At 64.5% G+C, this 57,533-nt stretch carries 47 protein-coding genes, 2 tRNA genes and 3 pseudogenes (2 of these 52 cut by a window edge); 40 read left to right on the top strand and 12 right to left on the bottom strand.

Features of this window, described 5'->3' with window-relative positions:
* Nucleotides 1-1,192: the 3' portion of an amino acid ABC transporter permease gene (locus IVA80_RS16380; protein WP_247431917.1), read on the top strand. The gene continues 329 nt to the left of window position 1, outside the view; the window shows 1,192 of its 1,521 coding nt (coding positions 330-1,521); its start codon lies beyond the left edge, outside the window; the stop codon is at nt 1,190-1,192.
* 11 nt (nt 1,193-1,203) lie between these two features.
* A complete protein-coding gene (locus IVA80_RS16375) occupies nt 1,204-1,941 on the top strand; it encodes an amino acid ABC transporter ATP-binding protein (RefSeq protein ID WP_247431914.1) in 738 nt (245 codons plus the stop codon).
* Between the two features lie 105 nt (nt 1,942-2,046).
* On the opposite strand, the gene IVA80_RS16370 is transcribed toward IVA80_RS16375, so the two are convergent.
* Both IVA80_RS16370 and IVA80_RS16365 read right to left on the bottom strand, forming a co-directional pair.
* Entirely contained in the window at nt 2,047-3,081 is a 1,035-nt protein-coding gene (locus tag IVA80_RS16370; protein WP_247431912.1) for a cysteine synthase A, read from the bottom strand.
* Nucleotides 3,082-3,179: 98 nt separating this feature from the next.
* On the bottom strand, nt 3,180-4,412 hold the full coding sequence (locus IVA80_RS16365; RefSeq protein ID WP_247431909.1) for a cyclopropane-fatty-acyl-phospholipid synthase family protein: 1,233 nt from the start codon (nt 4,410-4,412) through the stop codon (nt 3,180-3,182).
* A gap of 468 nt (nt 4,413-4,880) precedes the next feature.
* On the opposite strand from IVA80_RS16365, the gene IVA80_RS16360 reads away from it, so the two are divergent.
* The 7 genes from IVA80_RS16360 to IVA80_RS16330 all read left to right on the top strand — a co-directional run bounded on the left by IVA80_RS16360 (nt 4,881) and on the right by IVA80_RS16330 (nt 15,274).
* Entirely contained in the window at nt 4,881-6,365 is a 1,485-nt protein-coding gene (locus IVA80_RS16360; protein ID WP_247431906.1) for an efflux transporter outer membrane subunit, read from the top strand.
* Complete coding sequence (locus tag IVA80_RS16355; protein ID WP_247431903.1) at nt 6,355-7,737, top strand: efflux RND transporter periplasmic adaptor subunit; 1,383 nt, start codon at nt 6,355-6,357, stop codon at nt 7,735-7,737. Before IVA80_RS16360 ends, IVA80_RS16355 begins: the two co-directional genes overlap by 11 nt.
* Nucleotides 7,738-7,773: 36 nt before the next feature.
* On the top strand, nt 7,774-10,923 hold the full coding sequence (locus IVA80_RS16350) for an efflux RND transporter permease subunit (protein WP_247431896.1): 3,150 nt from the start codon (nt 7,774-7,776) through the stop codon (nt 10,921-10,923).
* Nucleotides 10,923-14,027, top strand: coding sequence for an efflux RND transporter permease subunit (locus tag IVA80_RS16345; protein ID WP_247431892.1), 3,105 nt, complete (start codon nt 10,923-10,925; stop codon nt 14,025-14,027). Before IVA80_RS16350 ends, IVA80_RS16345 begins: the two co-directional genes overlap by 1 nt.
* A gap of 41 nt (nt 14,028-14,068) precedes the next feature.
* On the top strand, nt 14,069-14,812 hold the full coding sequence (locus IVA80_RS16340; protein ID WP_247431890.1) for a tRNA-uridine aminocarboxypropyltransferase: 744 nt from the start codon (nt 14,069-14,071) through the stop codon (nt 14,810-14,812).
* Nucleotides 14,813-14,852: 40 nt separating this feature from the next.
* Nucleotides 14,853-15,140, top strand: a complete 288-nt coding sequence (locus IVA80_RS16335) for a hypothetical protein (RefSeq protein WP_247431887.1) — start codon at nt 14,853-14,855, stop codon at nt 15,138-15,140.
* Between the two features lie 60 nt (nt 15,141-15,200).
* Nucleotides 15,201-15,274 (top strand) — tRNA-Cys (locus IVA80_RS16330).
* Between the two features lie 413 nt (nt 15,275-15,687).
* Here the strand turns inward: IVA80_RS16330 and IVA80_RS16325 are convergent.
* Entirely contained in the window at nt 15,688-15,879 is a 192-nt protein-coding gene (locus tag IVA80_RS16325; RefSeq protein ID WP_247431884.1) for a hypothetical protein, read from the bottom strand.
* Nucleotides 15,880-16,154: 275 nt separating this feature from the next.
* Here IVA80_RS16325 and IVA80_RS16320 point away from each other — a divergent pair, with 275 nt between their 5' ends.
* From IVA80_RS16320 to IVA80_RS16280, 10 genes and pseudogenes are all read left to right on the top strand, one after another.
* The gene (locus IVA80_RS16320; protein WP_247431881.1) at nt 16,155-16,400 is read left to right on the top strand and encodes a hypothetical protein; all 246 of its coding nucleotides are present in this window, start codon (nt 16,155-16,157) and stop codon (nt 16,398-16,400) included.
* Nucleotides 16,401-16,820: 420 nt separating this feature from the next.
* A pseudogene (locus IVA80_RS38620) lies at nt 16,821-17,237 on the top strand (transporter substrate-binding domain-containing protein); the annotation flags it as partial.
* Nucleotides 17,238-17,546: pseudogene (locus tag IVA80_RS38615) on the top strand (RidA family protein); the annotation flags it as partial.
* 1,071 nt (nt 17,547-18,617) lie between these two features.
* A complete protein-coding gene (locus IVA80_RS16310) occupies nt 18,618-18,986 on the top strand; it encodes a hypothetical protein (RefSeq protein WP_247431873.1) in 369 nt (122 codons plus the stop codon).
* A gap of 133 nt (nt 18,987-19,119) precedes the next feature.
* Nucleotides 19,120-19,194: transfer RNA gene (locus IVA80_RS16305), tRNA-Asn, on the top strand.
* Nucleotides 19,195-19,406: 212 nt separating this feature from the next.
* A complete protein-coding gene (locus tag IVA80_RS16300; protein ID WP_247431870.1) occupies nt 19,407-19,586 on the top strand; it encodes a hypothetical protein in 180 nt (59 codons plus the stop codon).
* A 146-nt stretch (nt 19,587-19,732) separates the two neighbouring features.
* Nucleotides 19,733-20,395, top strand: coding sequence for a protein-L-isoaspartate O-methyltransferase (locus IVA80_RS16295; RefSeq protein WP_247431867.1), 663 nt, complete (start codon nt 19,733-19,735; stop codon nt 20,393-20,395).
* 218 nt (nt 20,396-20,613) lie between these two features.
* Complete coding sequence (locus IVA80_RS16290) at nt 20,614-21,999, top strand: TolC family outer membrane protein (protein ID WP_247432102.1); 1,386 nt, start codon at nt 20,614-20,616, stop codon at nt 21,997-21,999.
* 305 nt (nt 22,000-22,304) lie between these two features.
* A complete protein-coding gene (locus IVA80_RS16285; protein WP_247431862.1) occupies nt 22,305-23,081 on the top strand; it encodes a DUF2497 domain-containing protein in 777 nt (258 codons plus the stop codon).
* Nucleotides 23,082-23,234: 153 nt separating this feature from the next.
* Complete coding sequence (locus IVA80_RS16280; protein WP_247431859.1) at nt 23,235-26,111, top strand: valine--tRNA ligase; 2,877 nt, start codon at nt 23,235-23,237, stop codon at nt 26,109-26,111.
* 92 nt (nt 26,112-26,203) lie between these two features.
* Here the strand turns inward: IVA80_RS16280 and IVA80_RS16275 are convergent, their stop codons facing one another.
* Complete coding sequence (locus IVA80_RS16275; RefSeq protein WP_247431855.1) at nt 26,204-26,806, bottom strand: DNA-3-methyladenine glycosylase; 603 nt, start codon at nt 26,804-26,806, stop codon at nt 26,204-26,206.
* A 130-nt stretch (nt 26,807-26,936) separates the two neighbouring features.
* Here IVA80_RS16275 and lipA point away from each other — a divergent pair, with 130 nt between their 5' ends.
* From lipA to IVA80_RS16260, 3 genes are all read left to right on the top strand, one after another.
* Nucleotides 26,937-27,893, top strand: a complete 957-nt coding sequence (gene lipA, locus IVA80_RS16270; protein WP_247431853.1) for a lipoyl synthase — start codon at nt 26,937-26,939, stop codon at nt 27,891-27,893.
* Between the two features lie 6 nt (nt 27,894-27,899).
* Entirely contained in the window at nt 27,900-28,370 is a 471-nt protein-coding gene (locus tag IVA80_RS16265; protein WP_247431849.1) for a type II toxin-antitoxin system RatA family toxin, read from the top strand.
* A 1,055-nt stretch (nt 28,371-29,425) separates the two neighbouring features.
* Entirely contained in the window at nt 29,426-30,202 is a 777-nt protein-coding gene (locus IVA80_RS16260) for a mechanosensitive ion channel domain-containing protein (protein ID WP_247431846.1), read from the top strand.
* A 6-nt stretch (nt 30,203-30,208) separates the two neighbouring features.
* Here the strand turns inward: IVA80_RS16260 and IVA80_RS16255 are convergent, their stop codons facing one another.
* Together IVA80_RS16255 and IVA80_RS16250 are read right to left on the bottom strand one after the other, a co-directional pair.
* The gene (locus tag IVA80_RS16255) at nt 30,209-30,820 is read right to left on the bottom strand and encodes a CinA family protein (RefSeq protein ID WP_247431844.1); all 612 of its coding nucleotides are present in this window, start codon (nt 30,818-30,820) and stop codon (nt 30,209-30,211) included.
* A gap of 3 nt (nt 30,821-30,823) precedes the next feature.
* Nucleotides 30,824-32,005: a bifunctional 2-C-methyl-D-erythritol 4-phosphate cytidylyltransferase/2-C-methyl-D-erythritol 2,4-cyclodiphosphate synthase gene (locus tag IVA80_RS16250; RefSeq protein WP_247431841.1), complete on the bottom strand. Its 1,182-nt coding sequence runs from the start codon at nt 32,003-32,005 to the stop codon at nt 30,824-30,826.
* Nucleotides 32,006-32,289: 284 nt separating this feature from the next.
* Between IVA80_RS16250 and dusB the strand changes: the two genes are divergently transcribed.
* From dusB to ntrC, 3 genes are read left to right on the top strand one after another with little or no spacing between them, the layout of a single operon-like run.
* Nucleotides 32,290-33,291, top strand: coding sequence for a tRNA dihydrouridine synthase DusB (gene dusB / locus IVA80_RS16245; protein WP_247431837.1), 1,002 nt, complete (start codon nt 32,290-32,292; stop codon nt 33,289-33,291).
* Nucleotides 33,288-34,463 (top strand): nitrogen regulation protein NR(II), encoded by a 1,176-nt coding sequence (locus IVA80_RS16240; RefSeq protein WP_247431833.1) that lies wholly within the window; start codon nt 33,288-33,290, stop codon nt 34,461-34,463. The genes dusB and IVA80_RS16240 overlap by 4 nt, the downstream gene beginning before the upstream one ends.
* Nucleotides 34,464-34,472: 9 nt before the next feature.
* Nucleotides 34,473-35,915 (top strand): nitrogen regulation protein NR(I), encoded by a 1,443-nt coding sequence (gene ntrC, locus IVA80_RS16235; protein ID WP_247431830.1) that lies wholly within the window; start codon nt 34,473-34,475, stop codon nt 35,913-35,915.
* A gap of 167 nt (nt 35,916-36,082) precedes the next feature.
* Here ntrC and IVA80_RS16230 read toward each other — a convergent pair whose 3' ends face one another.
* Nucleotides 36,083-36,229, bottom strand: a complete 147-nt coding sequence (locus IVA80_RS16230; protein ID WP_247431827.1) for a hypothetical protein — start codon at nt 36,227-36,229, stop codon at nt 36,083-36,085.
* 173 nt (nt 36,230-36,402) lie between these two features.
* Between IVA80_RS16230 and IVA80_RS16225 the strand changes: the two genes are divergently transcribed.
* The 4 genes from IVA80_RS16225 (at nt 36,403) to hflX (ending at nt 42,071) form a co-directional block, all read left to right on the top strand.
* Nucleotides 36,403-38,790: a PAS domain-containing sensor histidine kinase gene (locus IVA80_RS16225; protein ID WP_247431823.1), complete on the top strand. Its 2,388-nt coding sequence runs from the start codon at nt 36,403-36,405 to the stop codon at nt 38,788-38,790.
* 17 nt (nt 38,791-38,807) lie between these two features.
* On the top strand, nt 38,808-40,178 hold the full coding sequence (locus tag IVA80_RS16220; protein WP_247431820.1) for a sigma-54 dependent transcriptional regulator: 1,371 nt from the start codon (nt 38,808-38,810) through the stop codon (nt 40,176-40,178).
* Nucleotides 40,179-40,428: 250 nt separating this feature from the next.
* Nucleotides 40,429-40,677 (top strand): RNA chaperone Hfq, encoded by a 249-nt coding sequence (hfq, locus tag IVA80_RS16215; RefSeq protein ID WP_007591126.1) that lies wholly within the window; start codon nt 40,429-40,431, stop codon nt 40,675-40,677.
* A gap of 11 nt (nt 40,678-40,688) precedes the next feature.
* The gene (gene hflX, locus IVA80_RS16210) at nt 40,689-42,071 is read left to right on the top strand and encodes a GTPase HflX (RefSeq protein ID WP_247431818.1); all 1,383 of its coding nucleotides are present in this window, start codon (nt 40,689-40,691) and stop codon (nt 42,069-42,071) included.
* Nucleotides 42,072-42,281: 210 nt separating this feature from the next.
* Here hflX and mazG read toward each other — a convergent pair whose 3' ends face one another.
* Nucleotides 42,282-43,145, bottom strand: a complete 864-nt coding sequence (gene mazG, locus IVA80_RS16205; protein ID WP_247431815.1) for a nucleoside triphosphate pyrophosphohydrolase — start codon at nt 43,143-43,145, stop codon at nt 42,282-42,284.
* Nucleotides 43,146-43,271: 126 nt separating this feature from the next.
* Between mazG and queC the strand changes: the two genes are divergently transcribed.
* Nucleotides 43,272-43,988 carry a 7-cyano-7-deazaguanine synthase QueC gene (queC, locus tag IVA80_RS16200; RefSeq protein ID WP_247431812.1) on the top strand — a complete coding sequence of 239 codons (717 nt, stop codon included), beginning with the start codon at nt 43,272-43,274 and terminating at the stop codon, nt 43,986-43,988.
* A 168-nt stretch (nt 43,989-44,156) separates the two neighbouring features.
* Here the strand turns inward: queC and IVA80_RS16195 are convergent, their stop codons facing one another.
* From IVA80_RS16195 to nthA, 3 genes are read right to left on the bottom strand one after another with little or no spacing between them, the layout of a single operon-like run.
* Entirely contained in the window at nt 44,157-44,537 is a 381-nt protein-coding gene (locus tag IVA80_RS16195; protein ID WP_247431809.1) for a nitrile hydratase accessory protein, read from the bottom strand.
* Complete coding sequence (gene nthB / locus IVA80_RS16190) at nt 44,537-45,196, bottom strand: nitrile hydratase subunit beta (RefSeq protein WP_247431806.1); 660 nt, start codon at nt 45,194-45,196, stop codon at nt 44,537-44,539. Before nthB ends, IVA80_RS16195 begins: the two co-directional genes overlap by 1 nt.
* A complete protein-coding gene (gene nthA, locus IVA80_RS16185) occupies nt 45,193-45,828 on the bottom strand; it encodes a nitrile hydratase subunit alpha (RefSeq protein ID WP_247431803.1) in 636 nt (211 codons plus the stop codon). Before nthA ends, nthB begins: the two co-directional genes overlap by 4 nt.
* Nucleotides 45,829-45,951: 123 nt before the next feature.
* Here nthA and IVA80_RS16180 point away from each other — a divergent pair, with 123 nt between their 5' ends.
* The 8 genes and pseudogenes from IVA80_RS16180 to IVA80_RS16145 all read left to right on the top strand — a co-directional run bounded on the left by IVA80_RS16180 (nt 45,952) and on the right by IVA80_RS16145 (nt 54,788).
* Nucleotides 45,952-46,758 carry an enoyl-CoA hydratase/isomerase family protein gene (locus IVA80_RS16180; RefSeq protein ID WP_247431800.1) on the top strand — a complete coding sequence of 269 codons (807 nt, stop codon included), beginning with the start codon at nt 45,952-45,954 and terminating at the stop codon, nt 46,756-46,758.
* Nucleotides 46,759-47,001: 243 nt separating this feature from the next.
* Nucleotides 47,002-48,168, top strand: a complete 1,167-nt coding sequence (locus IVA80_RS16175; protein WP_247431797.1) for a methionine ABC transporter ATP-binding protein — start codon at nt 47,002-47,004, stop codon at nt 48,166-48,168.
* Complete coding sequence (locus IVA80_RS16170) at nt 48,158-48,823, top strand: methionine ABC transporter permease (RefSeq protein WP_247431794.1); 666 nt, start codon at nt 48,158-48,160, stop codon at nt 48,821-48,823. Before IVA80_RS16175 ends, IVA80_RS16170 begins: the two co-directional genes overlap by 11 nt.
* Nucleotides 48,824-49,339: 516 nt before the next feature.
* A complete protein-coding gene (locus IVA80_RS16165) occupies nt 49,340-51,319 on the top strand; it encodes a TonB-dependent siderophore receptor (protein ID WP_247432099.1) in 1,980 nt (659 codons plus the stop codon).
* A gap of 214 nt (nt 51,320-51,533) precedes the next feature.
* On the top strand, nt 51,534-52,823 hold the full coding sequence (gene fsrB / locus IVA80_RS16160) for a siderophore utilization protein FsrB (protein ID WP_247431791.1): 1,290 nt from the start codon (nt 51,534-51,536) through the stop codon (nt 52,821-52,823).
* 90 nt (nt 52,824-52,913) lie between these two features.
* Nucleotides 52,914-53,174, top strand: a pseudogene (locus tag IVA80_RS16155) (hypothetical protein); the annotation flags it as partial.
* 259 nt (nt 53,175-53,433) lie between these two features.
* Complete coding sequence (locus tag IVA80_RS16150) at nt 53,434-53,643, top strand: hypothetical protein (protein ID WP_247431788.1); 210 nt, start codon at nt 53,434-53,436, stop codon at nt 53,641-53,643.
* Nucleotides 53,644-53,759: 116 nt separating this feature from the next.
* The gene (locus IVA80_RS16145; RefSeq protein WP_247431785.1) at nt 53,760-54,788 is read left to right on the top strand and encodes a glycosyltransferase family 4 protein; all 1,029 of its coding nucleotides are present in this window, start codon (nt 53,760-53,762) and stop codon (nt 54,786-54,788) included.
* On the opposite strand, the gene IVA80_RS16140 is transcribed toward IVA80_RS16145, so the two are convergent.
* Nucleotides 54,785-55,981, bottom strand: a complete 1,197-nt coding sequence (locus IVA80_RS16140; RefSeq protein WP_247431782.1) for a Xaa-Pro peptidase family protein — start codon at nt 55,979-55,981, stop codon at nt 54,785-54,787. The two genes, IVA80_RS16145 and IVA80_RS16140, sit on opposite strands and share 4 nt — an antisense overlap.
* Before the next feature lie 454 nt (nt 55,982-56,435).
* Between IVA80_RS16140 and IVA80_RS16135 the strand changes: the two genes are divergently transcribed.
* Complete coding sequence (locus tag IVA80_RS16135) at nt 56,436-57,455, top strand: TRAP transporter substrate-binding protein (RefSeq protein ID WP_247431779.1); 1,020 nt, start codon at nt 56,436-56,438, stop codon at nt 57,453-57,455.
* A 15-nt stretch (nt 57,456-57,470) separates the two neighbouring features.
* On the top strand, nt 57,471-57,533 hold the 5' end (the start) of the coding sequence (locus IVA80_RS16130; protein ID WP_247431776.1) for a TRAP transporter large permease subunit. It continues 1,839 nt past the right edge of the window; only the first 63 of its 1,902 coding nucleotides appear in the window; the start codon lies at nt 57,471-57,473; its stop codon lies off the right edge, out of view.

Here is a 57,533-nt window from a genome sequence, read left to right as displayed (position 1 = left end):
CTGGCGGGTCAACCTCACGCTGATCCTGGCGGCGGCTCTGCTGCTGCCGCTGCTGATTCCGCGGCTGCCGGCGAAGAGCCTCAACGCCGGCGTGTTTTTCTTCGCCTTTCCAGTGGGCGCATTCTTCCTGTTGCACGGCGGCGGCATCACCGGCTTCGGCCTGAGCTGGACGGCCGGCCTGCTGCAATTGTTCGACGACAGCATCATCGGCGCCGGCCAGGCTCTGCTCGGTCTCAGCAAGACCTCGGCCATCGGACCGCTCTTGTGGGTTGTCGGCAATATCGTCGTGCTGGTCGGCACGGCGATCTACTGGCTGATCTTTCCGCTGACCTGGCTGCGTGACCAACTCCAGGGGACGGGCCAGTCGGTCTGGGCCGATTTCGCCACCACGGCCGCGATCGTCTCCCTGATCGCCTTTGTTCTCGGCGGCGGCGTTCGCACCGGCGGGCGGGCTCTGATATCCAGCATCGCCACCTTCGTCGCCATCGCAATCGTGATCAAGCTGATGGGGCTCGATCACGGCGGCCTGCCAGTCGTGGCCACGAATCTGTGGGGCGGGCTTCTGGTGACGTTGGTGGTCTCCGTGACCGGTATCGTCACCTCGCTGCCGATCGGCATCGCACTGGCGCTCGGCCGCCGCTCGACCATTCCGCTGATCCGGATATTCTCGATCGCCTTCATCGAGTTCTGGCGCGGCGTGCCGTTGATCACGGTGCTGTTCTTCGCGACCTACATGCTGCCCCTGTTCCTGCCGGGCAATTTCACGGTTGACGGTCTGGTGCGCGCGCTGATCGGCATTGCGCTGTTCACGGGCGCTTATCAGGCCGAGAACGTCCGCGGCGGGCTGGCTGCAATCCCACGCGGGCAGGGCGAGGCGGCGGCCGCTCTGGGCCTGTCCTGGTGGAAGACGACCTCGCTGATCGTGCTGCCGCAGGCGCTGCGCCACGTCATTCCGAACCTCGTCAACAGCTTCATCTCGCTGTTCAAGGATACTTCGCTGGTCTCGATCGTGGCGCTGTTCGACCTCCTCGGCTCGCTCCGGGCGTCGTTCTCGGATCCGAAATGGTCGACGCCCTCGACCGCGTTCACCGGCTTTGCGTTCGCCGGGATCATCTACTTTATCTTCTGCTTTGGAATGTCGCGCTACTCGCTGTTCGTCGAGCATCGTCTCAACGCCCACCGCCGCAACTGATGGAGCTCACCATGTCCGACCCCATCGTCAAGATTTCCGGCCTCAACAAATGGTACGGCGAGTTTCACGTGCTGCGCGACATTGATCTCGAGGTCCGCAAGGGCGAGCGCATCGTGATCTGCGGCCCCTCGGGCTCCGGCAAGTCGACGCTGATCCGCTGCATCAACGCGCTGGAGGAATTCCAGGAGGGTGAGATCGTCGTCGACGGCATCGAGCTCGGACCGAACCTCAAGCATGTCGACGCGGTGCGGCGCGAAGTCGGCATGGTGTTCCAGAGTTTCAATCTGTTCCCGCATCTGACCGTGCTGGAGAACTGCACGCTGGCGCCGATCTGGGTGCGCAACATCCCCAAGAAGGACGCCGAGCTGAACGCGATGAAATTCCTGGAGCGGGTCAAGATCCCGCACCAGGCCAACAAATTCCCGGGCCAGATGTCCGGCGGCCAGCAGCAGCGCGTCGCGATCGCGCGGGCGCTGACGATGAACCCCAAGGTGATGCTGTTCGACGAGCCGACCTCGGCGCTCGACCCCGAGATGGTCAAGGAAGTGCTCGACACCATGGTCGACCTCGCCGAGGAGGGCATGACCATGCTGGTCGTCACCCACGAAATGGGCTTTGCCCGCGAGGTCGCCAACCGCGTCGTGTTCATGGACGCCGGCCAGATCATCGAGGCCAACACGCCGAACGAATTCTTCGCGAGCCCGCAGCACGCCCGCACGAAGCTGTTCCTGAGCCAGATCTTGCGGTGATCCTGTAAAGTGGGCAAAGGCGCGCTTGCGCCGTGCCCACCATCCTTCCGCGATCGCGACAGTCATGATGGGGCACGCTTTCGCTTTGCCCATCCTACAAGGCAGCTACACGAACGGCGGCTTGATGTTGCTGCGCTTCTCCAGCCATTCCGGCACGGGCAGGTTCTTGGCGCGCATGAAATCCGCGTTGAACAGTTTCGACTGATAGCGGCTGCCGGAATCGCAGAGCACGGTGACGATGGTCTTGCCGGGCCCGAGCTGTTTTGCGAGCCGCATCGCGCCCGCGATGTTGATGCCGGTCGAGCCGCCGAGGCACAGGCCTTCGTGCTGGAGCAGGTCGTAAATCAGCGCCACGGCTTCCTCGTCCGGGATCACGAAGGCGTCGTCGACCTTGGCGCTCTCGACGATCGCGGTGACGCGGCTGAGCCCGATGCCTTCGGTGATGGAGTCGCCGGGCGTCACCTTCGCCTCGCCGTTGCGAAAATATTCGTACATGCCGAAGCCCTGCGGATCGGCGCAGGCGATGCGAATTTCCTTGTTCTTTTCCTTCAGATAGCGGCTGACGCCGGCGAGCGTGCCGCCGGTGCCGACCGAGCAGATGAAGCCGTCAACCTTGCCGCCGGTCTGCTGCCAGATTTCGGGGCCGGTGGATTCATAGTGCGCCTTGGCATTGTCGAGATTGTTCCACTGATCGGCGAACAGCACGCCGTTAGGCTCGCTCTTGCGCAGTTCGTCGGCAAGCCGGCGGCCGACATGCTGGTAGTTGTTCGGGTTGGCGTAGGGCAGGGCCGGGACTTCGATCAGCTCGGCGCCGCACAGTTTCAGAAAGTCCTTCTTCTCCTGGCTCTGCGTCTCCGGGATCACGATCAGCGTGCGGTAGCCGCGCGCGCTCGCCACGACCGCGAGGCCGATGCCGGTGTTGCCGGCGGTCGCTTCCACCACGAGACCGCCGGGTTTGAGCTCGCCACGCTTCTCGGCCTCCAGGATCATCCATTTGCCGGCGCGGTCCTTCACCGACTGGCCCGGATTCATGAACTCGGCCTTGCCGAGGATGGTGCAGCCGGTCAGTTCGGAGGCGCGCTTGAGCTTGATGAGCGGGGTGTTGCCGATGGCTTCGACAACGTCGTTTTTGATGGTCATGTCAGGCAATTACCGGCTGGTTCATAAGGTGGGCGCGACCCTAAAGTAGGGTCGCCGGCCTTACAAGCGACCCCTTGCAAGCCAACCCCCGCAAACTCTTATTGCTGCTTTGCGAAGATGACCTGCCGGACATCGATATTCCCGGACAGGAATCCGGCCTCGCAATAGGACAGGTAATACTCCCATAGCCGCCGGAACTGGTCGTCGAAGCCAAGCGGCACGAGGCCCGGCCAGGCCGTCCGGAAGTTATTCCGCCAAGTGGCCAGCGTCTTGGCATAATCTTGCCCGAAGATGCGCTCGCGGATGACGGGCACACCGAACCTGTCGCCGAGCGACTTGAGCACGGCGGGCGAGGGCAGCATGCCGCCGGGGAAAACATAGCGCTGGATGAAGTCCACCTCGCGCCGGTAGCCTTGGAAGAGCCGGTCCTGGATGGTGATGGCCTGGATGCCGGCAAGTCCGCCGGGCAGCAGCCGGTCCCGGAGCTGTGCGAAATATTTTGGCCAGAACTGCTCGCCGACGGCCTCGATCATCTCGATCGAGACGATGCGGTCGTAGCGGCCGCGTTCGTCGCGATAGTCCCTGAGACGGATCTCGACCTTCTCGGCAAGGCCCGCCTCGTAGATGCGCTTCTGCGCAAAATCGCGCTGCTCGGTCGAGATTGTGAGGCCAACCACGCGCGTGCCGAAGGTCTTTGCGGCAAACTCGGCGAAGCCGCCCCAGCCACAGCCGATCTCGAGCAGTGTCTGGCCTGGTTTCAGGTCGAGCGCCTCGGCGAGCCGGCGGTATTTATTGGTCTGGGCTGCCGCGAGATCGGACGTGCTCTCCTCGAACAGCGCCGAGGAATAGGTCATGCCGGGATCGAGCCAGGCCGAATAGAACGCATTGCCGATGTCGTAATGAGCGTGGATGTTGCGCCGCGCCTGGCGGCGGGTGTTGCGATTGAGCCAGTGCTGCACCACCTGAGTGAGGCGCATCAGCGGCTTGTCACGCAGCATGGCCTGGATCAGATCGTGGTTGACGCAGAACAGGTAGAGGAACTGCGTCAGGTCGGGCGTGTCCCAGTCGCCGGCGAGATAGGCCTCGGCGATTCCAATGTCGCCGCCGTTGATCAGGCGCGAGGCGAAACCGAAATTGTGCACGCGCATGAGCGCATCCGGGCCCGGCTCCTGCCCGCCAAGGCGGATGGTGCGGCCGTCGGGCAGAATGACCTTGAGCGTTCCGCGCCTCAGCCGCGAGCCAAACGCAAGTGCGAGACGAACGATGCGCGGCAGGTCGGCGAGCGCTGTCTCCACATTATCGGGCGTTACCAACAAAATGGCATTCGACATCGGCGGATCCATCAACTCAACGGATACTGTCCGACCGCGAGCCAAGGCGCGCCCAACTCTCCATTTCGCTAGACCCGAGCGCAGCCCACGAGCGGTCAGCACCAATGATATAAATGGTTCCGGCGCCGGTTCCAGTGGAGCACTGGCCGGCTACGGCGGCCCCGGTGCTGGTGTGGCGCCAATACCACATGAAATCTTGGTAAGTTTGAGTGCGCTTCGAAATGTAGTGTAAGTACAAAAACCCCTGCGAGACAGGCGTATTTCGCATTCCCAAGCCTCGGACATCGACCCGTTCAGCTGGCCGTCTCGCAGGTGCGGGACTGTCCCGCAGTTCCGCACCCCGCTAGTATGGATGTCAGGTTCGCAGAAAGCATCACCTTTGAACGAGTTGCCCATAGACCCCGGACTGTCCGGCCGCGAATCGGTTAATCCGTTTGCGCGGTGGCGGCTGGATCTGCCCGGCAGGGGGTGGATGTGATACGGCAAATACCGGCGGTCGCCGTGCGGCGATCTCTTGGTTCTGCGTCCCGGCGGCCGTGCGCGGTGCGCTGGCTTGCGGTGCTGTGCCTTGCCGCGAGTTCGGGAGCCTGCGTCCTGACCCAGGATCTCCCCGATGCCGCGCTCGACGTTCCCACGCAGTACAAATACGCCGGGAAGGGGGATACGCCGCCGTCCCTGGATTGGTGGCGCGGCTTCCGCTCGACGGAGCTGACGCAACTGATGCAGGAGGCGCAGACCGTCAATCTCGACATTGCCGCCGCCGTCTCGCGTATCGTCGAGGCTGACGCGCAGGCGCGGCAGGCCGGTGCGGCGTTGCTGCCGAGCCTGTCCGGCGGCGGATCGGAGACCTATTCGCGCACCTCGGGCTCGAGCGCGTCGGGCCTGTCCATCGGCGGCCGGGAGGTCGTCAACTATTCAGCGTCGCTCAGCGCGAGCTACCAGCTCGATTTCTGGGGCCAGAACCGCGACGCGCTGCGAACGGCGGAGGAAACCGCCAACGCCAGCCGTTTCGATCGCGATGTCGTCGCACTGACCACGCTTGCAGGCGTCGCCAACGCCTATTTCCAGGTGCTGGCCTCGCAGGACCGCCTGAAGACGGCACAGCGCAACATCGCCAGCGCGCAGCGCATCCTTGATGCCATCCGGGAGCGCCGCAAGGCCGGCACCGGCACTGATCTCGACGTCGCGCAGCAGGAAAGCGTGCTCGCCAACCAGAAGGCGCTGGTGCCGCCGCTGCGCCAGACGCTCGACCAGAACGTCAATGCGCTTGCGGTCCTGGTGTCGCGGCCGCCGGAGAGCGTGCGCGTGCTCGGCGGCTCGCTGAACCGGATCGGGATTCCCCGCGTGACGCCCGGCCTGCCGTCGGAGCTGCTGACGCAGCGGCCCGACATCCGCCGGCAGGAAGCGCAACTCGCTTCGGCGACCGCGAATATCGGCAATGCCCGTGCGCAGTTCTTTCCGACCATCCAGCTCACTGGGAATGGCGGCTATCAGAGCTCGGCGCTGGTGTCGCTGTTCCAGCCGCATGCGGCGTTCTTCCAGCTCGTCGGCAGCGCGACGCAGCCGATTTTCGACGGCGGCAGGATCCTCGGCAATTTCGAATATGCCAAGGCGCGGCAGGACGAACTGCTGCAGACCTACCGCAAGACCATCATCCAGTCGTTTGCCGACGTCGACAATGCGCTGTTCTCGATCAAGCAGACCACGATCAAGCTGCAATTGCAGCGTGATGTCCTGGTCGCCTCGCGCCGCGCGTTCGACCTCTCCGAACAGCAATTGCGCGCCGGCACCGCCGACATCGTGACCGTTCTCAACACCCAACTGACCCTGTTCCAGGCGGAAGACGCGCTGTCGCAGGCCCAACTCGCACGGCTTCTTGCAATCGTCAGCCTGTATCAGGCGCTCGGCGGCGGCTGGGAGCCGCGAATGGAGAAACCGGTCAATGCTCTTTAAGCCGGATACGAAGGAAGGCGCGAAAGAAGGGACGGCGAAGAAATCGCGCGGCCGCGGCTTCGTCATGACCCTGATCACGCTCGCGATCCTCGGCGGCCTCGGCTATGTCGGCTGGATTGCGATGCATCAACAGCAGCAGGCGAATAACCGCAACCAGCGGCCTGACCTGCCGGTGCCGGTGCTGGCGGCGGCCCCGCGCATCCAGGACGTGCCTGTTTATCTCGACGGCGTCGGCGCGATCCGGGCGCTCAACACCGTGACCGTGCGCTCGCAGGTCGACGGCAAGCTGATCGCGGTAAACTTTACCGAAGGCCAGGACGTCAAGAAGGGGGACGTCGTCGGTGAGATCGATCCGGCGATCTACCAGGCGGCCTATGACCAGTCTGTCGCCAAGAAGGCGCAGGATCAGGCGCAGCTCGCCAACCAGCGCATTGACCTCACCCGCTACGAGCAGCTCGCCGCTTCGAATGCCGGCTCGAAGCAGCAGGCTGATACACAGCGCGCGCTGGTCGCGCAGACCGAGGCGCTGGTCAAGGCCGACCAGGCCGCGATCGACAATGCGGCGGCGACGCTGAGCTATACGAAGATCGTGGCGCCGATCTCCGGCCGCGCCGGCCTGCGCCAGGTCGACCAGGGCAACATCATTCACGCCTCCGACACGACTGGCCTCGTCGTGATCACGCAATTGCAGCCGATCGCGGTGTGGTTCAGCCTGCCGCAGCAGCAGATCATGCGGGTCAACGCAGCGGCCGCCAAGGGGGTGCTTGCGGTCGACGTGTTCGGCAATGACGGCGTCACCGTGATCGACACCGGCAAGCTGACCGGCATCGACAATCAGGTCGACCAGACCACCGGCACGCTCAAGCTCAAAGCCGAATTCCCCAATGCCAATTACCAGCTCTGGCCGGGCCAGTTCGTCAATGTCCGCCTCAAGGTCGAGACCTTGATGCAGGCGCTGGTGGTTCCGACATCGGCGGTGCAGCGCGGACCGATCGGCACCTTCAGCTATGTCATCGGCGAGGACAATGTCGTCTCGGCCAAGCCGGTCACGGTGACCCAGCAGAACGAGCATGACGCCGTCATTGCGAGCGGGCTGTCGCCGACTGACAAGGTCGTCACGACGGGCTTTGCCAATCTGTCCGACGGCTCCAAAGTGGTCGTCGGCCGCGATGACCAGACGCCGTCGGCCGATCTCGCCCCGCGCAAGCGCTCGCGCGGGCCGGACGCTCAAAAGAAGGAAGGCCAGAAGGACGGACCGGGCAAGGACGGCGAGTTCCGCGCCAAGCGGAGCAGCAGCGAAGGCGACCAGAAGGGACAGACCGGGCCGGCGCCGGGGCCGGGGGCATCGGGAAGTGGAGCCAAACAGCCATGATCCCGACAACAGCCGCCTGAGCGGCAGGCACATCCCATGGGTGTCTCCGAACCCTTCATCCGCCGCCCGATCGCGACCTCGCTGCTCGGCATCGCACTGCTGATCGGTGGGCTGCTGGGCTATTTCGCGCTGCCGGTCTCGGCGCTGCCGCAGGTCGATTTCCCGACCGTGCAGGTGACGACGCAGCTTCCGGGCGCAAGCCCCGACGTGATCGCCTCGCTGATCACGGCGCCGCTGGAGCGGCAGCTCGGCCAGATTCCGTCGCTGTCCGCGATGAACTCGACGAGCTCGTTCGGCGTCAGCCAGATATCGCTTCAGTTCGACCTCAACCGCGACATCGACGGCGCGACCCAGGACGTCCAGGCCGCGATCAACGCGGCGGCCGGCGTGCTGCCCAAGACGCTGCCTTATCCGCCGACCTACGCCAAGGTGAATCCGGCGGACGCACCGGTGATGACGCTGGCGCTGCGCTCCGACACGATCTCGCTGCGGGCGATGAGCGACATCGCCGACACGCTTCTGGCGCAGCGGCTGAGCCAGATTTCCGGCGTCGGGCGCGTCTCCGTGCTCGGCGGGCTGAAGCCGGCCGTGCGCATTCAGGCGGACCTTGCACGGCTAGCGGCCTATGGCATCGCGATGGAGGATCTGCGCGCCGCGATCGCCAACGCAAATGTGTCCGGGCCAAAAGGCTCGCTCGACGGTGCGCAGCAATCCTACATCATCGCCGCCAACGACCAGATTGCGGCCGCCGACGCCTACAGGCCTGTTATCATCGCCTACCGCAACGGCTCGCCGGTCACGATCGCCGACGTCGCGCAGATCGTCGATGGCCTCGAGAACGACCGCACCGGCGGCTGGTATCAGGGCACGCCGGCCGTCATCATCGATATCCAGCGTCAGCCCGGCGCCAACGTCATCGATGTCGTCAGCCAGATCCGGGCGGAAATCCCAAAACTCCAGCGCGCCATTCCGGCCGGCGTGAACCTCACTATCGTCTCCGACCGCACCGTCACCATTCGCGCTTCCGTCCATGACGTGCAGTTCACGCTGATCCTCAGCGTGGTGCTGGTGACGCTGGTGGTGCTGTTGTTCCTGCGCTCGCTGCGGGCCACGCTGATCGCGGGCGTCGCGCTGCCGCTGTCGCTGATCACCAGCTTCGGCATCATGTATTTCGCCGGCTTCAGCCTCGACAATCTGTCACTGATGGCGCTCACCATCGGCACCGGCTTCGTCGTCGACGATGCCATCGTCATGATCGAGAATATCGTCCGCCACATGGAGAACGGCGACAGCGCGATGGAGGCCTCGCTGAAGGGCGCCAGCGAAATCGGCTTCACCGTGATCTCGCTGACGGTGTCGCTGATCGCGGTGTTCATCCCGCTGCTGTTCATGTCCGGCCTTGTCGGGCGCATGTTCCGCGAATTCGCGCTGACGCTGACGATCGCGGTCGTGACCTCGGCCGTGGTCTCGCTGACGCTGACGCCGATGATGTGCTCGCGGCTGCTCAAGCATGCCCATGAGGAGCTGGCGGTGCCGGGCCTCGCCGGCGTCAGCCGCTTCATCGATCGCACCGTCGAATTCTATCACCGGACGCTGCTCTGGGTGCTTGAGCGCCAGCGCGCCACACTGCTTGTGACGTTCGCCACGCTGGTTGCGACCCTCGTTCTCTACGTCGTCGCGCCAAAAGGCTTCCTGCCGCTCCAGGACACAGCCTCGATTACGGCAGTGACGGAAGCGGGGCCCGACGTGTCGTTTGCGGAAATGCAGAAGCGGCAGGCCGGGGTTGCCGACGCCATCAAGGCCGATTCCGATGTGGTCAGCGTCGTCTCCGTGATCGGCGCGGGCTCGGTCAACCCGACCACCAATGTCGGGCGCCTGGTCATGACCTTGAGGCCGCGCGGCGAGCGGCGCGATGATGTCAGCGCGGTGGTGATCCGGCTGAAGGAGAGGGTGGCCGGCATTCCCGGCATGACCGTCTATTTCCAGCCGGTGCAGGACGTGCAGATATCGACCCAGTCGAGCCGCTCGCAATACCAGTACACGCTGACCGGGACCGACGCGACGCTGGTGTCGGAATGGGCCCGCAAGCTCGTTGCCGAGATGCGGCACGACCCGCTGTTCCGCGACGTCTCCTCGGAGGCGCAGGAGGGCGGCTTGCGGGCGCAGCTCGACGTGGATCGGACACGAGCCGGACAGCTCGGCGTCAGCCTGCAGGGCATCACCGACACGCTCAACGACGCGTTCGCGCAGCGGCAGATCTCGACCATCTACGGCCAGGCCAACCAGTACCGCGTGGTGCTGGAGGCGCTGCCGATGTACCAGCGCGATCCCTCGATCCTGTCGAAACTCTATCTGCCGGGCGCCGCGAGCAGCATCCTGGGGGCGCCCAACGCCCAGGTCCCGCTCTCCGCAGTGGCGACGCTGAAGCGCACCACCGCGCCGCTCGCGATCTCGCACCAGGCGCAATTCCCGGCGATCTCGCTCAGCTTCAACCTCGCCCCGGGCGCGGCGCTCGGCGATGCCGTCGAAGCGGTCAAGACGATCGAGACCCGGATCGAGATGCCCAACAGCATCGTCGGCGTCTATGCCGGCGATGCCGCTGAATTCGCCAAGGCGCTCGCCGGCCAGCCCTGGCTGCTGCTCGCTGCCGTGATCACGATCTACATCGTGCTGGGCGTGCTCTATGAGAGCTACATTCACCCGATCACCATCTTGTCGACGCTACCCTCGGCCGGCGTCGGCGCCATCCTGGCGCTGATGCTGTGTGGGCAGGACCTCTCGGTCATCGGCCTGATCGGCATCATCCTCTTGATGGGCATCGTCAAGAAGAACGCGATCATGATGATCGACTTCGCGCTGGAGGCCGAGCGCCGGCAGGGGATGTCGCCAAACGAGGCGATCGTGCAGGCCTGCCTCTTGCGCTTCCGCCCGATCATGATGACGACGCTGGCAGCATTGTTCGGCGCGCTGCCGCTCGCGATCGAGAGCGGCACCGGCGCCGAGCTGCGCTTTCCGCTCGGCATCTCCATCATCGGCGGCCTGCTGCTCAGCCAGTTGCTGACGCTCTACACCACGCCCGTGATCTACCTTGCGCTCGACCGCATCAATCGCCGCCTCGAGCAGGCGGTGCCGCCGGCGGAATCCGGCGGCCCGCCGGTCGCGGGCGCGACCGAGGGGATGCAGTGATGGCATCGATCTCGGAGCCCTTCATCCGCCGCCCGGTCGCGACCACGCTGCTGTCGATCGGATTGTTCCTGCTGGGTGTCGTCGCCTACGAGTTCCTTCCCGTCGCCTCGGTCCCGAACGTTGATTTTCCCGCCATCTTCGTCTCGGCCAGCCGGCCGGGCGCCGACCCGTCCGTGATGGCGGCGACGGTGGCCTCGCCATTGGAGCGTCGGCTCGGCGAGATCGCGGGCATCAACCAGATCACCTCGACCTCGTCGCTCGGCACGACCAACATCCAGCTCCAATTCGATATCGGCCGCAACATCGACAAGGCCGCGCGCGACGTGCAGGCGGCGATCAACGCATCGCTGGTCGATCTGCCGAGCGACCTGCCGACACTGCCGCGCTTCCGCAAGGCGAACACGGCCGGCGCCCCCGTTTTCGTGCTGGCGCTGACCTCGAGGACGCTGTCGGCCAGCGCGATCTACGACGTCGCCGATACGGTGCTCGCGCAGCGCATCTCGCAGGTGCCGGGTGTCGGTGACGTGACGGTCAGCGGCGCCGATCAGCCGGCGGTGCGAGTGCAGATCAACCCCGTCGCACTGTCCAACGCCGGCATCGCCACCGACGACGTGCGAACTGCGATCATCAACGCCAACCCGCTCGGTCCCGTCGGTATCTTCAACGGCGAGCGCCAGAGCGAGACGCTCTCCCTCAACAAGCAGATGCGCACCGCGAAAGAGTTCCGCGACATCGTCATCAAGAGCTCGAACGGCAATTTCGTCCGGCTCTCCGACGTGGCCGACATCGAGGACTCCGTCCGCAATGCCCGCTCAATAGCCTGGTTCAACAAGCAGCCGGCGGTGCTGATCCAGATCACCAAGCAGGGCGACGCCAACGTCATCGACACCGTCGACCGGGTGAAGGCGCTGATCCCGGCGCTGAAGCAATGGATCCCGGCCGGCGTCGACATTTCCACCCTGGTCGACCGCACCAGCACGATCCGCGCCAGCGTGCTCGACATGCAGTGGACGCTGCTAGCGACCGCCGTTCTCGTGATGGTCGTGGTCTTCGTGTTCCTGCGGCGGCTCATTCCGACGATTGCCGCCGGCATCTCCGTGCCGCTGGCGCTGGCCGGCACCTGCGCCGGGATGTGGGTCGCGGGCTTCTCGATCGACAATCTGTCGCTGATGGCGCTCGCCATCTCCGTCGGCTTCGTGGTCGACGACGCCATTGTCATGATTGAGAACATGTACCGCAATCTCGAGCACGGCATGCGGCCGCTCCAGGCCGCCCTGGAAGGGGCTCGGCAGATCGGTTTCACCGTGGTCTCGATCAGCCTGTCGCTGATCGCGGCCTTCACGCCGCTGATCTTCATGGACGGCATCGTCGGCCGTCTCTTGCGCGAGTTCTCGCTGACGTTGACCTTCGCAATCGTAGTGTCGACGCTGGTGTCGCTGACGGTCACGCCGATGATCTGCGCTCACTATATCCGGCAGACCACCTCGGGGACTGCGACGCTGTTCGATCGCGTCATAGAAGGTTCGCTCTCGCGCATCGTTGCGTTCTATGCCCGGACCTTGCGCAACGCGCTGGATTTTCCTCTGCTGACGCTGCTGGTGTTCTTCGCCACCATCGCCCTGACGGTCACTCTCTACATCAAGGTGCCCAAGGGCTATTTCCCGACTGACGATTCCGGCTTAATCATCGGCGCGACGCGCGCCTCGGCCGACATCTCGTTCCAGTCCATGCTCGGCCTCCAGCAGCGGCTCGCCGATATCGTGATGCAGGATCCGGCCGTGGCCGGCATCGGTTCCACCGTGGGCAGCGGAGGCGGGCCGGGCGGAGCGACCTCGAACCGCGGCACCATGTTCATCAGCCTGAAGCCGCCGGAGGAGCGCGACCACGTCTCGACGGAGGTCGTGATCGACCGTCTCAGGCGCGCTTTGTACCCGGTGCCCGGCATCCGCCTTTTCATGTTCGCCGCCCAGGACGTCCGCGCCGGCGGACGGCAGAGCGATTCCGACTACCAGTACACGCTGACCAGCACCGATCTCGCCCTGCTCCAGAAGTGGGCGCCGATCGTGGCCAAGCGCATGGAGAGCGTCGAGGGAATCACCGATGTTTCCAGCAACCGCGATCCCGGCGGACTTCAGCTCACGCTCTCGATCGACCGCCAGAGGGCCTCGGCACTCGGCGTCAAGGTCCAGGACATCGACAACGCGCTGAACAATGCGTTCTCGCAGCGGCAGATATCGATCATTTACACCCAGCGCAACCAGTACATGACCGTGCTGGAGATCGACCCGAAATTCCAGGTCGACCCGTCCAACCTTGAGCGCATCTATGTCGCCGGTGCGGGTGACGCGCAGGTGCCACTCTCAGCCGTGGTGCATGCGACGCGCGGGCTCGCCGCACTGGCGGTCTATCATTCGCAGGCATTTCCCTCGACCACAGTGTCGTTCAACCTGTTGCCGGACGTGCCGCTCCAGGCCGCCACCCAGAACGTCCAGCGCGCGGTCGAGGAGCTGCATATGCCGGAAAGCATCCGCGGCAGCTTCGACGGCAATGCCGGCGATTTCGCCAGGACCAGCGGCCGCCAGCCGCTGCTCATCCTCGGCGCACTGGTGGCGATGTATATCGTGCTCGGCGTGCTCTATGAGAGCCTCGCCCATCCGCTGACGATCATCTCGACGCTGCCCTCGGCCGGGCTCGGCGCGCTACTCGCGCTTCAGCTTACTAATACGCCGCTGACTGTGATTGCCTTCGTCGGCATCATCCTGTTGATCGGCATCGTCAAGAAGAACGGCATCATGATGGTGGACTTCGCGCTCGACGCCGAGCGCCAGCGCGGCCTGTCCTCGGCGGAGGCGATCTTCGAGGCCTGCCAGGCGCGCTTCCGTCCCATCCTGATGACGACCATGGCGGCGCTGTTCGCCGGCATTCCGCTGGTGGTCGCGACCGGCCCCGGCACGGAACTCCGGCGTCCACTCGGCATCACCATCATCGGCGGCCTGTTCGTCTCGCAGATCCTGACGCTCTACACGACACCGGTGATTTACCTGCTGATCGACCGCCTGCGTCGCCGTTCCGAGCCGCGCCAGCTGGCCGAGCCGGCTGAATAGGCGGGTTGTTGCAGCGCCGCTTCAAGCGTATAGCCGCGACCATGTCGAACCCAGCAGAGACGGCCGCCGTAGCGCCCGAGCCGATCCCCGAATGCCCGCACTGCCAGAAGCCGATGCCGCTGTGCATCTGCGACACCGTCACGCCGATCGAAAAGAGCCGGCTTGGGCTCCTGATCCTCCAGCATCCGCAGGAACAGGACAGGGCGCTCGGCACTGCGCAGCTGCTTGCGAAGCATTTCGCCAATGCCACGGTGCGGGTCGGCCTGTCCTGGCCGAGCCTGTCCAAGGCACTGGGCCGGCCGGTCGAAAACGCCGCGCGCTGGGCCGTGCTCTATCTCGGTTCGGCGCGTGCGGCCGATCTCGAAGCCGAGGGCGAGATCGTGGCACTCACCCGCAAGGGCGAGGTTGCGGAGAACCAGCGCGCCATCCTGGGCAAGCTCGAAGGCGTGGTGCTGCTCGACGGCACCTGGAGCCAGGCCAAGGCGCTGTGGTGGCGCAATCCCTGGATGCTGAAATGCCAGCGCGTCATCCTCAACCCGGCGCACCCCTCGCGCTACGGGCGCCTGCGCAAGGAGCCGCGCAAGGACGGGCTGTCGACCATCGAGGCCGCCGCGACGATCCTGTCCGGACTGGAGAAGCGTCCTGATATCGCAGACACACTGCACGCCAGTTTTGAACGGCTGTTAACACGCTACCGCGAGGTCCAGGCCGAAATGCCCGATCTGGCTCCGAAGCCGCCGGTGAAGGACCGCCGGCGCGGGGTCCGGCGCGGCAAACGAGTCTGACTTCGGGCCATTTCATCCCTACGGTTGATTGCCCGGCATGATGCTGCGCCTGATCTTCGCGATCGCAACCGCCGTCGAGGGCGAGATCGTGCTGCTCGACGAATGGATCGGCGTCGGTGACCAGCAGTTCCGGAAAAAGGCCCGGCAGCGGCTCGACGAGATCGTCGCCCGTGCCGGCATTCTGGTACTGGCCTCGCACGACATCGATCTGATCAAGAGCACCTGCAACCGCGCGATCCTGCTGGAGGAGGGACGGATCACCGCGGCCGGCGCGACTGAGGAAATTCTCGGCCGTTATCTTGCTGGCGCGGCCGAGGCGAAGGCGTAGCGCGGCCCTGGTCGGGGTTGCCTAAATCCTCGATCCCCTATATTGCTCCGCCCTCGTTGGGGCCACGTGGCGGAGTGGTTACGCGCCGGTCTGCAAAACCGTTTACTCGGGTTCGAGTCCCGACGTGGCCTCCATCTCAAGGCTTTGATCCCTCAGCACAAATTGAATGTGGCGCCGGTTCCAGCGCGGCTGCGCGAGGACACACTGCGCACCGCGCACAGTGTTTGCCCCGGGCTTGCCGGAAACCCGCCATTCAGTCCGCTGGCATAGAGTTCGCATCAGCGAAGTGATGCATTCCCCAACGATCGAGCGCTGGAGAGCACGTGAGCGAAATCGTGCGACTTATCCCTAAATCTGAGCTGGAGCGGGCTCGCCTCATTCGCGAAGGCCCGTGCGATCTATGACAGCATCTTTCCGCCGTCCGCACCCGACCGGGCGCCGCAGGACGGCGAGGAGCGCGTCAAGATGTGATCGTGGTCGGGGGCCGGTCCTGCGCATGGCTTAGGCGCCCCGGGGCGGGCGCATCCATTCGCAGGTGAAATTGGCGTTAGCAGGCCGCGTACCAGCCGTCCGGAAACGGCAGGAGGGGCCAGGCGCCCTCATTGTCGTTGGCGGCCTTGGGCGTTGCGGCGTACGACCACGAGCGGGGCACGAATTCCTCCTCCGACACGGGCGCCGAGTCATGGACCACGGCATCCCGGACGACATCCAGCAGCAAGTTGAATTCGGCTTCGCTCATCGCACCCTCCGGAACGCGGATGGCGCAATGTCTCAAAGCCGGTTTGCTTCCCGATTGAGCCGATCGTTCGCATTTTAACGATCAGGCGCGATCAGGTTCCGATTGGTTAGCGATTTCTGAAAAATCTTCGCCAAAATCTAGGCGCCTCCGGCGCGCCGGCAGTGTGAAGGAGATCACATTCTCAGCAGGTTATTTCTCCTACCTCTTCGCACCATACCGGCCGGCGTGGACCGGGCGGGCAGGGCAGAACGGGAGACTGTCCTGAAGGCGAGTTCTTGCGGTTTGCAGGTGTGAAGAGCCGGGCGCGCCGGGCCTCGACGGTCGGGCTGTTCCTGACACTGTTTGCCTCCGCCGCCCATGCACAGGGAACACAGGAGCAGCGCCGGGCCTGCACGCCGGACGTCTACCGGCTCTGCGCCGGCGAAATCCCCAACGTCCGTGCCATCACGGCGTGCCTGCGCCGCAATCGCGCCAGCCTGAGCGAAACCTGCCGCAGCGTGTTCGATCAGGCCGGCGGCTGATGAGCCCGGCCCTGTGGATTTGTGCGCAGCAAGTGGTCGCGCGGGCTCGCGAATCCGGCATGGTCGGCCTGTGGATATGCTGCGGACAGGCTGTGAAAAGGCGGCGATCTGATTCGGACGTCGGCCGCAGATACGTTCTTGGGGCGTCATATCTCTGTCAAATTTATTCACCGAATGATTCTCTGATCATGCAGACTGCTGCGTAGCACGAGATCATTTGGTTCTTCCGAATTCGGAGTTGCGTGCCGCAGCGTCCCTCACGTACGAACAGTTTTTGTGCAGCCGCGTGCCCAAATGACGGGCTCCCTCCATCCAATTTTTTGTACGCCCGCGGACAAGCTTTTCGGTTCGCTCCCCACCTAGGCTCGCTCCCGAGATTTGGAACATGGCAGGCGCCATGACAATTCGAAGGAGCTGGACATGAAGAGACGGGTTCTGCCCCAGGCACGCCGGGCGACGGCATGCGTATCGCCGTGGAGCAAGGTTGCGCTCGGCGCCTCCATTGCTCTCGGCGTCGTCGCCGCAGCACCGCTGAGCGCGCACGCCGCGGCGCCTGCGGCCTGCGCCGCGCTCCAGGAGAAATATCCGGATTGGAAAGGCAAGACGCTGGTCAATGCCATCAATCCGCATACGCCGGGCTATGAGACGATCGATCCGAAGGATCCGAGCAAATATATCGGCTTCGACATCGATCTCGGCGAGGCCATCGGCGAATGTCTCGGCTTCAAGCTGACCTACAAGCCGGTGACGTTCGCGGCACTCCTCACCACGCTTGCCGCGGGACGAGCCGACATCGTCATCTCCGACATCTACGCCGCCAAGGAGCGCGCCAAGGCCGAGACCGACGGCTTTATATTCGTCACCGGCCAGATGCCGGACACATCGCAAACGCCGGGCGTGCTGCCGGACGGCATCGTCGCGCAGACCCGCGGTGATGGAAAACCTGAATGTGGTTCTCGCGGGCCTCGAGCACGTCGTGATGACGCGCATCTATCTCGCGCGCTTCAAGGAGGCTATACGGCGATGAACGAGACCTATTCCAGCTTCTTCGCGCCCGACCGCCTGCCGGCTCGCACCTGCGTCGGCGTCACCGGGCTTGCCTATGACGCCCTGATCGAGATCGACCTAGTGTGCCGGCGGCCGTGACGGTCCGCAGGGTGGGTTAGCCTTGCGGTTGCGCGAAGCGCAGGCGCTGGGCGTAACCCACCACTTCTGTTGACGCGGAGACTAAAGAGGTGGGTTACGCTTTCGCTAATTAACCCACCCTACAAGACCTTGCGTTGCCCGACGGGCAAAACACACGAACAACAGGTCAATCCGTCGCCGCAAAAATATTCCACTTTACCGAAATTCGGCTTTGGCGTATTCATGCGCCACCTCATCCCTGTCAGAAGGGCGTATCGCGATCGTCACGAAACGCGGGGTGAGTCGTGGTGGACGCTGGCAGCATCGGCGCGAAGGGCATCGCAGGGCGGGCAACCGTGAGCGAGGCCATCGCGCACACGACCGGTGCGGTCGGCGTACGGCAAAACCGTGTCGTCCTGACGCCCGGGGTCTGTGCGTCAAGTCTTGTGGTGATGTGGGTTGCCCGACCGGGCACGTGCGTCAGCCAACCGCAAGGCGACGGGGGCAATAGTGCATCGCTCCCCGGGGAGAACTCGGCATAAGCCGTAAAACCACTGCGCAGGGAAGGCCGGATGTCTTGGCTTCACCTGTATGCCGCTGTGCAGATTTTCTGACTGCAACTTCGCACAGTGGACCGTGGGTGCCAGCCGGCACCCGGTCTTCCCTGCACCCTCTGACAAGAGGGTGTCGCGATCAAGCAAAGCTCGGGCGAGAGGCCGCGAGAGTGCGCAGCTGTGTCTGCGCCGAACGAGTACGTTGGTGACGAACGGCATTGCCTGTTGCTCCGTCATTGCGAGCGCAGCGAAACAATCCAGAATCCCTCCGCGGAAAGATTCTGGATTGGGCGGCTTTCGCCCGGCGACGATCCCGTGAAGGCGCTGGTCGGCGCCGTGACCTATGAATGCCGGTTCATTGCTGCGGAGAATTCGAATCGATATGAACAGGCTCGTTGCGCGTCTCGCGTCGGGCAACAAGCCGGAATGCAGATCGATCGCGCTCCGGACGAATCTCTGGAGGTAACGCCATTTGTTGCTGCGGCGCCTGCGCCGATCGACGTCAGGCACCGGAGCCTCTTTCGATCGGAGGATTTATATGAAGTATTTTCTGTCTGGACTGATCGCGATCGGTCTTGCGATCGCCGCCGCGCCGTCGTTCGCGGCCGACTCCCGCAACGTCTCCGTCATCAACGAGACCGGCTATGCCATCAAGTTCCTGGGCTTCAATGCGCCGGACGATGGCATGGACGAATGGGACAATGAGCTCGAAAAGGTTTTGCAGAACCAGGCGAGCACCTATGTGGAGTTCGACGAGGACGACGAGGGATGCGTCTGGAACATCCGGGTCGACTGGCAGAATTATGACGAGACGGTCCTTTGGAAGAACGTCAACCTCTGCAAGTTCAACGCGCTGCGGCTGCGCTACGACCCCGGCACCAAGACGACTTCGTTCGTCGCCGAATAGTTTTGACCTGAGGTCAGGCGGAGAAGGGGCGCGGGCCCTTTCTCGACGCAATGTGCAAGACGGCGAATTCGTCCTTTGCAAGCGCAAGCGGCTTTGTTATACGCAGCCGCGCGCGAACGACTGGTTCGCCTTTTCCTCGGTAGCTCAGCGGTAGAGCATCCGACTGTTAATCGGATGGTCGCTGGTTCGAATCCAGCCCGGGGAGCCAAAATCCATCGTAGTTTCAGTGAGTTACGATGGCGGCTTCATGCGGCGGACGATCTCGCCATTGCAATCTCTGACGCGGTTTTCGCGATCCCGGCTTGGAACCACATTCAATCAGATGTGTGCAACGGCGACCTCACGCCACGAGGGCGGCGCCAAATCGACTCAATTGAAACCGAGCTTCGCCGCTGCCGGATTTTTACGGAGCTGATTCCCATGCCAGACATCCAGGTCGACCGTTCCCAGATAGCCCCCTCGATTCTGCCGGCCGACATTCCCGAGCTCAGCGACGATGAATGCCTCGCCTGTCTGGCACGTGCGGTCGAGACGCCCGATTCGGCGCGGCTCGACGAAGTCGCCGCTCTGATCGGTCGCCTCGCGGTGGCGATCGAATAATGCGTCCCGGCCCCCTGATGAGGTGAGTTGCGCAAGCCTGGGCTGCTGGCCCTGGGGCCAACGCACGTGTTGCGTTTTCGCGGAGCCTGTTCCAAAGATGCCGCCAACTTTCGTCCGCGGCATCGTCCGCATTGCAGGGTCCGCAAATGTCCGGTTTCTCGACCGCGCGCCTAAAAATGGTCGATGGCCAGGTGCGCACCAGTGACGTCACTGATCGCCGCGTTCTCGACGCCATGCTCACAGTTCCGCGCGAGGCGTTCGTGCCGGTTGCCAGGCAGGCATTGGCCTATCTCGACCTCGATCTCGACGTGAGCGAGGGCGGCGCCAAGCGTTTCCTGATCAAGCCGCAGCTGACTGGCAAGCTGCTTCAGGCCGCCGAAATCGGCGAGGGTGACAACGTTCTGGTGGTCGGCTGCGCCACGGGCTACCTCGCTGCGCTAGCGGCCAAGCTCGCCCGTCAGGTCACCGCGACGGAATGTGATTCGGTCCTGGCCGCGAAGGCCAAGGATGCTTGCGCCAGCCTTGGGCTCGCTAACGTCACTTGCAAGGCCGCGGCCTGCGCCGAAGGGGATCTTTCTGCAGCTCCCTACGACGTCATTATCCTCAATGGCGCGGTCGAGGTGGCGCCGGAGGCTCTGCTCGGGCAGCTTAGGGAGGGCGGGCGCCTCGTGGGGGTGTCTGCCCAATCCAGGCTGCCCCGGGCGATGATCGTGACCCGGATCCACGGTGAATTCGGCCATCGGGCGCTGTTCGATGCCGCAGCTCCGGTTCTTCCCGGACTGGAACGGGCCGCCGCTTTCGTCTTCTGACGGCCGTTGTGACGACTTTGGCCTGTTAAAATCCCGTTCTGAATCAGAAGTGTGGCCGGGATGCTGCACGTGAAGAGTTTCCACTGGGAACTACCTTGAGGTGGTTCCGTCGCGCCAATCCGCGTCCTATGTTGCGGCGGGGCAACGACTCCACTCGGTAGACGGTAACCCAGCTCGCGGGCACGAGCCGGGGCGTTAGAATGAACGGATTTTCAGGGATGCATGGGGTGAAGCTCTTCACCGGAGCTGCGGTTTCGGTCCTGTTGCTGGCGCTTGCCGGGCCGACGCCTGTCTTGGCAGACACGATCGAGTCCGCGCTGGTGCGCGCCTATCAGAACAACCCGCAGCTCAACGCGCAGCGCGCGCAAGTGCGCTCAACCGACGAGAACGTGCCGCAGGCGTTGTCGGGCTATCGCCCCAGGGTCGCACTGACGGCGAGCGGCGGCTATCAATATCAAGATCAGCAAAGCTCGGCAGGCACGGTGCCGTTCCATGGGACCACCGTCCCCCGCAGCGCCGGCGTGACCGTTACGCAGACGCTCTATAACGGCAACATCACCGCCAACAGGACACGCGCGGCGGAGAGCCAGGTTTCCGGGTCCCGCGAAGCGCTGCGCAGCCTCGATCAGAGTGTGCTGCTCCAGGGCGCCACGACCTACATGGACTATCTGCGCGATGCCGCCACGCTTGAAGTCCAGCGCAGCAACGTGCGCGTGCTCGAGCAGACGCTGAAGCAGACGCGCGATCGCTTCAATGTCGGCGAAGTGACGCGGACCGACGTTGCGCAATCGGAAGCGCAACTGGCTGCCGGCAGGACGCAGGCGCTCACCGCCGAAGCGAATCTCACTACGACGCGGGCGAACTTCCGCCGCATCATCGGCAACGAGCCGACGAACCTTGCGCCGGGCTCGCCGGTCGATCGTTTCCTGCCCGCAACGCTGGCATCGGCGGTCGAGCTCGGCCTCGTCGAACATCCCAACGTCACAGCAGCGATGTTCGGCATCGACGTCAATCACTTGCAGGTGAAGGTCGCCGAAGGCGCGCTGCTGCCGACGATTACGTTGCAGGCGGGCGCCACGCAGGCGAACGAACAGTCCTTGATTCAATACCGGGCGTTCAGCGCATCCGCGATCGCGCAGGCCAATTGGCAGCTCTATGATGGCGGCAATCAATATTCACTGATCCGTCAGTCCAAGGAAAACCTTGCGCAGCAGCGTCTCAATCTCGAAACGACCCGCGACCAGACGCGCGCGACGGTCGTACAGTGGTGGGGTTCGTTGCAGGCCGGCAAGGCGCAGGTGCAGTCCGCCCAGGCGCAGGTCACGGCGTCCGAGATCGCGCTGAACGGCGTGCGTGAAGAAGCCAAGGCCGGTCAGCGCACCACCCTCGACGTGCTCAATGCGCAGCAGGCGCTGGTCAATGCGCGCGTTGCGCTGGTGACCGCGCAGCACGACCGGGTCGTTGCATCTTACAACGTTCTTGCAGCCGTCGGCCGTCTCTCGCCGCAGGTCCTCGGCCTTGCGACCACGGTTTATGATCCGAGCGTTCACTACCAGCAGGTCCGTGACAGCTGGGCCGGCGTACGCACGCCAGACGGACGTTGAATCCCGTAATCGTCCGGTCGGCCTCGCGAACAGCCGAGGCCGACCGGCGCTTTGCTTGCAATCGTCAAAATCCCTGACATAGCCTTGCCAAGAAGGTGCGGGTCGATTCGCCTCGCACCCGATGTCGCGTGCGTAAAGCTTGAGTGCCGAGGGCAGGGGCGCCCCGCCGCACGTCGAGCCGTGAACTGGGGACAAGTCGGGCTGCCGCGACGAAAATGTCGGGGCGTCCGTTGCGGAACCGGCCAATCCGGTCGTGCTTGGTGTAAAACAACGCATGCGAGGGCGTTGATGATGTGGAGTCGGAGATGACGCAGCCTGCAAAGGTCACAGAACCCTCGATGGAGGAGATTCTGGCCTCAATCCGGCGCATCATTGCCGACGATGAGGCCAAGCCGCCGCCGGCAGAAGTTGCCAAGCCCGCGCCGGCGCCCGCCACGGCAGCGCCGAAGCCGCAAGCGATGAACGACATTCCGCCATCCAAAGTCGCTCCCGCAAAACCTGCCGCTGAAAAACCAGCACCGCCGCCGGCCGTAAAGCCCGCAGCACCGCCGCCGCCCGCGCCTGCGGCGGATGCCGAACCAAACAGCCAAGATGATATCGACGCGCTGCTGGCCGGGCTCGACTCAGCCACGCCAGCGCCCGAAGCCCGTGCTCCGGAACCCGAGCCGGAGCCCGAGCCCGACGTGCTCGAATTGACCGACGAAATGGCGATGGATCCGGAGCCGGCGCCGCCACCGCCGCCGCCGAGCTTCCGCAAGGTCGAACCCCGCGACGATCTGGAATTCGCCGAATCGCAGCCGCCGCGCCCGACGCCGTCACCGTCCTATGCGCCGGTGGACTTCGATGCGCCGCCGCTGCCGCCTCAACAGGCGATGCTGGCGCAATCGACGGTCTCGGCGGTCGAATCCGCCTTCAACTCCCTGGCTCACACCGTGCTCAGCAGCAATGCGCGGACGCTGGAGGATCTGGTCAAGGAGATGCTGCGTCCGATGCTGAAATCCTGGCTCGACGACAACCTGCCGGGTCTCGTTGAACGCATCGTGAAGGCCGAAATCGAGCGGGTCTCGCGCGGCGGCAGGTGAGGGCGGCTGCAGAGCCCTCATAATGCCCCGCTTGTGCGTCCCTATCTGGCCTGCCGACCGGGCCGGGAAACCGTTTTGCCGCCGGGCTTTCCGTTGACCTTCTCTTGGACCTTTTCGTTGACTTGCCCCCCGCGCGCGGCTTTCTAGCAGCCCATGATCGAGAAAAATTACCAGCCCGCCGATATCGAAGCCCGCATGTCCGTTGTGTGGGAGGACAGCCTTGCCTTCAAGGCCGACCGTCCCGACCGCCGCGACGCAGTTCCCTTTACCATCGTGATCCCGCCGCCGAACGTGACGGGCTCGCTGCACATGGGGCACGCCCTTAACAACACGCTGCAGGACATCCTGTGCCGCTTCGAGCGCATGCGCGGCCGCGACGTGCTGTGGCAGCCCGGTACCGACCATGCCGGCATCGCCACCCAGATGGTTGTCGAGCGGCAGTTGATGGAGCGCCAGCAGCCGGGCCGCCGCGAGATGGGCCGCGAGAAGTTTCTGGAGCGGGTCTGGCAATGGAAAGCCGAGAGCGGCGACACCATCATCAACCAGCTCAAGCGCCTCGGCGCCTCCTGCGACTGGTCGCGCGAACGCTTCACCATGGACGAGGGCCTGTCGAAGGCCGTCATCAAGGTGTTCGTCGAACTGCACCGCGACGGCCTGATCTACAAGGACAAGCGGCTGGTGAACTGGGACACCAAGCTGCTGACCGCGATCTCCGACCTCGAGGTACAGCAGACCGAGATCAAGGGCAGCCTCTGGTATCTGCGCTATCCGATCGAGGGCAAGATTTTCAGCCCCGAGGATCCCTCTAGCTTCATCGTCGTCGCCACCACGCGGCCCGAGACCATGCTGGGCGACACCGGCGTCGCCGTGCATCCCGATGACGAGCGCTATCAGAAGCTGGTCGGCAAGAACGTGATCCTGCCGCTGGTCGGCCGCAAGATTAAGATCGTCGCCGACGACTATTCCGATCCGGACAAGGGCTCGGGTGCGGTCAAGGTGACGCCGGCGCACGACTTCAACGATTTCGAGGTCGGCAATCGCCACGGCCTCGGCCGGATCAGCGTAATCGACAGGGAAGGTTGTCTCGATCTCCTCGACAACGAGGATTATCTGCGCGACCTGCCGGAAGGCGCTTCGCAGTTCGCCGAGGAGTTCAACAAGGTCGATCGCTTCGTGGCGCGCAAGCGCATCGTCGAGCGGCTGGAATCCTTCGGCTTCGTCGAGCGGATCGAGCCGCACACCCACATGGTGCCGCACGGCGACCGCTCGAACAGCGTGATCGAGCCCTATCTGACCGACCAGTGGTACGTCGACGCCAAGACGCTGGCAAAGCCCGCGATTGCGGCGGTGCGTTCGGGCGAAACGACGTTCGTGCCGAAGAACTGGGACAAGACCTATTACGAGTGGATGGAGAACATCCAGCCCTGGTGCATCTCGCGCCAGCTCTGGTGGGGTCATCAGATCCCGGCCTGGTACGGTCCGGACGGCAAGGTGTTCGTCGCCGAGACCGAGGAGGAGGCCGTCAGCCACGCGCTCGGCTATTACGTCGAGCAGGAGGTCATCACGGTCGAGCAGGGCCGCGAGATGGCGCTCGACCGCAACAAGCGCGAAGGCTTCATCACCCGCGACGAGGACGTGCTCGACACCTGGTTCTCCTCGGCGCTGTGGCCGTTCTCCACGCTCGGCTGGCCCGAGGACGCGCCTGAAGTGCAGCGCTATTACCCGACCAACGCGCTGGTGACCGGCTTCGACATCATCTTCTTCTGGGTTGCCCGGATGATGATGATGGGCCTGCACTTCATGAAGGAGGTGCCGTTCTCGACGATCTACATCCACGCCCTCGTCCGCGACGAGAAGGGTGCCAAGATGTCGAAGTCGAAGGGCAACGTCATCGATCCGCTCAACCTGATCGACGAATATGGCGCGGACGCGCTGCGCTTCACGCTGGCCGCGATGGCGGCGCAGGGACGCGACATCAAGCTCGCCACCAGCCGTGTCGAGGGTTACCGGAATTTCGCGACAAAACTCTGGAATGCGTCCCGATTCGCGGAGATGAACAACTGCGCCGTGCCCGAGGGCTTCGAGCCGGCGAAGGCCAAGGAGACGCTGAACCGCTGGATCGCGCATGAGAGCGCCCACACAACGCGCGAAGTGACCGAGGCGATCGAAGCCTATCGCTTCAACGATGCCGCAGGCGCCATCTACCGCTTCGTCTGGAACGTCTATTGCGATTGGTACGTCGAACTCGCAAAGCCCGTGCTGCTCGGTCCGGACACCCCTGCCAAGGACGAAACCCGCGCCATGGTCGCCTGGGCGCGCGACGAGATCCTGAAGCTGCTGCACCCCTTCATGCCCTTCATCACCGAAGAGCTGTGGGAGGTGACGGCCAAGCGCGACGGCCTGCTCGCGCTGGCTGAGTGGCCGCTGAAGCCGGCCGATCCGTCGCCGGAGCAACTGGCGATCCTCGCCGCGGCGGCAGGTCCCACCGATCCGCTGATTTCGCCGGCGTTGATCATGCCGATCTTCGACCATGCCGACTTCTCCGATCCGAAGGCGGAGGCCGAGATCGGCTGGGTGATCGACCTCGTCACGCAGATCCGCTCGGTGCGCGCCGAGATGAACATCCCGCCTGCAACGCTGACGGCGCTGGTGCTCGCGGGCGCCTCGGCCGAGACCAGGGACCGCGCGCCGCGCTGGACCGAAATCATCAAGCGGATGGCCCGGCTGTCCGACATCTCCTTCGCCGATCGCGCGCCTGATGGCGCGGTTCAGCTGCTCGTGCGCGGCGAGGTGGCGGCGCTGCCGCTGAAGGGCGTGATCGACGTCGCCGCCGAGCGCGCGCGCCTCGACAAGGAGATCGCGAAGGCCGACGCCGACATCAAGCGCGCCGAGTCCAAGCTGGCGAACGAGAAGTTCGTCGCCAACGCAGCCGAAGAGGTCGTCGAGGAGGAGCGCGAAAAGCGCGAGGCGGCGCTGGCCCGCAAGGCCAAGCTGCTGGAGGCGCTGGAGCGGCTGAAGCAGGCGTCTTAGAGTATGATCCGGAAAAGTGTGCAGCGGTTTTCCGGAAAGATCATGCTCAAACAACAACCTAAAGCGCGATGACGCTTCATCGCGCTTTCGGCCTACTTCGGAAACGGCTTGCTCAGGAATTTCGAACCCTTGACGCCGTAGCGCCAGGGCAGCTCGATCGCCTTGGTGATACCGATCCGGATGCCGGCCGCCACCTCCACATCCTCCGTCCGCGCATGCAGCGCGATCGGCGGCCGGTCCAGCGGCAGGGCGTTGTGCGCGATGGTGATGCCGAGCGCTTCGGTCAACTTGCCCGGGCCCGAGCACAGCGCGTGCAGGTCCTGGAGATGGCGGCGGCGGCGCATCGCGGCGATCCCATGCGTCGGCTCCAGCGCGCGGATCAGCACGGCACTGGCTGAGCCTTCCTCCTCGCAGACGAAGTTCACGCACCAGTGGATACCGTAGGAGCGGTAGACATAGGCAAAGCCGGGTGGGCCGAACATCACCTGGTTCCGCGGCGTCGGGCCATTGTAGGAGTGCGCCGCCGGCTCGGTATGATGATAGGCCTCGACCTCGACGACGAGGCCGCCGACGCCGTTGACCAGCATGGTGGCACCGATCAGGTCGGATGCGACCTCGCTGACGTTGCGGTCGAAAAAGGCACGCTTCAGGGCTTTGCCGAGCGGCGGTGGTGATGTCTTCGAGATTGCAGCCATTCGAGATGAGAATCGCCAGAGAACAGAGCAGGATATTGCCCATATCTGCCATGTTCCCTGAAGCGGCGCGAGCCGGGTTGCGGCTGGCAACCAGACCGATTAGGTAGAACCTGAACAGACCGGACACCCCATGGTCGTTATCGTCGACACTATCTCGAACCCTTTGCGCCCGCGTCACCCTGAAAAGGTGAACCGCCCCGACTCCGCTTCGCCGCCGAAGCCGGACTGGATCCGCGTGCGCGCGCCCAACACCCGCGGCTATGCCGACACCCGCAACATCGTGCGCGCCAATGGCCTGCACACGGTGTGCGAGGAGGCGGGCTGCCCCAATATCGGCGAGTGCTGGGACAAGAAGCACGCGACCTTCATGATCATGGGGGACACCTGCACCCGCGCCTGCGCCTTCTGCAACGTCAAGACCGGCCTGCCCAACGCGCTGGATGCGGCCGAGCCGCAGAACGTCGCCGAGGCCGTCGCCAAGCTGGGGCTGGCCCACGTCGTCATCACGTCGGTCGACCGCGACGATCTTGCCGATGGCGGTGCCGAGCATTTCGCCCAGACCATCCGCGCCATCCGCGCCGCCTGTCCCTCGACCACGATCGAGATCCTGACGCCGGACTTCCTGCGCAAGGAGGGGGCGCTGGGGGTCGTCGTCGCGGCCCGGCCCGACGTCTTCAACCACAATCTCGAGACCGTGCCGTCGCGCTATCTCACGGTGCGGCCCGGCGCACGCTATTTCCACTCGATCCGGCTGTTGCAACGGGTCAAGGAGCTCGATCCCACCATCTTCACCAAGTCCGGCATCATGGTCGGCCTCGGCGAGGAGCGCCACGAAGTGCAGCAGGTGATGGACGATCTGCGCTCTGCCGACGTCGATTTCCTGACCGTCGGGCAATATCTCCAGCCGACCCGCAAGCACCACGCCGTCATGCGCTACGTGCCGCCGGACGAGTTTTCGTCCTACGAGAAGATCGCCTACACCAAGGGCTTCCTGATGGTGTCGGCAAGCCCGCTCACCCGCTCGTCGCATCATGCCGGCGAGGACTTTGCGAGACTGAAGGCCGCGCGGGCCGCGACTGCCCGCTGAACCGCTATGCCCAAATTTTCGAGCAAGCGCCGTGTCCATCACAGCGCATCCGAGATGTTCGATCTGGTCGCCGATGTCGAGCGCTATCCGGAATTCGTGCCGCTGTGCGGCGCGCTCAAGGTCCGCCAGCGGATGGCCAAACCCGACGGCACGGAGGTGCTGGTCGCCGACATGACAGTGTCTTTCAAGCTGGTCAAGGAGTCCTTCACCAGCCGCGTGACGCTCGATCGCGCCAATTTGAAGATCCTGGTCGAATATCTGCAAGGTCCCTTCAGCAATTTGGAAAACCGCTGGACGTTCGAGTCCAAGGGTGAGGGCGTCTGCGACGTTGGCTTCTTCCTCTCCTACGAGTTCCGGAGCCGCATGCTGGCGATGCTGATGGGCTCGATGTTCGACGCCGCGTTCGCGCGCTTTTCCACCGCGTTCGAGAAGCGAGCGGATGCGATCTACGGCCGGCCGAAGGTGGCGTCGTCGTAGTCTTCGGTTGGGCGCTCTCCCTCCGCCGTCATTGCGAGGAGCCCTTGCGACGAAGCAATCCAGAATCTCTCCGCGGAAAGATTCTGGATTGCTTCGCTGCGCTCGCAATGACAATGGGACTCAATCCACCACCTTCGGACTGCCGGTCTTGTCGAGGCTGCCATGGCACGAACCGCAGGGGGCGATTCCGCATCGGCGTCGGAGGCGAATCACGATGTTTGGTCGCGCCTGCACATTTGCGACCACGACCGATTTCGACAAATTTGAATTTGCGTGGTCTTTGAAAGCAAGCATGATCTCGCATCCTCGCGGCTTGTTTCGCCCGAGCTTTGCTTCATTGCGACACCCTCTTCTGTCAGAGGGCACAGGGAAGACCGGGTGCCGGCTGGCACCCGCGGTCCGCTGCGCGAAGGTTGCGCTATAAGACTGCACAGCGGCATACAGGTGAAGCCAAACAACCGGTCTTCCCTGCGCAGTGGTTTTACGGCTTATGCCGAGCTCTCCCCGGGGAGCGATGCACTATTGCCCCCGTCGCCTTGCGGTTGGCTGACGCACGTGCCCGGTCGGGCAGCCCACATCACCACAAGACTTGACGCACAGACCCCGGGCGTCAGGACGACACGGTTTTGCCGTACGCCGACCGCACCGGTCGTGTGCGCGATGGCCTCGCTCACGGTTTCCCGCCCTGCAATGCCCTTCGCGCCGATGCTGCCAGCGTCCACCACAGCTCACCCCGCGCTTCGTGACGATCGCGATACGCCCCTCTGACAGGGATGAGGTGGCGCATGAATACGCCAAAGCCGAATTTCGGTAAAGTGGAATATTTTTGCGGCGACGGATTGACCGCTGTTTTGGGTGTTTTGCCCGACGGGCAGCGCAAGGTCTTGTAGCCTGGATGGAGCGCAGCGCAATCCGGCGGCCTCCGAAGCCGCGGCGACAAACCGGATTGCGCTTCTCTCCATCCGCGCTACGAGGCCCGTGTTCCCCCTCCACAATCGCCGGGATCAATTTCCGCAGCCGCGAGTTCTCAACGGATTGTCAGCCTCGGTGCCGCCATGACCGTCAATTTCGACACGCTGAAACCGTCGCTCGTCCTGTATGGATTGAACGCGATCTACGCGATCCTGCTGCTGGCGATCGGCTGGTATCTGTCCGGCGCAATACAGCGTTTCATCACGCGCGTGTTGAGCATTGCGCACAGGGTCGATCCGCTCGTGACATTGTTTGTCTCCAGCGTTGCGGGGTATGGCGTGCTGGCGATCGTCGGCATCGCCGTGCTTCAGCTATTCGGCATCCAAACCGCGAGCCTCGTCGCCGTGCTGGGCGCGACATCACTCGCCATTGGTCTGGCGTTACAGGGCACGCTGTCCAATCTCGCCGCTGGCGTGATGCTGCTGCTGTTCCGGCCCTTCAACATCGGCGACGACGTCGAGGTCGGCGGCAAGGCGGGGAAGGTCAGATCGCTGTCGCTATTCATGACCGAGCTTGTCGCGCCCGACAACACGCAGATACTGCTTCCGAACGGGCAGGTGTGGGGCGCAGCGATCATCAATCACAGCGCCTATCCCGGGACGGGCGAGGTCAAGGTGACGTTTCCGGTCAGGGCCGGATCGGCCAACGCGCTCGCTGACCAGATCCTGAAGGAGTTGCGCGACGATCCCCGCATCGACGATCGGGCCGCGCTCTCCGTCAATGTGTCGAAAGTGATCGCCGCCGATCCCGCAGCGCCCGTCGTGGAGCTGACGGTCAGCGCGAAGGCGAAGCCGGGCGACGCCGATGCGGTCAAGCAGCGCGTGCTCGACCATGCGAGCACGCTGCTCGCGGCGGCGTGAGGCGCCTCAGCCTCGCGGCGACCGCGGCGGCCGTCGCTTTGCCACATGCCGGCGCGGCGAGCGTGTCACGCGGGGACGCAGGCGGGTTGCCGCGGCGGCGCGGCGCGGCTTGGGCTGGGCCTTCGGGCCGCGGGCGAGGTCCATCAGCATGCGCAGCGCCTCCACCACGGAGCGCTGGCGGACGGCGGTGCGGCCGATCGCGCCAAAGCGATGCTCGCGGTGGACGATGCGGCCGTCGCGCGCAGCAACGGCAAAATGGACGAGGCCGACCGGCTTGCCGGGCGTGGCGCCGCCGGGGCCGGCAATGCCGGTGATGGCGACCGCGAGATCGACGTCGGCGCGCTCCAGCGCGCCGACCGCCATTGCGGTTGCGGTTTCCTTGCTGACCGCGCCGAAATTCGTGAGCGTGCTGGCCTCGACCCCGAGCATCGCGCGCTTGGCGTCATTGGAATAAGTGACGAAGCCGCGGTCGATGACGTCGGAGGAGCCGGGGATGTCGGTCAGCGCGCCGGCGACCAACCCGCCGGTGCAGGACTCGGCGGTCGCGATCGTCAGCTTGCGCATCCGGCACAGATCGAGCAGCGAGCGGGAGAGGGCGCGTGCGTCGCTGCCGCCCATGATCTAGAGGCTCCAGGGCAGGCGGATGGTGGCGCTCGCGGTGGCCGCGATGCCTTCCTCGCGGCCGGTGAAGCCGAGCCGCTCGCTGGTCGTCGCCTTCACCGCGACGCGGGAGATGTCGACCTCGGAAATCTCGGCGATGCGGGCGCGCATGGTGTCGCGCAGCGGCCCGATCTTCGGCCGCTCGCAGATCATCGTCACCTCGAGGTTGGACACGCGGCCGCCGCGCTGCGTCACGCGGTCGATGGCATATTTCAGAAATTGGTCGGAGGAGGCGCCCCTCCACCTCGCATCGCTCGGCGGGAAGTGCGAGCCGATGTCGCCGTCAGCCAGCGCGCCGAGGATGGCGTCGACCAGCGCATGCAGGCCGACATCGCCGTCGGAATGGGCGAGGAAGCCTTTGGTGTGCGGCACCCGCACGCCGCAGATCATGAGATGGTCGCCTTCGCCGAAGGCGTGCACGTCGTAGCCCGTCCCAGTCCTGATGTCGCCGAGCAGGCTGGCCATGCGCGCTTCCTCGCGCACGAAATCCTCGGGAGTGGTGAGCTTCATATTGGCAACATCGCCTTCAAACGTTGCAACCGTCAATCCCGCCCATTCGGCAATCGCGGCATCGTCGGTGAAATCGCTGCGTCCGTCCTTTGCCGCGCGACGATGCGCCTCGAGGATGACGTTGAAACGAAAGGATTGCGGCGTCTGCGCGATTCGCAGGCGGGCCCGGTCCGGCGTGTCCTCGATATGGCCGCTCGCGCCGGTGACCTTGATCGTGTCGGTGACGGGAACGACGGGGATCGCAGCGCCGGTGCGGCTGGCCGCCTCGATTGCGCGCGAGATCACGCCTTCCGAGACGAAGGGCCGCGCGGCGTCGTGGATCAGGACGATATCGGGCTCGTGATTTGCGAGCGCCTCAAGACCCGCCAGCACGGAGGCCTGCCGCGTCGCGCCGCCATTCGTCGGCGGCTCGTGGCTGAGTCCTGCGACCGTTGCCGTAAACATCGCGCTGTCGTCGGGGTTCACCACCGGCTGAACTGCAAACACGTGGGGGTGGCGGCTGAAGGCTTCCATGGCGCGATAGATCACGGGCACGCCGCCGATCTCGCGATATTGCTTGGGACCACCGGCACCTGCGCGCAGGCCGCGTCCGGCCGCGACGAGGACGACTGCGGTGCGCTGTGATTTCGCCATAGGACTCAAATACTCGATTGGTGATGAAGAGGGTCGGGGAGTGGGGTTGATTGCCGCATGCCTCTAGCACGGCAGGCCCGCAAAAAAAGGGGGTTTCCCCGGATTGTGGGAGACAGCATTTTTGCTGCACTGCACTTGAAAGATTTACAGAACTGTCTAAACTGTAGGCATGACGCTTGACTGCACAAGAATTGTGCGCAAGATGGGTCATGGCAGGCGCGATGAGGCCCTGCCCGCGCAATGAGACCCCTGTGACCGGCTCGGCAGTATCCGGCTCTAAGCCGTTGAAAATAGGCGATATTGATGTCGCCACCCCGGTCTTCCTGGCACCGATGTCGGGGGTGACTGACTCGCCCGTTCGCCGGCTTGCCGCCGAACTCGGGGCCGGTCTGGTCGTGTCCGAAATGACCGCAAGCGACGAGCTCGCCAACGGCCACAAGATGTCACGGTTGCGCTGCGAAGCGACCGGGATCGGGCCCCATGTGGTCCAGCTCGCCGGCTGCGAGGCGCACTGGATGGCCGAAGGCGCCCGGATCGCCGAAGCCGAAGGCGCTGACATCATCGATATCAACATGGGTTGTCCGGCCCGTCACGTCACCGGCGGCCAGTCCGGCTCCGCCCTGATGCGCGATCTTGACCATGCCGTCAGCCTGATCGAGGCGACGATCGCGGCGGTGAAGGTGCCGGTGACGCTGAAGATGCGGCTCGGCTGGGATGACCACACCCGCAACGCGCCGGAACTGGCGCGGCGTGCGGAAGCTGCCGGCATCAAGCTCGTCACCGTGCACGGCCGCACCCGCTGCCAGTTCTACAAGGGCGAAGCCGATTGGGATGCGATCCGTGCCGTGCGCGAAGCAATCTCCATTCCGCTCGTCGTCAATGGCGACATCACCACTTACGAGAAGGCGCTCGCGGCGCTCGAAGCCTCCGGCGCCGATGCCGTGATGATCGGCCGCGGCGCGCAGGGGCAACCCTGGCTGCCCGGCGAGATCGGCCGCCGCCTGAAGGGCGGGGCGATCGAAGCCACGCCGTCGCTTGCGACGCAGCTCCATTATGTCCGCACGCTCTATGAGGGCGTCTGCGCGCTCTACGGCCTGCGCATCGGCCTCAGGCACGCGCGCAAGCATCTCGGCTGGGCGCTCGACGTCGCGGCGGATGCGAGCGGTGCGCCAGTCGAGACGCTGAAGGGCTGGCGCCAGAAGATCCTCACGTCCGAGGATCCACGGCTCGTGCAACAGTCACTTCAAGATGCCTTCGACGACTTCGCATGGAGCGCCGCTGCATGAGCTCAGCCGCTGAACATCGTCGGCCGCTTTCGTCCGACAGCGACGCGATCCTGGATGCCTTGCCCAATCCCGTGCTCATGATCGGGCCGGACGGCAAGATCGTCGCCGCCAATATCGCGACTGAAGCCTTCTTCGATATCTCGACGCAATTCCTGAAGCGGCAATCGCTGAAGGAACTGGTGCCGTTCGGCAGCCCGCTGCTGGCGCTGATCGACCAGGTGCGCTCGTCGAACTCGCCGGTCAACGAATACAAGGTCGATCTCGGCACGCCCCGCATGGGCGGCGACCGTCAGGTCGATCTGCATGTGGCCCCGCTCACGGAGCGGCCCGGCCATATCGTGGTGATGCTCCAGGAGCGCTCCATCGCCGACAAGATGGACCGCCAGCTCACCCATCGCAGCGCCGCGCGCTCAGTGATCGCGCTGGCCGCGATGCTGGCGCACGAGATCAAGAACCCGCTTTCGGGCATCCGCGGCGCGGCGCAGCTGCTGGAGCAGCAGGCCTCGTCCGAGGACCGCATGCTGACGCGGCTGATCTGCGACGAGGCCGACCGCATCGTGACGCTGGTCGACCGCATGGAGGTGTTCGGCGACGAGCGCCCCGTGGTGCGCGGTCCCGTCAACATCCATTCGGTGCTCGATCACGTGAAGCGGCTGGCGCAGTCGGGCTTTGCCCGCAACATCCGCTTCGTCGAGGATTACGATCCCTCGCTGCCGCCGGTCCTGGCGAACCAGGATCAGCTCATCCAGGTGTTCCTCAACCTCGTCAAGAATGCCGCGGAAGCCCTGATCGACGTTTCCGACGCCGAGATCCAGCTCACCACCGCGTTCCGTCCCGGCGTGCGCCTGTCAGTCCCCGGTCAAAAATCCCGTGTATCCCTGCCGCTCGAATTCTGCGTGAAGGACAACGGACCAGGCGTGCCGGACGATCTTCTGCCCAACCTGTTCGATCCCTTCGTGACCACCAAACAGACCGGCTCGGGTCTTGGCCTGGCGCTGGTCGCAAAGATCATCGGGGATCACGGGGGCATCATCGAATGCGAGTCTCAGCCGCGCAAGACCACCTTCCGCGTGCTGATGCCGATGTATTCCACATCGGTCAAACATGCCGATCACAGCAGTCGCGACGGCTCTGCCGGGAAGTCGTCGTCTGCATCACAGGGGGCGAAATGAGGATTAACGATGCCCGCAGGTAGCATTCTCGTTGCTGATGACGACACCGCCATCCGCACGGTTCTCAATCAGGCACTATCCCGCGCCGGCTATGAGGTCAGGCTTACCGGCAATGCCGCAACGCTGTGGCGCTGGGTCAGCCAAGGGGAGGGCGATCTCGTCATCACCGATGTGGTGATGCCCGACGAGAACGCGTTCGACCTGCTGCCGCGGATCAAGAAGATGCGGCCCAATTTGCCCGTCATCGTCATGAGCGCGCAGAACACGTTCATGACCGCGATCCGCGCCTCCGAGCGCGGGGCGTACGAATATCTGCCAAAGCCTTTCGACCTGAAGGAGCTGATCGCCATCGTCGGCCGCGCGCTGGCCGAGCCGAAGGAACGGGTCTCGACGCCGACCGAAGACGCCGAGATGGAGGCGATCCCGCTGGTCGGCCGCTCGCCGGCGATGCAGGAAATCTACCGCGTGCTGGCGCGTCTGATGCAGACCGATCTCACCGTGATGATCACGGGCGAGTCCGGTACCGGCAAGGAACTGGTGGCGCGCGCGCTGCATGATTACGGCAAGCGCCGCAACGGCCCGTTCGTTGCGGTCAACATGGCGGCGATCCCGCGTGACCTCATCGAGTCCGAACTGTTCGGCCATGAGCGCGGCGCCTTCACTGGCGCCAACACCCGCGCCTCGGGCCGGTTCGAGCAGGCCGAGGGCGGCACGTTGTTCCTGGATGAGATCGGCGACATGCCGATGGAGGCGCAGACCCGCCTGCTGCGCGTGCTTCAGCAGGGCGAATACACCACCGTCGGCGGCCGTACCCCCATCAAGACCGACGTGCGCATCGTCGCGGCTTCCAACAAGGATCTGCGGGTCCTGATCCAGCAGGGTCTGTTTCGCGAAGATTTGTTCTTCCGCCTCAACGTCGTGCCGCTGCGGCTGCCGCCCTTGCGCGAGCGCATTGAGGATCTGCCCGATCTCATCCGTCACTTCTTCGCACTTGCCGAGAAGGACGGGCTGCCGCCGAAAAAGCTCGACTCGCTGGCACTGGAGCGGATGAAGCAGCACCGCTGGCCCGGCAACGTGCGCGAGCTCGAGAACCTCGCCCGTCGCCTCGCAGCGCTCTATCCGCAGGACGTGATCACAGGCTCGGTCATCGACGGCGAGCTGGCGCCGCCCACAGTGAGCCCCGGTGCCGCAGTCCAGCAGGGCGTCGACAATCTCGGCGGCGCCGTGGAGGCGTATCTGTCCTCGCACTTCCAAGGCTTTCCGAACGGCGTGCCGCCGCCGGGCCTCTATCACCGCATCCTCAAGGAGATCGAGGTGCCGCTGCTCACGGCCGCGCTCGCCGCCACCCGCGGCAACCAGATCCGCGCAGCAGATCTCCTCGGCCTCAACCGCAACACGCTGCGGAAGAAGATCCGGGATCTCGATATCCAGGTCTATCGGAGCGGGGGCTAGTCTTCCCGAACGAACGGTGGCTCAGCTCCCCCTATCAAAGCGGAGCTGAGCCTGTCCGGATCGCGCTGGCCGTTGTGGCCGACGCGGTGAGCAAAAGTCCGAATTGGACCGAAATGTTCCGCTGGAACATTCAAATGGTGATTCAGCCGCGGGACGCGGCCTCACACCTATCTGACAAATCGGCCTGATACCGGCATCACGCTGGCGACATTCGCCGCCGGCCCCTGCAGGCCGGGGCCGTTGACCAGGAGGTCGGCGGCCACGATCAGCAGCAGCACGGCCGAGACCATTACCGCGAGAAAGAACCTGTCCATGCCCGGACCAAGCCGGAACGGTGGGAATCAGTTCCGTCACCGGCACGTCGTTGTGGATGCGCCGGTCCGTCGCGGCGAGGGCGCCGCGGAATTGTCGCAATTTGGCAACAATGTGGTACGAATACATCAGTACCCGCCTACGGCGATCCCTTTTCAGCACAACCATTGCCGGAATGACCAGCGCAGACACTTCGGCCGCACACCTCGACACGGCCCCAGCAGAAGAGCTCCGGCGTTGGTCGGCGCGCCGCTGGCTGGCTCCCTTTGCCGTGGCGATGGCGCTGCTGTCGGCCTTGCTGACCTTCCTGGTCCTGACCGGTCTCACGAGGATCGAGCCGACGCCGGAGGTGGTCCGCTCGTTCTATCTCATCAATGCGGGCACGATCCTGCTGCTGGTCGGCATCATCATCCGCGAGCTCTGGCAGCTGATCCTGGCGCGACGGCGGGGCCGGGCGGCGGCCCGCCTCCATGTCCAGATCGTCAGCCTGTTCTCGATCGTCGCGGTGCTGCCGGCGGTGCTGGTCGCCGTCGTCGCCAACGTCACCATCGAGCGCGGCCTCGACCGGCTGTTCTCCGGCCCGACCAAGGAGGTGATCCAGAACTCGCTGACGATCGCGCGCGCCTACATGCAGGACCACGCGCAGCTGATCCGCGGCGACATTCTCGGCATGGCCAACGACATCGCGCACGCGCGGCCGCTCTACGACCAGGACCGCCGCTCGTTCCGCGAGCTGCTGACCGCCAGCGCCGGCTCCCGCAATTTGCCGGGCGCGATGATCATCGACAAGAACACCAACATCCTGGAATCCGCTGACACCGGCATGCGGCTGGCCTATTCGCCGCCGGCGCCGGACTTCCTCAGCAACGTCAACGAATCCGAGCCCGAGATCGCAGTGCTGCCGGACGCGAGCTTCGTCGCCGCGGTGATCCGCTTGCGTGCCTTCAGCGACACCTTCCTATATGTCGCGCGGCCGCTCGATCCGAACGTTGTTCAACAGCTCAAGCAGACCGAGGTCAGCGTCGCCGAATACGCCCAGATCGAATCGCGCCGGCTCGGCATCCAGGTCGCCTTCGCGCTGATGTTCGCGGTGATCGCGCTCACCATCCTGATGGCCTCGGTGCTGATCGGCCTCAACTTCGCCAACTCGCTGGTGGCGCCGATCCGGCGGCTGATGAATGCGGCCCATACGGTCTCGACCGGCGACCTCCACGTGAAGGTGCCGGTGCACCAATCGGAAGGCGACCTCGCCCAGCTGGGTGAGACCTTCAACAAGATGACGCAGGAATTGCGCAGCCAGCGCGACGAGCTCGTCAACGCCAGCGATCTCATCGACAGCCGTCGCCGCTTCATCGAGGCCGTGCTGTCGTCGGCGAGCGCCGGCATCATCGGCGTCGATAATTCGGGCAGCGTCGGCATTCTCAACCGCTCCGCCGAGAAGCTGATCGGGCACTCCGAAGCGGAGACGCTCGGCCATCCGCTGTCCGACGTGCTGCCCGAGCTCGAGGAGATGATGAAGACGGCGCGGGAAGGGACCCAGCGCCTGGTGCAGGGCCAGATCACCATCACGCGCGATGGGCAGGAGCGCAATCTGTCGGTCCGCGTCAGCGCCGAGAAGACCAGCCAGCCGCACGACAGCTACATCATCACGCTCGACGACATCACCGAACTCGTCTCGGCGCAGCGCACCTCGGCGTGGGGCGATGTGGCGCGCCGCATCGCGCACGAGATCAAGAACCCGTTGACCCCGATCCAGCTTTCCGCCGAACGCATCCGCCGCAAATTCGGCAAGGACATCACCGAGGCCAAAGACAAGCAGATCTTCGAGCAGTGCACCGACACCATCGTGCGCCAGGTCGACGACATCAGACGCATGGTCGACGAGTTCTCGCGCTTCGCGCGGATGCCGAAGCCGGTGATGGAGGGCGAGGACGTCGCCGACACCGTGCGGCAGGCGGTGTTCCTGATGAAGGTCGCCCATCCTGAGATCGATATCGAGGCCGAGTTCAGGGAAGATCCCCTACGCGCCCAGTTCGATCGGCGGCTGATCTCGCAGGCGGTCACCAACATCGTCAAGAACGCGACCGAGGCGATCGAGCAGGTCCCGCCTGAGGAGCTCGGCAAGGATTACGGCAAGGGCCGCATCGACGTCGTGGTCTCGCGCCAGGACGAGGACGTGCTGATCGACGTCATCGACAACGGCATCGGCCTGCCCAAGGTCGCGCGCTCGCGGCTGCTTGAGCCGTATGTGACAACACGCGCCAAGGGCACCGGCCTCGGCCTTGCGATCGTCGGCCGCGTGCTGGAAGACCATGGCGGGCGCATCGAGCTGAAGGATGCCTCCGACTTCCGGGAGCGCCAGCGCGGCGCCTGGATGCGGATGCGCTTTGCGATCTCCGGCGCTCCCCCGAAGCGTGAGGGGACCGAGCAGGCACCGGCGGCCGCAAACGCGGTCACGGAAATCGCCAAGGATCCCGAAACAAAACAGCCGGCTGCCGAAACCAAACCGCCGGCTGAAAAGACCAATGATTCAACCAGAATCGAAGCCTCAACCGGCAACTGACAAGACAGGCGCGACCCATGGCAAGTGAAATTCTGATTGTCGATGATGAGGCCGATATTCGGGATCTCGTTGCGGGCATCCTCGAAGACGAGGGCTTCGTGACCCGGACCGCACGCGACAGCGATACGGCGCTCGCCGAGATCGCCAATCGCAGGCCGCATCTGGTGTTTCTCGACATCTGGCTCCAGGGCTCCAAGCTCGATGGCTTGCAGCTGCTGGAGCAGGTCAAGAAGGACAATGCCGATCTACCGGTCGTGATGATCTCGGGCCACGGCAACATCGAGACCGCGGTCGCCGCGATCAAGCGCGGCGCCTACGACTTCATCGAGAAGCCGTTCAAGGCCGACCGGCTGATCCTGGTCGCTACAAGAGCGCTGGAGAATTCGCGGCTCAAGCGTGAGGTCAAGGAGCTGAAGCAGCTCGCGCCGAGTGCAAGCTCGCTCGTCGGCCGCTCGCCGAGCATGAACCAGCTGCGCCAGACCATTGAGCGCGCGGCCAAGGCCAACAGCCGCATCCTGATCGTCGGCCCCGCCGGCGCCGGCAAGGAGCTGACCGCGCGCACCCTGCATACGGCCTCCGGCCGCGCCGACGGCCCCTTCGTCGTCATCAATGCTGCCGCGATCACGCCCGAGCGGATGGAGCACGAGCTGTTTGGCGTCGAGCAGTCCAATGGCGAGCACGCGCGCAAGTCCGGCGCGCTCGAAGAGGCGCATGGCGGCACGCTGTTCATCGACGAGATCGCGGACATGCCACGCGAGACCCAGAACAAGATTTTGCGCGTGCTGGTTGAGCAGTCGTTCCAGCGCGTCGGCGGCACCGCCAAGATGCAGGTCGACGTCCGCATCATCTCCTCTACGGCGCGCAATCTCGAAGAGGAGATCGCAGCGGGCCATTTCCGCGAGGACCTCTATCATCGGCTCTCGGTGGTGCCGATCCGCGTGCCGGCGCTGTCGGAGCGGCGCGAGGACATTCCGGAATTGATCGACTATTTCATGGAGCAGATCTCGGCCGGCAGCGGCCTGCCCAAACGGCAGATCGGGCAGGACGCGATGGCGGTGCTGCAATCGCATGTCTGGCCCGGCAACGTGCGCCAGCTCCGCAACAACGTTGAGAGAGTCATGATTCTGGCCGCGGGCGGACCGGAGGTCATCATCACTGCCGACATGCTACCGCAGGACGTCGGCTCGATGGTGCCGGCGATGCCGACCAGCAACAATGGCGAGCACATCATGGGCCTGCCGCTGCGCGAAGCGCGCGAAGTGTTCGAGCGCGACTATTTGATTGCACAGATCAGCCGTTTCTCAGGAAATATTTCTCGCACGGCCGAGTTCGTTGGCATGGAACGTTCGGCGTTGCATCGAAAGTTGAAGGCGCTTGGCGTCGGCTAACACTGCGACGTTGCCGCCGCACTCCAGGGAATATGCGAGAAAAATCATCGGTTTCCGTAGTTTTTCGGGGCAATTGGGCTCGGCCTGCCGCGTGAAGCGGCTTGCCTAATAACCCGACCTGTCCTCTAATCGTCGCGCTGTTCCTTCGAGGGGGATCTCATGAGGAACGGCAACCGGAAGAGGCCCCACAATGTTCAAAAGAGGGCCGCAACCGGCGCAATAAAAAGAAACTCAAAGCGAGAAAAAAACAATGGCGGCAGACCGCGCACAAAACCTGCAGGACACTTTCCTTAATCACGTTCGCAAAACCAAGACGCCACTGACGATCTTTCTGGTCAACGGAGTGAAGCTCCAGGGCATCGTGACCTGGTTCGACAATTTCTGTTTGCTGCTTCGGCGCGACGGTCACTCGCAGCTTGTCTACAAGCATGCGATCTCGACCATCATGCCGGGCGCGCCGATCCAGTTGTTCGAAGGCGGTGAGGATCAGCCGGCTTGAGAGTGATCTGATTGGAACCCCGGAATTTCGACGGGGAGGCCGACCGTCCGCGGTCGGCAGGGGCTAAGCAGACGGGGCGGGTGCTTGTCATCGGCCCCTATTTGCGAGTGCGCGCGAGCGGTGCCGACGCGCAATCGGAGGGTTATGTCTTGCGAGACGCCGAGGCCCGGCTCGACGAAGCCGCGGGCCTCGCGCGCGCGATTGATCTCGTCGTCGCGGACGCCATCATCGCGCCGATCGGCCAGATTCGCCCCGCCACCTATATCGGCAAGGGCAAGGTCGAGGAGATCGCCGGCCTCGCCAAGAGCCTCGATGTCGAGCTCGTGGTGATGGATTGCGCGCTTGCGCCAATCCAGCAGCGCAATCTCGAGAAGGAGTTGCATGCAAAGGTGCTCGATCGCACCGGCCTGATCCTCGAAATCTTCGGCCGCCGCGCCAAGACCAAGGAAGGCTCGCTCCAGGTCGAGCTCGCGCACCTCAACTACCAACGTTCGCGCCTGGTGCGCTCATGGACCCATCTCGAACGCCAGCGCGGTGGCTTTGGATTCATGGGCGGTCCCGGCGAGACGCAGATCGAAGCCGACCGCCGCCTGATCCAGGAACGCATCGCGAAACTCGAGGGCGAACTGAAGAAGGTGCAGGCGACGCGGCGCCTGCATCGCGCGGGACGCCAGCGCGTGCCGTACCGCGTCGTGGCGCTGGTCGGCTACACCAATGCCGGCAAGTCGACGCTGTTCAACCGCCTGACCCGCGCCGAGGTGCAGGCCGCCGACATGCTGTTCGCCACGCTCGATCCGACCTTGCGCGCGCTTAGCCTGCCGCATGGCGGCAAGGCGATGCTGTCCGACACCGTGGGCTTCATCTCCAATTTGCCGACGCAGCTCGTCGCCGCGTTCCGCGCCACGCTGGAAGAGGTGCTGGAGGCCGACGTCATCCTGCATGTGCGCGACATCGCGCACGAGGACGCCGAGGCGCAGCAGAGCGACGTCGATGCGGTGCTACGCCAGCTCGGCATCAATCCCGACGACAGCGGCCGTATCATCGAGGTCTGGAACAAGATCGATCGCTTCGACGTGGAGCAACGCGAAGAGCTCCTAAACATCGCGGCGCGCCGGCCGGAAGATCATCCGGCGATGCTGGTCTCGGCCGTATCGGGCGAGGGGATCGATACGCTGCTCGCCGTGATCGAGGAACGGCTCGCCGCCAAACGCATCACGCTCGATCTCTCCATCGACGCCTCCGACGGCGCCGGCATCAGCTGGCTGCATCGCAATGCCGAGGTGCTGGCGAAGGAGCTACACGACGGCCGCTTCGACATGACGGTGCGGGTGGACGAGACCAAGCGGGATATCGTGGTGAACCGCTTCGATGCCGTGCCGCGTCTTTCGGTATAGGCAGCGCCGTCCACGTGAGTGAGTTGACGAACGATTGCCTAAAGCAACGCTGTCCTCCGGGACAAGCGGAACGCCGATCCGGGACCCATAGCCACCGGGCGTCGTTTGGCGAAGACTCGTGGTGTCACCTCGCGTTACAACTCCTCCCCGGGATTATGGGTCCCGGATCTGCGCGCGCTTGAAGCGCGCTTGTCCGGGACGACGGCGGAGTTAGCGGCGGGCTTGATTGGTTCGCTCGGCAGCAGGAGCCTTCTTGTTCTCCTCGCCCTTCGCCGCATTCCACAAAGCGTCCATCTCCGCCAGTGATGCCTGTTCGAGCGTTCGCCCCTGCGCCTCCAGCGCCCGTTCGATATAGGCAAAACGCCGTTCGAATTTCGCGTTGGTGGCACGCAGCGCGGCCTCCGGATCGGCGTCGACATGGCGGGCGAGGTTGACGAGGGCGAACATCAGGTCGCCGGTCTCTTCCGCCAGCTCCTGCTTGTCGTTGCGGTCGAGCGCCGCCTCGATCTCGTCGGCTTCCTCGCGGATTTTGGCCAGCACTGCGCGCGGGTCGTTCCAGTCGAAGCCGACCGTGGAGGCCTTGCGCTGGAGCTCCATCGCACGCGTCAGCGCGGGCTGTCCGGCCTTCACGCCCGAGAGCAGTGATTTGTGTGACGGCGGTTGCTCCGGCGGCCGGCGCGCGCCGCGCTCGGCTTTCTCCTCCGCCTTGATGCGGTCCCAGACTTCCTTGACGTGGGAGGAGGCGAGGTTGCCGTCCTTGTCGGCGAAGACATGGGGGTGGCGCCGGATCATCTTGCGCGTGATGGCCTCGACCACGTCGCCAAAGGCAAAGGCGTTCTGCTCCGAAGCCATCTGGGCGTGGAACACGACCTGCAACAGAAGGTCGCCGAGCTCTTCGCGCAAATCGTCGAGATCGCCGCGGCTGATCGCCTCGACCACCTCATAGGCTTCCTCGATCGTGTAGGGCGCGATGGTTGCAAAATTCTGTTCGAGATCCCAGGGGCAGCCGGTCACGGGCGTGCGCAGCGCCGCCATGATCTCGATCAGGCGGGAAATGTCGCGGGAAGGGGTCATTGCGGGGCAGTCTCCTGGCTCCGAATCCTTATGCCAAAAGCGGGCCGCCGTTCCCAGCGCGGCGCAGCGGAACAGGCCGATTTCCACCGATTGGCGGGCGGGATGCGCAGTGCTAAAGCGCGAGCCATGAATGACGCATTTTCATCCGAGACCGCCCTGGTGCTGTTTTCCGGCGGCCAGGATTCCACCACCTGCCTCGCCTGGGCGCTGAGCCGTTTTGCGCGCGTGGAGACGTTGGGGTTCGAGTACGGCCAGCGCCACGCCATCGAGCTTGCCTGCCGCGCGCGACTGTTCGACGGCATCAAGGGCCTGCGTGCGGATTGGGCCGGAAAACTCGGCGAGAGCCATACGCTGTCGATCCCGACGCTGGCCGCCGTGTCCGAAACAGCGCTGACGCGCGACGTCGCCATCGCGATGGGCGCCGACGGCCTGCCGAACACCTTTGTGCCCGGCCGCAATCTGGCGTTCCTCACCTTTGCCGCGGCGCTCGCCTACCGGCGCGGCATCACCCATATCGTCGGCGGTATGTGCGAGACCGACTATTCCGGCTATCCCGATTGCCGTGACGAGACCATCCGCGCCATGCAGGCCGCGCTCTCGCTCGGCATGGCCAGGACATTCGAGCTGCATACGCCGCTGATGTGGATCGACAAGGCGGCGACCTGGAAGCTCGCGCATGACCTCGGCGGCACAGGATTGGTCGACCTCATTCGCGAGCACTCGCACACCTGCTATCTCGGCGAACGCGGCGCGCAGCATGCGTGGGGGTATGGCTGCGGCGAGTGCCCGGCGTGCAGTCTGCGGGCGAAGGGGTGGCGGGAGTATGTGGCGGCGCGCAAATAGCGCTCCGTATCTCCGCAGTCATCGCCCGCGAAGGCGGGTGAACCAGTATTCCAGAGGCGATTGTGGGATATGGAGAAGCTGCGGCGTACTGGATTCCCCGCCTTCGCGGGGAATGACAGCGCCGGCTGAGGCGGCAGCGCCCACACAACATGGCGCGCACGCGAAAGACTATCGTGCAAAATCCTCCGGACGCAGCTCGATCGGCTTGCCGTGCGGGGTACGGTCGGCGGCGTGGTCCCAGGCGTCGCGATAGCGGTGCAGCGTCTCCGTCGAAGCAACGCCTTTGCGCGCAACCAGTTCTTCCAGCGTGGCGAGCCAGTGCAGATAGTAGGTCTCGCCTGTATCCGGATCGCCGGCGGCTTGTGCGCGCTTGATCTCGTCGGCGAGGGCTGCGGCCCATTCCGGCCAGGTGAACACGCCGCGATCGTGCAGGCTCAGCGCCATCGCAAACGCATGCGCTTCCCAGGGCGCGCGGAACACCGGGCCATTGTCGTCGCGCGGAATGCCCGGAATGGCCGCCGTCGCGGCGGCCGCAGCCGTGCTGCTCATCACGCCGGGTCCAGATAGGGCTCGAAGGCGTCGATCGACACCTTCAAGGTCGGATCACCATCCGCGCCCCAGAGATCGCGGCCTTCAAACACGACGGTGTAGAGCCATTGCGGATTTTCACCGAGCTCCATCGCCGCCGAGTCCGGAAACACGTGGCAGCCATGGTTCAGCTCGACGATGCCGACATGGCCGCGCACATAGCGCGGCAGGCGGGTATGCGTCGTCGGATGGATGTTCTTCGCACGCACTCGATCGCCGACGTTGAATTTTGCCGGCGCCGCGGCCGCGCGGGCGAACTTGCCGCGCACCATGATGCGCTCGACCTGGGTAAGATCGAACTTGCCGTGCTTGAGCGCCTTTGCCGGCTGCATCGCGTGGCCGGCGGCGACCTCTTCCTTCGTGAGGTAGCCCTTCTCGATCAGCATCTCCTCGAGCCCGAGGAACCATTTCTTGTAATAGGAGCTCGAAAGATAAACGTGCGGCGGCAGCATCTCGCGATAGAAGCGCGAGGTGTCGATGTTGAACGCGCCGGCCGCGCCCATCGCACGCACCATGGCGAGAACGCGCGCTTCCCAATCGGCGTGGAAGGTCGGCTCGTTCGGCTCAGCCTCGACCTTGCCGAACCCGTCCATGCCGCCCATGTCGTGGACGCCGTTCATGACGGCGCTCCCGGCGTCTTGGGAAAGCCCGTACCGATCATGGAGTCGCGCGTGACGAGTTCGGCCAGTTGCTCCTCGCTCCAGCCTTCCGTGCCCGGGGGGCGCATCGGCAGCACCAGGAAGCGCGTCTCGGCCGTGGAATCCCAGACCCGGATTTCCATGTCCTTCGGCAAGCTGACGTCAAAATCGGCGAGCACACCGCGCGGATCCTTCACCGCGCGCGAGCGGTAGGGCGATGCCTTGTACCAGACCGGCGGCAGCCCCAGCATTTCCCAGGGGTAGCAGGAGCAGAGCGTGCACACGACCATGTTGTGGCGCTGCGGCGTGTTCTCGACCACGACGAGATGATCGCCGACGCGGCTGACATGGCCGAGCGTGCCGATCGCCTTGCTGCCGTCTTCCAGCAGCGCCGCCTTGAACGCCGGATCGGTCCACGCCTTGGCGACGACGCGCGCGCCGTTATGCGGGCCGATCTTGGTCTCATAGGCCTGGATGATGGCATCGAGCGCGGCCGGCTCGACATAGCCTTTTTCGGTCAAGATCGTTTCGAGCGCGCGCACGCGCAGCTCGGTCTCCGACAGTTCGGAATGGTCGTGATCGTGGTGGTGATGGTGGTCGTGATCCTGGCTCATGGGGCGAAAGATAGTCGCTTTTTTCCCCGCCTGTCGAGTATGCGTTGCGGCGCAACCGGGTCCCATATTCGTGAGGCCAGATGTGGGCTATAGCATCGACCCAACTCAGATTGGGAGGCGCCGGTGACGGACCATGTGACGATCGAGAAAGGTCATGGGCCGGAGGGGCGGATCGCGATCGTGCGGTTCGACCGCAATGACGGCATCAACGCGCTGTCGCCCGAAGCGCTGCGCCAGCTCACCGCGGCGGCGCGCAGCTTTGAGGATGACGCGACAACCTCCGTCGTGGTGCTGACGGGCAGCACCAGCGCCTTCAGCGCCGGCTTCGACCTGAAGGATGCCGAGGGGCGCTCGCGCAGGGACATGGACCTCGGCACGCTGCGCCGGCACCTCAAGCTCGGGCCGCGCCTGACGCATGCCTGGCACGAGATGGAGCAGATCACGATCGCGGCCATCGAGGGCTTTTGCGTCGGCGGCGGGGTGGCGCTTGCCGTGGCCCTCGACTTCCGCGTCATGGGCCGCGATGCGCATCTGCGCGTGCCCGAGATCGGGCTCGGCATGAACATGAGCTGGCAAAGCATCCCGCGTATGCTCCATCTGATCGGTCCGGCCCGCACCAAGCAGGCGGTGATCCTGGCCGATCAGCGCATCTCGGCGGATGAGGCCTATGAATGGGGTCTGGTGGAGCAGGTTGCCGATCCCGGCAAGGCGTTCGATGCCGCGATGGATCTCGCCCGGAAAATCGCCGCACAGCCGCCGCTCTCGGTCGCGATGACAAAGCTCACTGTCAACCGGCTCGCGCATGCGCTGGACGATCTCGCCAGCCACATGGATGTCGATCAGTTCGCGCTGGCGAGCCTCACGGAGGATCACAAAGAGGGCGTTGAGGCGTTCCTGGGCCGCCGCAAACCGCGCTTCAGGGGGCGGTAGAACGCAAGCCGCGCATTGATCGCGCCGCTCGTGATGTGGAAGGAATTTTCTTCTCCGGGTGGGGATTGGGGAAACTTCGTCCAACTCCCCGCAAATATCTGACATTGCAACAGAGACCTGGAACGGCGATGGTGCGTGCTGCGGTGCAGCGCGCTTCACCCGAGCCCTCATCGCTGTTTCATTCTCCGTCGCTCGATGCGACCCGGTTCCCGGATGCCCCAGAGGCAAGCGGAACTATTGTGCATGAAGGCCGCCTCCATGAATGCCCACCCGTCGCTCGCAATCGGAGAGCCGATCGATACGCTTGCAGCGATCTCACCTGCCGCGATTGAACCCGCCGCGATTGAATCTGACGCGATGGTCCGTTTCGAAGGCATTTCGAAGATCTATCCGTCCTATCGCGGCAAGCCCGGCGTCAACGCGCTGCAAGATATTGGCTTCGCAATTGCGCGCGGCTCGGTCACCGGCGTCATCGGCCGCTCCGGCGCCGGCAAGTCGAGCCTGGTCCGGCTGATCAACGGGCTGGAGAAGCCGACCACGGGCCGCGTCATCGTCGACGGCCGCGATATCTCGGCGCTGGCCGGCCGCGAATTGCGGCTGGCGCAACGCTCGATCGGCATGATCTTCCAGCACTTCAACCTGCTGTCGTCGCGCACGGCGGCCGACAACATCGCGCTGCCGCTCGAGATCGCCGGCTGGGCAAAGGCCGACATCAAGGCCCGCGTTGCCGAGCTGCTCGCTCTCGTCGGCATCGCCGACAAGCACGACCGCTACCCTTCCGAACTCTCGGGCGGCCAGAAGCAACGCGTCGGCATTGCCCGTGCGCTGGCGACGCGGCCGAGCGTGCTGCTGTCGGACGAGGCGACCTCCGCGCTCGATCCGCAAACCACGCGCGCGATCCTCGATCTGCTCGCCAACATCAACCGCGAGCTCGGGGTGACCATCGTGCTGATCACCCACGAAATGTCGGTGGTGCGTCAGCTCGCCAAGGAAGTGGTGGTGCTCGACGCCGGCCATGTCGTCGAAAGCGGTCATGTCGCCGACATCTTCACCCATCCCAGGCATCCGATCACGCAATCCTTCCTCGCCGAGGTGATCGGCGACAGCCTGCCGGTCTCGCTGGCGAGCCGGATCGTGCCGGAGCCGTCTGCGGGCGGGCAGGCCGTGATCCGCGTTCAGGTGCGCGGAGCAGGGGCCGGCGATACGCTGGTGGCGCGGCTCGCCCGCGAGCTCGGTCTCGACGTCTCGCTGCTGTCGGCCCGCATCGACGAGATCGGCGGCCAGCATGTGGGCTCACTGACCCTCGGTATTCCTCTTGGGATTTCTGGCGGCGAGGACGCGGTGACGCGGACGCTGGCCCGGCTCTCTCAATATCAATTCCCCGCGGAGCGTCTCGGCTATGTCGCCTGAACTCATCAATCTGATCATCCAGGCCACCGGCGAAAGCCTGTACATGGTCGGCATCGCGGCGCTGGTCGGCACCGCCTTCGGCCTGCCGCTCGGTGTCTTTCTCGCGACCAGCCGGAAAGGCGAGCTTTACGCGGCGCCCGTCATCAATCGCGTGCTCGGCGCCGTCGTCAATGCGACCCGCTCCACGCCCTTCATCATCCTGGTCGTCGCCATCATTCCGTTCACGCGGCTGGTGGCCGGCACCTCGATAGGCTCGACCGCGGCGATCGTGCCGCTGACCATCGCATCGGCGCCGTTCATCGCGCGCCTGGTCGAGGCTGCAATCCGCGAGGTCGATGGCGGCCTGATCGAGACCGCATCCTCGTTCGGGGCGTCTCCGATTCAGATCGTGCTCAAGGTGCTGATCCCCGAGGCGCTGCCGGGACTTCTGCTGGCGCTGACGCTCGCCGTGGTCAGCCTGCTCGGTTATTCCGCCATGGTCGGTGCCGTCGGAGGCGGCGGGCTCGGCGATCTCGGCATCCGCTACGGCTATCAGCGCTTCATGCCCGAGATGATGCTGGCCGTCGTCGTCGTGCTGATCGCGCTGGTGCAACTCGTGCAGAGCGCGGGCGACTATCTGGCGCGCCGGGTCAACTGCCGGCTGCGGCATCGCTGAGGTCGCCTCCAAACGTTTGCGGACAAGCCGATTCTTGTCCGTCTGGAAACACTCCGAATCCGAAACGCGACTGAGCGCATTCGTCGCACATGCTGCGCACAGCTCTGGAGAGATTCTAACGCTGTTCCTATCGCACTCCGAAACCGCCTGAGTTAGGGCGGGGCATCAAAAACGATACCGGCAAAGCCGGCCGTGCGTGGGGCCTCGATAGACGTGACAGACTTCCAACTTCTTTCGCGTTCCGATACGCGTCTTCGGCAGATTCAGGTGCTTTTCCTCGGGGCGGTCAGCACATTCTCGCTTCTCGTTCCCATCGGCTCCGTGCAGGCGCAGACACAGATTCCCGCTGTCACCGTGGAGGCGCCGGCGCAGCGTGCCCGTCCGGCGGCGGTTGCGTCGTCGCGAAGATCAGCGGCGACACGCTCTTCTCGCACCAATCGTCGGGCTCCTGCGCAGCAAGCCGCGCCGCCACAGTCGGCATCGCAAGGCGCCACGGGTGAGCGCGCCAATGGCCCGGTGCGTGGTTTCGTTGCCACAAGGAGCGGCACCGCCACCAAGACCGATACGCCGTTGATCGAAACGCCGCAGTCGGTGTCCGTCATCACCACCGACCAGGCCCGAAACCAGGGTGCGGTCTCGATCGGCGAGGCCTTGCGCTACACCGCCGGCGTCAGCGGCGATGTCAATGGCGGTTCGGACACCCGATTCGGCGCCCTCCAGATCCGCGGCTTCGACACGACCATGTCGGGCCTCTACGTCGACGGGTTGCGGATTCCATCCAGCAACTACGTGCATTTCAACGGCCTCGATCCCTACGGCGCCGAGCGCATCGAGGTTCTCAAGGGGCCGTCCTCGGCGATGTATGGCGGCAGCGGAACCGGCGGCATTCTCAACTACGTCACCAAGCTGCCGACCGCGCAGCAGTTCGGCGAGGCCTCGATCTCCGGCGGCAGCTTCAACCGCTATCAGGGCCAGTTCGACATGGGCGGCCCTGTCAACAAGGAAGGCACCGTGCTGTGGCGCCTGACCGGCGTCGTTCGCGACGGCGAGACCCAGGTCGACTTCACCAAGGACAACCGCGTCTTCATCGCGCCCGCCGTCACCATCAAGCCGAACGAGGATACGACCATCACGTTCCTGGCCAACTATCAGCGCGACCGGGCAGGGTGGGGCCTCCAGTTCCTGCCGGCATCGGGCACGGTGTGGCCGAACAACGGCCGCACCATCCCGGTCTCGTTCTTCGCGGGCGTGCCGGGCTTCAACGCGTTCAACACCGAGATTGCGACCGTCGGCTACCAGCTCTCGCACGACTTCACCGACAACATCACCTTCCGGCAGAACCTGCGCTACGCCTATCAGCACAACGAGGAAAAGACCTTCTACGGTACCGGCTACACCAACGAGGCGGCGGGGCAGCTGGGGCGTTTCGGCAGCTACAGCAACTCGCACATCAACTCCTTCGCGGTGGACAACCAGCTCCAGGGCAAGTTCACCACCGGCATCCTCAGCCATACCACCCTGGTCGGGATCGACTATCGCAACACCAGTTTCCGCGACACCGCCTTTGGCGTCACGACCTCGGCCCCCGAGATCAACGTCTTCAACCCGGTCTACAGCTACGACTGGACCATCGGCGCCATGAACGACAACACCGGCGTCAAGCAGTCGCAGGTCGGCCTTTACGCGCAGGACCAGATCAAGCTCGGCCGGCTCTCGTTCCAGCTCGGCGGCCGCCAGGATTTCGTGACGACGCAGGTCGACAGCTTCAACACGTCCGTATCGAAGGATGCTTCGGCCTTCACCGGCCGCGCCGCCGTTATGTACAATTTCGACAACGGCATCGCGCCGTATTTCAGCTACTCGGAATCGTTCCTGCCGGTGCTTGCGACGGCCAGCGGGCAACTGCTCAATCCCGAGACCGGCGTCCAGTACGAGGTCGGCGTCAAATACCAACCGGTCGGCTGGAACGCCCTGTTCACCTTCGCCGCTTTCGACCTGACGCGCGACAACGTCGTCACGTTCCCGCCGCCGAGCTACCTTGCCGAACAGACCGGTCAGGTGAAATCGCGCGGCATCGAGCTCGAAGGCTCCATGTCGCTCGCCGACGGCTGGAATCTGCGCGCCGCGTATGCCTATGTCGATGCCATGGTCACGCAGGATCCGGTGAATGTCGGCAAGGCGCCGGTCACCGTGCCGCTCAACCGCGCCTCGCTGTGGAGCGACTATACGCTCAAGAACGGGCCGCTCGCAGGTCTCCAGTTCGGTGGCGGCATCCGTTATGTCGGCGCGACCTGGGGCGATGACGCCAATACGTTCAAGGTGGGATCGTCGACCGTGCTTGACGCGCTGCTTGCCTACACCCGTGACAATTGGCGCCTGTCGCTGAACGTCACCAATCTCGGCGACACGCGCTATGTCGCAGCCTGGTATAGCCTGTCGGGCTGCATCTATGCCGAGGGGCGGAAGGCCATCGGCAAGCTGACCTATCGTTGGTGAGTGCGATGTGAGGACGTCCCGGCAAGTGGCAGAGCAACGCATATGGAAGACAATTTGGCAGGCGGTTTTCTCGCGGCGCATCCTTCGAGACGCCCGCTGTCGGCGGGCTCCTCAGGATGAGGTCGTTCTTCGCGGCAGGATCGCAGTCCCTCATGGTGAGGAGCCGACCCAAAGCGGGCGTCTCGAACCATGAGGCTGAGTCGGGATTCGGACGATGAGAGCGATATTCGGTCGATTCCATCGCTGGGCGGGACTGCTCACGGCCGGCTTCCTGTTCTTCTCCGGCATCACCGGCGCGATCATCTCCTGGGATCATGAGATCGACGACGTGCTGAACCACCACCTGTTCGATGTCGCCAGCAAGGGTCCGGCGATCCCCTCGATCGAGCTCGCGAAGATGATCGAGCAGCGCGATCCCCGTGCGCGCGTCGTCTACCTCTTCATGACGCCGGAGCAGGGCCACTCGCTGTGGTTCTTCGTGATGCCGCGGATCGATCCGGCGACGGGAAAACGCTTTGCGATCGAGTACAATCAGATCTTCCTCGATCCCAACACCGGCGCGGAGCTGGGCCGGCGCTATTGGGGCGCGGTGTGGCCGGTGACGCGCGAGAATTTCGTCTCGTTCCTCTACAAGCTGCACTACACGATGCACATCCCGGAATTCTGGGGCAGCGATCGCTGGGGCATGCGCGTGCTCGGCGTGATCGCCATCATCTGGACCATCGATTGCTTCGTCGGATTCTATCTGACGCTGCCCTCGCGGTGGCGCGCCAAGGCGGCGCGGGCGCCTGCCGTCACCCGCCAGCTCGAACGCGGCTTCTGGGCGCGCTGGGCGCCGGCCTGGACCGTCAAGACCTCCGGCAGCGCCTACCGGATCAATTTCGACATCCACCGCGCCTTCAGCCTCTGGACCTGGGGCGTGCTGTTCATCATCGCCTTCACGGCGTTCTCGCTGAACCTCTATTTCGAGGTGTTCTCGCCGATGATGAAGATGGTGTCGAACTACACGCCGACGCCCTACGAGCAGCGGCCCTATCGCGATCTCGACAATCCCATCGAGCCCAAGGTGACGTTTGCCGACATTGCTGCGCGCGCCGCGGCCGACGGCAAGGGGCGAGGGTGGACCACCCCGGTCGGCTCGATCAATTACGGCCCGGCCCATGGCGTCTATGCCGCGGCCTTCTTCCATCCCGGCGACGATCACGGCGCCGGCGGCGTCGGGCCGGCGCAGCTCTATTACGACAGCGAGGACGGCCGTCCGATCGGCGAACGGCTACCCTGGGTCGGCACCGCCGCCGATGTCTTCGTGCAGGCGCAATTCCCGCTGCATTCGGGGCGCATCGTCGGGCTGTTCGGCCGCATCCTGATCTCGATCATGGGGCTGGTGGTGGCCGCGCTCTCGGTCACCGGCGTCGTGATCTGGTGGCGCAAACGCCGCGCCCGCGTCCGCGTCCGCGAGACGGCGGCGGTGCGCCTGAACCGGCAGCTCACGGCGGCGGAGTAGGGCACTTGGTCCGCCCGTTCTGCGCGGATGAACCTTGACGCGAAACAGAGGCACAAAGATTGGAGACAGCTCGTGCCTCATGGGATCGTGATGAAGGGGTTTACCTTGCTCTGCTTGTTCGTGTTCGCCACCGCCGCAAATGCGGCTGCTCCCGAGCAGCACTATCTCGATCTGCGCGATCGCCACATCGCAAAATTCTCGAAAGCCAAGGAGAACGACGAGACCACCAAGCAGCACGATGCGGCTCTCAAGGAGCTGGCAGGGGTGCGCCTGGTCGGACCGGTCGCGATCAGCGGGCTGCCAGCGGACGGCAAGTCGAACGCCGACACGCTGTTCAAGAGTGACTCCGGCCGACGCGCCGACCATGTGGCGACAGTCGGGAGAGGGCGCCGGGTGAATTTCCAAATCGGGTTGATGAAGATGCTGGTGAGCCATTCCGATGGTTTCGCCATCATGACCGGGATCAAACGTGACATGGCGATCCTGGCGACCAGCAGGCGGGACTGAGGCGAACCAAGGCCGCTGTGAGGCTTCGAGTTTTGGGGAAAACCGGAAACTTCCGCCGACCGGATGAGTTGGCGGACGGAGTCTCGCGTCCTCGGAGTTGAATATGGTCGATGACGTCCCGCTACGAACGGCGGTCGATACCGCTTGGTCTGTCTTCCTGGCGAAGCATCGCGATGTCGATGCTGCGGACAGTCGCCGATGCCTGCTCGAGCGCCATCTACACGGCAGATGGGAAGCGCAAGCGAGCGATGCCGAGGAACTCACGTGCCTTGGGCTGGCTTACCTCGAGCGGCTTCCGGAAGACGAGTGTTGAGTGGGATGGAGAGCCTCGTTCGACGGACAGTCATCGAAAGCACCAGGCCGCAGCTCGCTTCCGCGGCCATCGCGCCGGTCTTCCGGCCGGGCTTCTCAGTGTAGCGGATGGCTCCGATGCGCATCGCTCAGCTTGCTCCCTTGGCCGAAAGTGTTCCGCCGAAGCTATACGGCGGCACGGAGCGAGTGGTGGCCTGGCTGGTGGACGAACTGGTCGACCTTGGTCATGACGTCACCCTGTTTGCGAGCGGCGATTCCCGGACGAAAGGCAAACTCCACCCGGTATGGCCGCGCGCGCTGCGCCTCGGGCGGAGGAGCACTGATCCCAATGCCGCCAGCGCTCTGCTGCTCGAGGCGATTGCAAAACGGGCGAAGGATTTCGATGTGGTCCACGTGCATATCGACTGGCTGCACCTTCCGTTGCTCGGTCGCCTCGATGTTCCGTTTCTCACCACCATGCACGGCCGGCTCGACTTGCCCGGGCTTTCCGATATGTTTCGGGAATTTCCCGAGGCCGGCTTCGTCTCGATTTCCGACCATCAGCGCCTGCCTGTTCCGAACGCAAACTGGATCGGCACGATCCAGCACGGGCTGCCTTCGAGCCTGCTTCGTCCGTCCTATGAACAAGGATCGTATCTGGCGTTTCTCGGACGCCTTACGGCTGAGAAAGGTCCGGAGGACGCCATCCGCATCGCACGTGCAGCCAGGAAACCCCTGCGCATGGCCGCCAAGATCCCGCGCGCCGAGACCGTCTATTTCAAGAAGCATATCGAGCCCCACATCGAGAGCGAGGAGGTCCAGCTCGTCGGTGAGGTTGACGAAGCGAGGAAGCAGCCATTCCTCGCCGGAGCGGCCGCGTTGCTGTTTCCGATCGATTGGCCGGAGCCCTTCGGCCTGGTCATGATCGAGGCGATGGCGTGCGGGACGCCAGTGATCGCCTACCGCTCCGGCTCCGTGCCCGAAGTCGTCGAGGATGGAGTGACAGGCTTCATCGTCGAGAATGAGAAACAGGCAATCGTCGCAGTGAACGAGTTGGCCCTGCTCGACAGACGAAAGATACGCTCTCGCTTCGAGGAACGCTTCTCTGCGCACCGAATGGCAAGAGAGTACGAAAGCCTGTACCGCAAACTGGCGCGACTTAACTAAAGCGCGCTGCCGCCCACATTCCAGCCGCGGCCGCCCTCGCCAAAGATCTCGTACCCATCAGGCGTCACCGCGACGGTGTCCTCGAGCTTGATGAAGCCGCGGCTGGGATGCTTCATCGTGGTCTCGATCGAGACCACCATGCCGGGCTCGAGCGGCAGTCGGGCATCCGTGTCGTCGTAGGGAACCGGACCCTCGGCGGTCAGGCGAGGGGCCTCGTGGCTCACGAGGCCCATGCCGTGGGCCAGGAAATCGGTGCAGTCGCGTCGGGTGATCTGGGCGAGCTGCCGCTCGGCCGCAACATAGATGTCGCCGCCCATGGCGCCCGGACGGACTGCGGCAAAGGCGGCGCGCTGGACCGCTTCGATCTCGGCCAGACAGTCCTTCAGCTCGGCATCGGGATCGCCGAGCACGGCCATGCGCGCGAGGTCGCCGATATAGCCGTGATAATTGCCGCCCGAATCGAGCGACAGCACGTCGCCTTGTTCCCAGCGCTGCGCCGACGGTGCTCGGTTATGGCTGTTGCCACAGGCGAGCAGGCAGTACTCGAAGGTCAGCCCGCGATTGGCTTCGGCGATGCGCAAGCCGTCCGACAATTGCTGCTTGGTCGTGCCGGGGCCGTGCCCGGCGATCACTTCCAGCATGGACGCGATGACGAGCTCCGACGCCGTCTTGAGCTTTGCGAGCTCGTCTGCCGATTTGACCGCCCGCAGCCGCTCCAGCACCACCAGCGCGTCCTTGAGCTCGGCGCCGGGTAGGGCGTCACTGAGCGCCCGGCCCGCATCCATCGGCAGGAATGCCATCTCGACCCCGACCCGCCTCAAGGGCACGCCGGCATCGCGGATCAACGCAACGGCACGCGTGACTGCGTCGACCGAGCCGTTGGACTCGGTCCGGACCTGCGCCACCCATGGCGGCGCAACGGTGCGCTGATGGGTCTCCAGACGGTGCCCGACATAGACCGCTTTCTCGGGCGCGCCCTTGGGATAGACCAGGACCGGCAGGTAACGGCTGACGCCCAGGGCATCCATGCAGTCGAAGAAGATCGCGCGCTCGGCGCCCAGCAGGTACTGCACATTGTGCTTGGAGGTCGCGACCAGGACGTCGAGGCCGGCGGCTTCCATGAGACGGTCGAGTTTGGCAGCATCGAATGGAATGGCGCGCGGGCCGGTCGCGCGGGCGACGTTCTCCTGCATGACGAACCTCCCAATGCTGCCGTGGCCTTGAACCGCTGCGTCGGTTTGCCCGCAGCTTATTGGCGACAAGTGTGAGCCGGGAGCGGGGTTCTGGGTAGGTGGGAATTTATCTGATCTGATCTGCGCAGCCATATCCGTGATTCGCATAAGGTATATTATGGAATATATTTATCTACAATTGGATCATGTATTTAGGCTAGGTTCCTGCCATAACACTTTCGCTTGGCGCGGGTTTTCGATCCGGCCGCCGGCCGTCGCCTCGTTCTTCACGGCTACTGTGCATGGGGTTGTTTTTCAGGTTTTGAATCCGGCGCATCTCTCCGAAAGCCGATATTGCCGCGAGGTTGTCCGGCTGCAATAAGCGAGCTTCGCGAGATCGCAGATGACCTTCGAGCCTTCCGTCCGTATAGGTTTGCATCTCACAACAAGAACAAACTTCCGAGGAAGCAGACCCATGAGCTTTTCCCGACGCACGCTTCTCAAGGCCTCCGCCGCGACCGCCGTCTTTGGCGGCGTCAGTGCGCCCTATGTGGCCCGTGCCCAGAGCGCCGAATTCACCTACAAATACGCCAACAACCTGCCGGACACCCATCCGCTGAACGTGCGCGCCAAGGAGATGGCGGCGGCGATCAAGAGCGAGACAGGCGGCAAGTTCGACCTCCAGATCTTCCCGAACAACCAGCTCGGGTCCGACACCGACATGCTGAGCCAGATCCGCTCAGGCGGCGTCGAGTTCTTCACGCTGTCCGGCCTGATCCTGTCGACCCTGGTGCCGGCCGCGTCCATCAACGGCATCGGCTTCGCGTTCCCGGACTACGACACGGTCTGGAAGGCCATGGACGGCGACCTCGGCGCCCATGTTCGCGGCGAGATCAAGAAGGCCGGCCTCGAGGTCATGGACAAGATCTGGGATAACGGCTTCCGCCAGACCACGTCGTCGAGCAAGCCGATCACCGGTCCTGACGACCTCAAGGGCTTCAAGATCCGCGTGCCGGTGTCGCCGCTGTGGACCTCGATGTTCAAGGCGTTCGACGCGGCGCCCGCCTCGATCAATTTCAGCGAGGTCTATTCGGCGCTCCAGACCAAGATCGTCGAGGGCCAGGAGAACCCGCTGGCGATCATCTCGACCGCCAAGCTCTACGAGGTGCAGAAGTACTGCTCGCTGACCAACCACATGTGGGATGGCTTCTGGTTCCTGGCCAACCGCCGCGCCTGGGAAAAGCTCCCGCAGGACGTGCGCACCGTCGTCGCCAAGAACATCAATGCCGCCGCGGTCAACGAGCGCGCCGACACCGCCAAGCTCAATGCCAATCTCCAGCAGGAGCTCGCGGTGAAGGGCCTGACCTTCAACCAGCCCGCGGTTGCCCCGTTCCGCGACAAGCTGCGGGCCGCCGGCTTCTATGCCGAGTGGAAGGGCAAGTATGGCGATCAGGCCTGGGACCTCCTGGAAAAGGCCGTCGGCAAGCTGTCGTAACGCGTTGGAGCCGCCATGGCTCATATCGAGGCTCATATCGAGGTTGAGGCGACCGGAGTGGCGGGCGAGGTGGCGGTT

This window comes from Bradyrhizobium sp. 139 (genome assembly GCF_023074175.1).
Lineage (GTDB): Bacteria > Pseudomonadota > Alphaproteobacteria > Rhizobiales > Xanthobacteraceae > Bradyrhizobium.
This window is presented reverse-complemented; position numbering and strand designations above follow the sequence as displayed.

Excerpts from the sequence above, each read along its gene's own strand:
- IVA80_RS16375 (WP_247431914.1), top strand. The coding sequence starts at position 1,204 with ATGTCCGACCCCATCGTCAAGATTTCCGGCCTCAACAAATGGTACGGC.
- IVA80_RS16370 (WP_247431912.1), bottom strand. The coding sequence starts at position 3,081 with ATGACCATCAAAAACGACGTTGTCGAAGCCATCGGCAACACCCCGCTC.
- IVA80_RS16365 (WP_247431909.1), bottom strand. The coding sequence starts at position 4,412 with ATGTCGAATGCCATTTTGTTGGTAACGCCCGATAATGTGGAGACAGCG.
- IVA80_RS16355 (WP_247431903.1), top strand. The coding sequence starts at position 6,355 with ATGCTCTTTAAGCCGGATACGAAGGAAGGCGCGAAAGAAGGGACGGCG.
- IVA80_RS16350 (WP_247431896.1), top strand. The coding sequence starts at position 7,774 with ATGGGTGTCTCCGAACCCTTCATCCGCCGCCCGATCGCGACCTCGCTG.
- IVA80_RS16345 (WP_247431892.1), top strand. The coding sequence starts at position 10,923 with ATGGCATCGATCTCGGAGCCCTTCATCCGCCGCCCGGTCGCGACCACG.
- IVA80_RS16340 (WP_247431890.1), top strand. The coding sequence starts at position 14,069 with ATGTCGAACCCAGCAGAGACGGCCGCCGTAGCGCCCGAGCCGATCCCC.
- IVA80_RS16335 (WP_247431887.1), top strand. The coding sequence starts at position 14,853 with ATGCTGCGCCTGATCTTCGCGATCGCAACCGCCGTCGAGGGCGAGATC.
- IVA80_RS16325 (WP_247431884.1), bottom strand. The coding sequence starts at position 15,879 with ATGAGCGAAGCCGAATTCAACTTGCTGCTGGATGTCGTCCGGGATGCC.
- IVA80_RS16310 (WP_247431873.1), top strand. The coding sequence starts at position 18,618 with ATGAAGTATTTTCTGTCTGGACTGATCGCGATCGGTCTTGCGATCGCC.
- IVA80_RS16300 (WP_247431870.1), top strand. The coding sequence starts at position 19,407 with ATGCCAGACATCCAGGTCGACCGTTCCCAGATAGCCCCCTCGATTCTG.
- IVA80_RS16295 (WP_247431867.1), top strand. The coding sequence starts at position 19,733 with ATGTCCGGTTTCTCGACCGCGCGCCTAAAAATGGTCGATGGCCAGGTG.
- IVA80_RS16290 (WP_247432102.1), top strand. The coding sequence starts at position 20,614 with ATGCATGGGGTGAAGCTCTTCACCGGAGCTGCGGTTTCGGTCCTGTTG.
- IVA80_RS16285 (WP_247431862.1), top strand. The coding sequence starts at position 22,305 with ATGACGCAGCCTGCAAAGGTCACAGAACCCTCGATGGAGGAGATTCTG.
- IVA80_RS16280 (WP_247431859.1), top strand. The coding sequence starts at position 23,235 with ATGATCGAGAAAAATTACCAGCCCGCCGATATCGAAGCCCGCATGTCC.
- IVA80_RS16275 (WP_247431855.1), bottom strand. The coding sequence starts at position 26,806 with ATGGCTGCAATCTCGAAGACATCACCACCGCCGCTCGGCAAAGCCCTG.
- lipA (WP_247431853.1), top strand. The coding sequence starts at position 26,937 with ATGGTCGTTATCGTCGACACTATCTCGAACCCTTTGCGCCCGCGTCAC.
- IVA80_RS16265 (WP_247431849.1), top strand. The coding sequence starts at position 27,900 with ATGCCCAAATTTTCGAGCAAGCGCCGTGTCCATCACAGCGCATCCGAG.
- IVA80_RS16260 (WP_247431846.1), top strand. The coding sequence starts at position 29,426 with ATGACCGTCAATTTCGACACGCTGAAACCGTCGCTCGTCCTGTATGGA.
- IVA80_RS16255 (WP_247431844.1), bottom strand. The coding sequence starts at position 30,820 with ATGGGCGGCAGCGACGCACGCGCCCTCTCCCGCTCGCTGCTCGATCTG.
- IVA80_RS16250 (WP_247431841.1), bottom strand. The coding sequence starts at position 32,005 with ATGGCGAAATCACAGCGCACCGCAGTCGTCCTCGTCGCGGCCGGACGC.
- IVA80_RS16240 (WP_247431833.1), top strand. The coding sequence starts at position 33,288 with ATGAGCTCAGCCGCTGAACATCGTCGGCCGCTTTCGTCCGACAGCGAC.
- ntrC (WP_247431830.1), top strand. The coding sequence starts at position 34,473 with ATGCCCGCAGGTAGCATTCTCGTTGCTGATGACGACACCGCCATCCGC.
- IVA80_RS16230 (WP_247431827.1), bottom strand. The coding sequence starts at position 36,229 with ATGGACAGGTTCTTTCTCGCGGTAATGGTCTCGGCCGTGCTGCTGCTG.
- IVA80_RS16225 (WP_247431823.1), top strand. The coding sequence starts at position 36,403 with ATGACCAGCGCAGACACTTCGGCCGCACACCTCGACACGGCCCCAGCA.
- IVA80_RS16220 (WP_247431820.1), top strand. The coding sequence starts at position 38,808 with ATGGCAAGTGAAATTCTGATTGTCGATGATGAGGCCGATATTCGGGAT.
- hfq (WP_007591126.1), top strand. The coding sequence starts at position 40,429 with ATGGCGGCAGACCGCGCACAAAACCTGCAGGACACTTTCCTTAATCAC.
- mazG (WP_247431815.1), bottom strand. The coding sequence starts at position 43,145 with ATGACCCCTTCCCGCGACATTTCCCGCCTGATCGAGATCATGGCGGCG.
- queC (WP_247431812.1), top strand. The coding sequence starts at position 43,272 with ATGAATGACGCATTTTCATCCGAGACCGCCCTGGTGCTGTTTTCCGGC.
- IVA80_RS16195 (WP_247431809.1), bottom strand. The coding sequence starts at position 44,537 with ATGAGCAGCACGGCTGCGGCCGCCGCGACGGCGGCCATTCCGGGCATT.
- nthB (WP_247431806.1), bottom strand. The coding sequence starts at position 45,196 with ATGAACGGCGTCCACGACATGGGCGGCATGGACGGGTTCGGCAAGGTC.
- nthA (WP_247431803.1), bottom strand. The coding sequence starts at position 45,828 with ATGAGCCAGGATCACGACCACCATCACCACCACGATCACGACCATTCC.
- IVA80_RS16175 (WP_247431797.1), top strand. The coding sequence starts at position 47,002 with ATGAAGGCCGCCTCCATGAATGCCCACCCGTCGCTCGCAATCGGAGAG.
- IVA80_RS16170 (WP_247431794.1), top strand. The coding sequence starts at position 48,158 with ATGTCGCCTGAACTCATCAATCTGATCATCCAGGCCACCGGCGAAAGC.
- fsrB (WP_247431791.1), top strand. The coding sequence starts at position 51,534 with ATGAGAGCGATATTCGGTCGATTCCATCGCTGGGCGGGACTGCTCACG.
- IVA80_RS16150 (WP_247431788.1), top strand. The coding sequence starts at position 53,434 with ATGGTCGATGACGTCCCGCTACGAACGGCGGTCGATACCGCTTGGTCT.
- IVA80_RS16145 (WP_247431785.1), top strand. The coding sequence starts at position 53,760 with ATGCGCATCGCTCAGCTTGCTCCCTTGGCCGAAAGTGTTCCGCCGAAG.
- IVA80_RS16140 (WP_247431782.1), bottom strand. The coding sequence starts at position 55,981 with ATGCAGGAGAACGTCGCCCGCGCGACCGGCCCGCGCGCCATTCCATTC.
- IVA80_RS16135 (WP_247431779.1), top strand. The coding sequence starts at position 56,436 with ATGAGCTTTTCCCGACGCACGCTTCTCAAGGCCTCCGCCGCGACCGCC.